Annotated in this window: 45 protein-coding genes, 1 tRNA gene and 2 pseudogenes (1 of these 48 only partly in view); 24 read left to right on the plus strand and 24 right to left on the minus strand. The window is 72.3% G+C overall.

Going from position 1 to position 57,671, the window contains the following annotated elements; all coding sequences use genetic code 11:
- Positions 1–11 precede the first annotated feature (11 nt).
- From ACGF4C_RS00845 to ssd, 7 genes are all read right to left on the minus strand, one after another.
- Complete coding sequence (locus tag ACGF4C_RS00845; RefSeq protein WP_393562194.1) at positions 12–1,055, minus strand: Rv3654c family TadE-like protein; 1,044 nt, start codon at positions 1,053–1,055, stop codon at positions 12–14.
- The gene (locus tag ACGF4C_RS00850; protein WP_393562196.1) at positions 1,030–1,428 is read right to left on the minus strand and encodes a TadE family type IV pilus minor pilin; all 399 of its coding nucleotides are present in this window, start codon (positions 1,426–1,428) and stop codon (positions 1,030–1,032) included. The genes ACGF4C_RS00845 and ACGF4C_RS00850 overlap by 26 nt, the downstream gene beginning before the upstream one ends.
- A complete protein-coding gene (locus ACGF4C_RS00855) occupies positions 1,415–1,606 on the minus strand; it encodes a DUF4244 domain-containing protein (RefSeq protein ID WP_393562198.1) in 192 nt (63 codons plus the stop codon). Before ACGF4C_RS00855 ends, ACGF4C_RS00850 begins: the two co-directional genes overlap by 14 nt.
- Positions 1,607–1,835: 229 nt before the next feature.
- On the minus strand, positions 1,836–2,753 hold the full coding sequence (locus ACGF4C_RS00860; RefSeq protein ID WP_393562810.1) for a type II secretion system F family protein: 918 nt from the start codon (positions 2,751–2,753) through the stop codon (positions 1,836–1,838).
- 5 nt (positions 2,754–2,758) lie between these two features.
- Complete coding sequence (locus tag ACGF4C_RS00865) at positions 2,759–3,859, minus strand: type II secretion system F family protein (protein WP_393562200.1); 1,101 nt, start codon at positions 3,857–3,859, stop codon at positions 2,759–2,761.
- Positions 3,856–5,022 (minus strand): TadA family conjugal transfer-associated ATPase, encoded by a 1,167-nt coding sequence (locus tag ACGF4C_RS00870; RefSeq protein ID WP_393562202.1) that lies wholly within the window; start codon positions 5,020–5,022, stop codon positions 3,856–3,858. Before ACGF4C_RS00870 ends, ACGF4C_RS00865 begins: the two co-directional genes overlap by 4 nt.
- Positions 5,019–6,215: a septum site-determining protein Ssd gene (gene ssd, locus ACGF4C_RS00875; RefSeq protein ID WP_393562204.1), complete on the minus strand. Its 1,197-nt coding sequence runs from the start codon at positions 6,213–6,215 to the stop codon at positions 5,019–5,021. Before ssd ends, ACGF4C_RS00870 begins: the two co-directional genes overlap by 4 nt.
- A gap of 524 nt (positions 6,216–6,739) precedes the next feature.
- Between ssd and ACGF4C_RS00880 the strand changes: the two genes are divergently transcribed.
- Entirely contained in the window at positions 6,740–7,624 is an 885-nt protein-coding gene (locus tag ACGF4C_RS00880) for an HAD family hydrolase (protein WP_393562206.1), read from the plus strand.
- A gap of 389 nt (positions 7,625–8,013) precedes the next feature.
- Here the strand turns inward: ACGF4C_RS00880 and ACGF4C_RS00885 are convergent, their stop codons facing one another.
- Positions 8,014–8,871 (minus strand): oxidoreductase, encoded by an 858-nt coding sequence (locus ACGF4C_RS00885; protein ID WP_362137234.1) that lies wholly within the window; start codon positions 8,869–8,871, stop codon positions 8,014–8,016.
- 101 nt (positions 8,872–8,972) lie between these two features.
- Between ACGF4C_RS00885 and ACGF4C_RS00890 the strand changes: the two genes are divergently transcribed.
- From ACGF4C_RS00890 to ACGF4C_RS00920, 7 genes are all read left to right on the plus strand, one after another.
- The gene (locus ACGF4C_RS00890) at positions 8,973–9,959 is read left to right on the plus strand and encodes an ATP-binding protein (RefSeq protein WP_393562208.1); all 987 of its coding nucleotides are present in this window, start codon (positions 8,973–8,975) and stop codon (positions 9,957–9,959) included.
- Positions 9,960–10,259: 300 nt separating this feature from the next.
- The gene (locus ACGF4C_RS00895) at positions 10,260–12,590 is read left to right on the plus strand and encodes a SulP family inorganic anion transporter (RefSeq protein ID WP_393562210.1); all 2,331 of its coding nucleotides are present in this window, start codon (positions 10,260–10,262) and stop codon (positions 12,588–12,590) included.
- A gap of 149 nt (positions 12,591–12,739) precedes the next feature.
- A complete protein-coding gene (gene acs, locus ACGF4C_RS00900) occupies positions 12,740–14,704 on the plus strand; it encodes an acetate--CoA ligase (RefSeq protein WP_393562211.1) in 1,965 nt (654 codons plus the stop codon).
- Between the two features lie 273 nt (positions 14,705–14,977).
- The gene (gene nhaA, locus ACGF4C_RS00905; protein ID WP_393562212.1) at positions 14,978–16,375 is read left to right on the plus strand and encodes a Na+/H+ antiporter NhaA; all 1,398 of its coding nucleotides are present in this window, start codon (positions 14,978–14,980) and stop codon (positions 16,373–16,375) included.
- A 44-nt stretch (positions 16,376–16,419) separates the two neighbouring features.
- On the plus strand, positions 16,420–16,878 hold the full coding sequence (locus ACGF4C_RS00910; RefSeq protein ID WP_362137239.1) for a phage holin family protein: 459 nt from the start codon (positions 16,420–16,422) through the stop codon (positions 16,876–16,878).
- On the plus strand, positions 16,875–17,813 hold the full coding sequence (locus ACGF4C_RS00915; RefSeq protein ID WP_393562213.1) for an alpha/beta fold hydrolase: 939 nt from the start codon (positions 16,875–16,877) through the stop codon (positions 17,811–17,813). The genes ACGF4C_RS00910 and ACGF4C_RS00915 overlap by 4 nt, the downstream gene beginning before the upstream one ends.
- Positions 17,814–17,957: 144 nt before the next feature.
- Positions 17,958–18,155, plus strand: a complete 198-nt coding sequence (locus tag ACGF4C_RS00920) for a hypothetical protein (RefSeq protein WP_078866024.1) — start codon at positions 17,958–17,960, stop codon at positions 18,153–18,155.
- A 161-nt stretch (positions 18,156–18,316) separates the two neighbouring features.
- Here ACGF4C_RS00920 and ACGF4C_RS00925 read toward each other — a convergent pair whose 3' ends face one another.
- The 3 genes from ACGF4C_RS00925 to nth are packed head-to-tail and all read right to left on the minus strand — an operon-like array spanning position 18,317 to position 21,308.
- Positions 18,317–19,516 (minus strand): MarP family serine protease, encoded by a 1,200-nt coding sequence (locus ACGF4C_RS00925; RefSeq protein ID WP_393562215.1) that lies wholly within the window; start codon positions 19,514–19,516, stop codon positions 18,317–18,319.
- A 13-nt stretch (positions 19,517–19,529) separates the two neighbouring features.
- Positions 19,530–20,270, minus strand: coding sequence for an NUDIX hydrolase (locus tag ACGF4C_RS00930; RefSeq protein ID WP_393562216.1), 741 nt, complete (start codon positions 20,268–20,270; stop codon positions 19,530–19,532).
- 60 nt (positions 20,271–20,330) lie between these two features.
- Positions 20,331–21,308: an endonuclease III gene (gene nth, locus ACGF4C_RS00935; protein ID WP_393562218.1), complete on the minus strand. Its 978-nt coding sequence runs from the start codon at positions 21,306–21,308 to the stop codon at positions 20,331–20,333.
- Between the two features lie 433 nt (positions 21,309–21,741).
- Between nth and ACGF4C_RS00940 the strand changes: the two genes are divergently transcribed.
- Positions 21,742–22,416, plus strand: coding sequence for a Crp/Fnr family transcriptional regulator (locus ACGF4C_RS00940; RefSeq protein ID WP_006604164.1), 675 nt, complete (start codon positions 21,742–21,744; stop codon positions 22,414–22,416).
- Positions 22,417–22,703: 287 nt separating this feature from the next.
- On the opposite strand, the gene ACGF4C_RS00945 is transcribed toward ACGF4C_RS00940, so the two are convergent.
- From ACGF4C_RS00945 to ACGF4C_RS00960, 4 genes and pseudogenes are all read right to left on the minus strand, one after another.
- Positions 22,704–23,540 carry an MBL fold metallo-hydrolase gene (locus tag ACGF4C_RS00945; protein WP_393562220.1) on the minus strand — a complete coding sequence of 279 codons (837 nt, stop codon included), beginning with the start codon at positions 23,538–23,540 and terminating at the stop codon, positions 22,704–22,706.
- Positions 23,541–23,665: 125 nt separating this feature from the next.
- Positions 23,666–24,616, minus strand: a pseudogene (locus ACGF4C_RS00950) (NUDIX hydrolase); the annotation flags it as partial.
- A 218-nt stretch (positions 24,617–24,834) separates the two neighbouring features.
- Positions 24,835–25,305: a RidA family protein gene (locus tag ACGF4C_RS00955; RefSeq protein ID WP_201809432.1), complete on the minus strand. Its 471-nt coding sequence runs from the start codon at positions 25,303–25,305 to the stop codon at positions 24,835–24,837.
- The gene (locus tag ACGF4C_RS00960) at positions 25,302–25,472 is read right to left on the minus strand and encodes a DUF4177 domain-containing protein (protein ID WP_362137246.1); all 171 of its coding nucleotides are present in this window, start codon (positions 25,470–25,472) and stop codon (positions 25,302–25,304) included. The genes ACGF4C_RS00955 and ACGF4C_RS00960 overlap by 4 nt, the downstream gene beginning before the upstream one ends.
- Before the next feature lie 186 nt (positions 25,473–25,658).
- Between ACGF4C_RS00960 and ACGF4C_RS00965 the strand changes: the two genes are divergently transcribed.
- Together ACGF4C_RS00965 and ACGF4C_RS00970 are read left to right on the plus strand one after the other, a co-directional pair.
- A complete protein-coding gene (locus ACGF4C_RS00965; protein ID WP_393562222.1) occupies positions 25,659–26,690 on the plus strand; it encodes an ArsA family ATPase in 1,032 nt (343 codons plus the stop codon).
- Positions 26,687–28,027 (plus strand): ArsA family ATPase, encoded by a 1,341-nt coding sequence (locus ACGF4C_RS00970; protein ID WP_393562224.1) that lies wholly within the window; start codon positions 26,687–26,689, stop codon positions 28,025–28,027. The genes ACGF4C_RS00965 and ACGF4C_RS00970 overlap by 4 nt, the downstream gene beginning before the upstream one ends.
- Before the next feature lie 176 nt (positions 28,028–28,203).
- Here ACGF4C_RS00970 and ACGF4C_RS00975 read toward each other — a convergent pair whose 3' ends face one another.
- Complete coding sequence (locus ACGF4C_RS00975) at positions 28,204–28,545, minus strand: WhiB family transcriptional regulator (protein ID WP_393562226.1); 342 nt, start codon at positions 28,543–28,545, stop codon at positions 28,204–28,206.
- A gap of 628 nt (positions 28,546–29,173) precedes the next feature.
- Here ACGF4C_RS00975 and ACGF4C_RS00980 point away from each other — a divergent pair.
- Complete coding sequence (locus tag ACGF4C_RS00980; RefSeq protein WP_393562227.1) at positions 29,174–31,372, plus strand: transglycosylase domain-containing protein; 2,199 nt, start codon at positions 29,174–29,176, stop codon at positions 31,370–31,372.
- Between the two features lie 287 nt (positions 31,373–31,659).
- On the opposite strand, the gene ACGF4C_RS00985 is transcribed toward ACGF4C_RS00980, so the two are convergent.
- Complete coding sequence (locus tag ACGF4C_RS00985; protein ID WP_030412583.1) at positions 31,660–32,124, minus strand: GatB/YqeY domain-containing protein; 465 nt, start codon at positions 32,122–32,124, stop codon at positions 31,660–31,662.
- A gap of 322 nt (positions 32,125–32,446) precedes the next feature.
- Here ACGF4C_RS00985 and ACGF4C_RS00990 point away from each other — a divergent pair, with 322 nt between their 5' ends.
- The 7 genes from ACGF4C_RS00990 to ACGF4C_RS01020 all read left to right on the plus strand — a co-directional run bounded on the left by ACGF4C_RS00990 (position 32,447) and on the right by ACGF4C_RS01020 (position 42,310).
- Positions 32,447–33,373, plus strand: coding sequence for a metallophosphoesterase (locus ACGF4C_RS00990; RefSeq protein WP_030801414.1), 927 nt, complete (start codon positions 32,447–32,449; stop codon positions 33,371–33,373).
- Between the two features lie 233 nt (positions 33,374–33,606).
- The gene (locus tag ACGF4C_RS00995; RefSeq protein ID WP_393562230.1) at positions 33,607–34,335 is read left to right on the plus strand and encodes an integral membrane regulator; all 729 of its coding nucleotides are present in this window, start codon (positions 33,607–33,609) and stop codon (positions 34,333–34,335) included.
- 12 nt (positions 34,336–34,347) lie between these two features.
- A tRNA-Pro gene (locus ACGF4C_RS01000) sits at positions 34,348–34,421 on the plus strand.
- Between the two features lie 1,038 nt (positions 34,422–35,459).
- Positions 35,460–39,674 carry a hypothetical protein gene (locus ACGF4C_RS01005; RefSeq protein WP_393562231.1) on the plus strand — a complete coding sequence of 1,405 codons (4,215 nt, stop codon included), beginning with the start codon at positions 35,460–35,462 and terminating at the stop codon, positions 39,672–39,674.
- A gap of 345 nt (positions 39,675–40,019) precedes the next feature.
- Complete coding sequence (locus ACGF4C_RS01010) at positions 40,020–40,808, plus strand: GntR family transcriptional regulator (RefSeq protein ID WP_393562233.1); 789 nt, start codon at positions 40,020–40,022, stop codon at positions 40,806–40,808.
- Between the two features lie 5 nt (positions 40,809–40,813).
- On the plus strand, positions 40,814–41,575 hold the full coding sequence (locus tag ACGF4C_RS01015) for a glycosyltransferase family 2 protein (RefSeq protein WP_393562235.1): 762 nt from the start codon (positions 40,814–40,816) through the stop codon (positions 41,573–41,575).
- A gap of 246 nt (positions 41,576–41,821) precedes the next feature.
- Complete coding sequence (locus ACGF4C_RS01020; RefSeq protein WP_393562236.1) at positions 41,822–42,310, plus strand: hypothetical protein; 489 nt, start codon at positions 41,822–41,824, stop codon at positions 42,308–42,310.
- 105 nt (positions 42,311–42,415) lie between these two features.
- Here the strand turns inward: ACGF4C_RS01020 and ACGF4C_RS01025 are convergent, their stop codons facing one another.
- Entirely contained in the window at positions 42,416–43,633 is a 1,218-nt protein-coding gene (locus ACGF4C_RS01025) for an amidohydrolase family protein (protein ID WP_393562238.1), read from the minus strand.
- A gap of 279 nt (positions 43,634–43,912) precedes the next feature.
- On the opposite strand from ACGF4C_RS01025, the gene ACGF4C_RS01030 reads away from it, so the two are divergent.
- The 3 genes from ACGF4C_RS01030 (at position 43,913) to ACGF4C_RS01040 (ending at position 46,772) form a co-directional block, all read left to right on the plus strand.
- Positions 43,913–44,362 (plus strand): DoxX family protein, encoded by a 450-nt coding sequence (locus tag ACGF4C_RS01030; protein ID WP_393562812.1) that lies wholly within the window; start codon positions 43,913–43,915, stop codon positions 44,360–44,362.
- Between the two features lie 307 nt (positions 44,363–44,669).
- The gene (locus ACGF4C_RS01035) at positions 44,670–45,371 is read left to right on the plus strand and encodes a TetR/AcrR family transcriptional regulator (protein ID WP_393562240.1); all 702 of its coding nucleotides are present in this window, start codon (positions 44,670–44,672) and stop codon (positions 45,369–45,371) included.
- A 108-nt stretch (positions 45,372–45,479) separates the two neighbouring features.
- Positions 45,480–46,772 (plus strand): cytochrome P450, encoded by a 1,293-nt coding sequence (locus ACGF4C_RS01040; RefSeq protein ID WP_393562242.1) that lies wholly within the window; start codon positions 45,480–45,482, stop codon positions 46,770–46,772.
- Positions 46,773–46,923: 151 nt separating this feature from the next.
- On the opposite strand, the gene ACGF4C_RS01045 is transcribed toward ACGF4C_RS01040, so the two are convergent.
- Complete coding sequence (locus tag ACGF4C_RS01045; protein WP_393562244.1) at positions 46,924–48,006, minus strand: hypothetical protein; 1,083 nt, start codon at positions 48,004–48,006, stop codon at positions 46,924–46,926.
- Positions 48,007–48,360: 354 nt separating this feature from the next.
- On the opposite strand from ACGF4C_RS01045, the pseudogene ACGF4C_RS01050 reads away from it, so the two are divergent.
- Positions 48,361–48,480 (plus strand): annotated as a pseudogene (locus tag ACGF4C_RS01050) (class I SAM-dependent methyltransferase); the annotation flags it as partial.
- 374 nt (positions 48,481–48,854) lie between these two features.
- Positions 48,855–50,690, plus strand: coding sequence for a S9 family peptidase (locus ACGF4C_RS01055; protein WP_393562814.1), 1,836 nt, complete (start codon positions 48,855–48,857; stop codon positions 50,688–50,690).
- A 186-nt stretch (positions 50,691–50,876) separates the two neighbouring features.
- On the opposite strand, the gene ACGF4C_RS01060 is transcribed toward ACGF4C_RS01055, so the two are convergent.
- The 5 genes from ACGF4C_RS01060 to ACGF4C_RS01080 all read right to left on the minus strand — a co-directional run.
- Positions 50,877–52,103, minus strand: a complete 1,227-nt coding sequence (locus ACGF4C_RS01060; RefSeq protein WP_393562246.1) for a cation diffusion facilitator family transporter — start codon at positions 52,101–52,103, stop codon at positions 50,877–50,879.
- 398 nt (positions 52,104–52,501) lie between these two features.
- Positions 52,502–53,512 (minus strand): SURF1 family protein, encoded by a 1,011-nt coding sequence (locus ACGF4C_RS01065; protein WP_393562248.1) that lies wholly within the window; start codon positions 53,510–53,512, stop codon positions 52,502–52,504.
- Positions 53,513–53,675: 163 nt separating this feature from the next.
- Positions 53,676–55,385, minus strand: a complete 1,710-nt coding sequence (locus ACGF4C_RS01070; protein ID WP_393562249.1) for a hypothetical protein — start codon at positions 55,383–55,385, stop codon at positions 53,676–53,678.
- A 191-nt stretch (positions 55,386–55,576) separates the two neighbouring features.
- Positions 55,577–56,239: a SigE family RNA polymerase sigma factor gene (locus ACGF4C_RS01075; RefSeq protein ID WP_199812566.1), complete on the minus strand. Its 663-nt coding sequence runs from the start codon at positions 56,237–56,239 to the stop codon at positions 55,577–55,579.
- Between the two features lie 517 nt (positions 56,240–56,756).
- Positions 56,757–57,671 carry the 3' portion of an aspartate-semialdehyde dehydrogenase gene (locus tag ACGF4C_RS01080; protein WP_393562251.1) on the minus strand. 351 nt of this gene lie beyond the right edge of the window, so the window shows 915 of its 1,266 coding nt (coding positions 352–1,266); the start codon falls outside the window, past its right edge; it ends in the stop codon at positions 56,757–56,759.

Below are 57,671 nucleotides of genomic sequence, written 5' to 3' on the forward strand. Positions count from 1 at the left end.
CCGCCGATGCGCTAGCGGCCCCTCCACGCGGTCGAGTGCGACCCCGTGAGCGCTACTCGCCGTTGCGCCTGCGGCCCCTCCCACGTACTCGGCTGCGCCGCCGTACCTGGAGCCCGCCGATGCGCTAGCGGCCCCTCCACGCGGTCGAGTGCGACCCCGTGAGCGCTACTCGCCGTTGCGCCTGCGGCCCCTCCCACGTACTCGGCTGCGGCGCCGTACCTGGAGCCCGCCGATGCGCTGGCGGCCCCTCCCCCGTACTTGGCCGTCCCGCCACGGTTGTTGTTCGCCGTTGCGCCTGCGGCGGGCTGGGTGGGTGTTGGGTGCGGTGCCAGCCCTACGGACTTCGTCCTCCGGTCTGTCCCCTCCCGTGGTGGGCGGGAAGAGGCCGGTGGGGGTGCACGTATGCGGGCGACCGTGCTGGCCGGCGGGAGGCGGGTGGTCCGCGTGCCGTCCGAGGGGCGTTGGGCCTGCTTGCGCTGTCGTACGAGCGGCCGCTGAGGCCCGTATGGCCAACCGGGCCGGCAACGGGCCTCCTGCGTCGCCATACGGGCCAGGGACGGCTCTTGTGGCGCTGGGCCGGGCAGGAGGCATCTCTTGTGGCTGCGTACCGGGAGGGGCGCCCGTTGCGCCTCCCTGCGGGCAGAGGACGCCCCTTGCGCCTCCCTGCGGGCAGGGGACGGCCCTTGCGCCTCCGTACGGGCAGTGGATGGCTCTTGTGCCGCCGGTCCGGCGCGGGCCCGTGACTGGGTGGTGAAGGGCCCGCTGCCCGCTTCCACCGAGACGTCCGCGACCGGGCCGGAGACCGCGCAGCGCACCAGCCGCGTGTGCTGTGCAGCCGCCACCCGGCCCGCCGCCGCGCAGGCGGCGGCCGGGCCCCGTACGGCTCGGTCCGCGGCCGCCAGCGCGGCCAGGTCGGCGGCGCCGCCCGCCCGGTGGCGTGCCGTGACGGCCTGGCCAAGTCCCATCAGGGCCAGGAAGACCGCGCACAGCGCCGCGGCGGCGAAGACCGTGCAGACCGTCGCCGAGCCCTCATCGCCCCACCGTTTCCTCCGCAAGAGCCACCGCCTCCCCTCCGACGCGTACCGTCAGCTCCCCGACACCGGGCAGTGCGGCCTCGACCCGTACCCGCACCAGATCGCCCTCCCGGACCAGCGCCACCCGCGCGCCCCGGGGCGCCACGCGCCGGGCGGCCGCGAGCACCGCCGTCCGCGGTTCCGAGCGCGCGGCCGCCCGGGCCCCGGCCCGCGCCGCGTCCACGCACTCGATGCGGGCGCAGGCGGCCATGAGGCCCCAGATGAGCACCGCCACGACCACCACCAGCACCGGGAGCACCAGAGCCGTCTCCGCGGTCACGGAGCCGGTGTCGCGCGCCCTCCGCGGGGCCGCGCGGGCCCCGCGGAGTGTCCTCCCGCCGTCACGACGGTGCATGGAGCGCCTGCTCGATCAATGACCGCAACGCCGCACGCACGGTGCCGCTCGTGATGAGCCGGTAGAACACCACGGCCAGCGCACAGGCCGCGAGCGTGACGATCGCGTACTCGGCCGTTGCCATCCCACGGTCGTCGGCCGCCTTCCCGCACAGCCGCTTCTTCCATCGCCGGAACATGCCAACCCCCGTTCCCCGGCCGCCTCCCGGCCGGTTGGTTGTCGTTGTCGCTGTCGTTGTCTGGGTCGTGTGGTTGCTTGGTTGTTGTCGCTGTTGTTGTCGCTGTGGTCGTATTGGTTGCTCGGGTTGTTGTCGTCGGCTGGTGACGTCTTCTCGTGCTCGCGTCGGCGCCTCGTTGCCCGCCCTTCTGGTCGGCCCGTGTGGTCACTCCTCGTCGTCAGTCCCGCAGTCAGTTGCGTCCCAGCAGGCCGTCCGCCAAGCCGATGAGCACCGGGGCCACCCCGAGCAGGAGGAACGCCGGGAGAAAGCAACCGGCCAGCGGGAGGGTGACCAGCACGCCGGCCCGCCGGGCCCGTGCGGCCGCGGCTCTGTCCCGTTCGGCGCGTAGAGCAGCGGCGATCCGGGATGCGGACTCCACCGCCGGCACGCCGGATATCCCGGCTCGCTCCATGCAGCGGGCGAGTTCCTCGGCGCCGGGCAGTGCGGCCAACCGCCGCCAGACGACGGCCGGTTCGCCTCCCAGTCGCAGCTCCGCCGCCACTTGCCGCAGCCGTTCGGCCACCGGCCCGTCGAGGGACCGGCCGACCGCTTCGGCCGCCTCGCGTGGACCTGCTCCCGCCGCCAGGCAGGCGGCCAACAGGTCGGCGGCCGGCGCCAGTTGCCGGTGCACCTCCTCGGCCGCCGACCGTGCGGCCTGCGCCGCCTGGTGGCGCGCCAGCCTGCGGTGCGCGACGAAACCTGCGACGAGACCCGCCAGGACGCCGGCCGCGCCGCCGATGAGGAGGGCCACGCAGACCGCCGCTCCCAGCGGCCCGGCCCATCTCGCCGGCCCCCCGGCTCCCGCTGGACGGCCCCGGGCCTTCGCTCGGGTACGACTTGCGCGCCCACCGGGCCCCAGGAGCCGGCTCGACCCGCCGGGCCCGCCCTCGCGGCCGCCGTCCGCGGCCGGCCCGTGGCCCAGGACGGCCACCGCCCGTCTCCGTACGGCCCGGCGCCGGCGCGCCTCGTCCAGCACCGCCATTGCTGCCACCGCCGCCGTCGCACACAGCAGCACCGTTGCGACGGGCGACACGACGGGTGACGCGGCGGCCACCGTCATCCCCATCCTGTGGACAACCTCCGCGACGTCGATGCTTGCGTCCACCATCGCGCTCACCACATGCCCCTTATGCGCACTTTCCGTGCGCCTGCGCCTTCGTTCCGCACTTCCGCACCCCGCGTGCCTCGCGTCCCCCGTGTGCCTCCCGCGCCTTCCGTGCCTCGCGCGTCGTCCGCCCCTTTCATGTCGTCCGCCCCTTCCGCTTCACCCGTCCCTCGCGTGGCTCGCACGCCCTCCGTGCCGCGCGTGCCTTCCGCTTCCGCGACGATCCGGGTCGTCCACGCCACCCCGCCCCCCTCCAGGAACCCGCCGAGCACCAGGCAGCCCCAGCCGGCCGGGGAGTGCAGCAGCACTCCGAGGGGGTCGGCGCCCAATGCGGTGCCCATCAGGAGGCCGCCCACCGGGAGCAGCGCCAGCATCAGCGCGGTTGCCCGGGGGCCGGCCAACTGGGCCCGCAGTTCCTCGCGCAGCTCCCTGCGGACGCGGAGTCCGGTCGCGATCCGCTCCAGACCGGCGGCCAGGCCCGCACCGCCCTCGACCGCCACCTGCCAGCACGCCGCCACCGCGGTGAGGCCCTCGGCCCCGGGCTGCCGCGCCGCGGCCCGTAGCGCTCGGGGCACGTCCCCGCCGTAACGCGCCGCCGCGGCCGCCGCCCGGCCCGCCGGGCCCAGCGCCGGTGGCGCCCCCGCGGCGTACAGCGCCTGGGCCGGCTGCCGACCGGCCCGCAGCTCCCCGGCCACCGCCGCGCACAGCCCGATCACCTCGGCGGTCCGCCGCTCGCGCGCCCGTTCCGCCCGACGGCCGGCGAGCCACCGCCGAACGAGGTACCCCGCCACCGGTGCCGCGAGCACCGGCAGCACGGACCCGCCCAGTACGCCCAGCGCCAGCCCGGCGGGCAGGCACCACAGCTCCCGGCCGAGGTCGGCCCGGCGTCCGAGGCGCCAGCGCCGCTCCCCGTCGGTCACGCGTCCCGCACACCACGCCCGTACCTCCTCCAGCCGCGGGGCCCGCCCCTGGGCAGTCCGGTCGCCCGCATCGCCCCCGAGGACCGCCCGGGCCCGCCGCCGTACCTCCTCCCGTCTCCCGGTCGCCAGCCGGGCCGCGGCCCCCGCACACACCACCGCGCCCACCAGCGCCAGCCCTGCGCCGTTCATGACCACTCGCCTCCGCCGCGATCGCACAGGCGGCTCAACCGCCCCCACCCGTGGGCCGGTTGGAAGCCGTCCGGGCTCCAGAGCGCCGCCGGGACGGTCACCACACAGCCGTCGAGATTGCGCTCCAGGACGTGCACCTCGGCGATCCGGCGGCGGCCGGCCCGGTCGCGTACGAGGTGGAGGACGACGGAGAGCGCGGCTGCCAACTGGCTGTGCAGGGCGGCCCGGTCCAGGCCCGCGGTCGAGCCGAGGGCCTCCAGGCGGGCGGGGACGTCGCAGGCGGCGTTGGCGTGGACCGTGCCGCAGCCGCCCTCATGGCCCGTATTGAGGGCGGCCAGCAGGTCCGTGACCTCCGGGCCCCGCACCTCGCCCACCACCAGCCGGTCCGGCCGCATCCGGAGCGCCTGGCGTACGAGGTCCCGCAGCGTGACCCGGCCGGCGCCCTCCTGATTGGCGGGCCGGGTCTCCAGCCGCACCACATGGGGGTGGTCGGGGCGCAGCTCCGCCGAGTCCTCGGCCAGGACGATCCGCTCGGCCGGGCCGACCAGTCCGAGCAGCGTGCTGAGGAGCGTGGTCTTGCCGGAGCCCGTACCACCGCTGACCAGGAAGGACAGCCGGGCCGCCAGCACCGCCCGGAGCAGCCGGTCGCCGCCGGGAGGGACCGTCCCGGCCGCGACCAGCTCCGCGAGCGCGAAGGCCCTGGGCCGCAGCACCCGTAAGGACAGGCACGTCCCGCCGACCGCCACCGGGGGCAGGACGGCGTGCAGCCGGGTGCCGTCCGGAAGCCGGGCGTCCACCCATGGCCGGGCATCGTCCAGCCGCCGGCCGGCCACCGCCGCCAGCCGCTGGGCGAGCCGGCGGACCTCAGCGCCGTCCCGGAAGCGGACATCCGTGCGCTCCAGGCCGGCGCCGCGGTCCACCCACACCTCGTCCGGCGCGGTGACCAGGACGTCCGTCACGTCGGGCGCGGCCAGCAGCGGCTCCAGCGGTCCGCTGCCCACCATCTCGGAGCGCAACGCCCCCACCACGCCGAGCACTTCGGTGTCCCCCAGCAGCCGCCCTTCCTCGCGCAGCGCCACCGCCACCCGGGCCGGGGTCGGCTCCGCCCCGGCTTCGGCGAGTCGTCGCCGCACCGCCTCCAGCAGGCCCTCGCCCTGTTTCACGGCCGGCCTCCGTCCGCTCCGTCCGGGCGCGCAGCCGGTTCCACGCCGCCGGGCGCCCCCATCCGGGCCGCTCCCGGCTCCGCGGCGCCGTCCCGGCCACCCGCCGCCCGGGACCAGAACTCCCCGCAGAAGCGCGCCAGCGGACCGCGAGCCTGGGAGCCCGGTGGCAGACCGCGGGCCAGGTCCGCGAACAGGCCAAGCTCCCAGGGGAGTTCACCGGCCAGTGGGAGGTCCATGAGGCGGGCGATCTCGGCCGGGGGCAGGCCGTGTCCATGGCGGTCGGGGGTTCCGCGCGCCACCAGCCGCAGATCGCCGAGCAGGGGCCGCACCCCGCCGACCACCCGTCGGGCCGCCGCGACCGCCCGCAGCTCCGTGGGAACCAGCAGCAGCCCGACGTCCACCTGGGACAGCGCCTCCGCCGTCGCCTCGTCGGCGCGGCGCGGCAGGTCCACCACCACGACCCCGCCGCGCCGGCGTGCCGCGGAGACGACCGCGCGCATGGCCGGCGGCGGAATGGCGACCTCGGTGCCCCGGTCCCAGCTGAGGACCCGTAGGGAGTGCAGCCGGGGCAGGGACTCCTCCAGGGCGCCGCAGGCCACCCGGCCGCGCGACTCGGCGAAGGCCGGCCAGCGCAGTCCCTTCTCCTTCTCCCCGCCCAGCAGGACGTCCAGCCCGCCGCCCAGCGGGTCGCCGTCGACCAGCATCGTGCGCCGCCCCGTCCGCGCGGCGGTGACGGCCAGCGCGGCGGCCAGGGTGCTCGCCCCGGCGCCACCGCGGCCGCCGATGACGCCCACCGTGAGGGCCGGCGGCCCGTCCCCCTCGACCGCGTCGGCGATCCGGTCGACCAGCCAGCGCTCGCCGTCGGGAAGGCCGAGGACCCGCTCGGCGCCCAGGGCGACGGCCTGCCGCCAGGTCTCGGGGTCGTCGGTGCCCCGGGCCGCGAGGATCACGCCCGGGCGGCGTCCGGCACCGCGTAACCGGCCCGCGCAGTCGGCCCCGACGATCACCAGGGGCGCCGCCTCCCAGCCCCCTTTGCGGGCCGGCAGGCCGTGCGCCACCTCGGGCAGCGCGCCGGCCGCCGCACACAGCCGCAGTAGGTCGTCGAGGAGCCCTTCGTCCTCGGTGATGACCAGTGGGCCGCCCCACTCTTCGCCGGCCCGGGCCGGCCCTTCCGATGGCATGGTTCCAGCCATGTCCGTCCCCCTATCGCTACGCGACCCGCACTCGCGAACTCGCGGACTTTTACGATGCAGGGATCGGAAAATCCGGGTGGATCTTGGTCCAAATCTGTGGACAACTCCGCGCCTGTGAATATCCCCGTCACCTATTCCAGCGACCGGCGGCCACTTCCGTGACGCAAGAGGGCCTCGCGAGGTGCTCCAGGGGCCCGTGGGAGCGGTCCGCCCAAGCCTTCCTCAGAGCAGCGTGGTGACTACGGTGCGTAAGGGGGAGGAGGCGTCGTGACGGCCGGCGCCGAGCGGGCGCAAAGACGGGCGGATCGGTGCCTCGAGGCAGAAAAGGCCCCCGGACATGCGACGACCCCCGCCGGGGGGGAGAGCGGGGGTCGTCCCCACGGCCGACTCGGGGGGGGGAGGAGCCGGACCGGGTTAGCACGGTCGCGAACGATCCGTGACTTCCATGGTGTACCCGAGAGCCTTCTCAGGCAAACCCACGCGCCACACCTTACGCCGAATGGTGGGCCGCCTATGCTCGCCCCGTGGAAAACCACTCCGTGCCTCACTCGACGCCCCGTACTGCCGCGTTCTTCGACTTGGACAAGACCGTCATTGCTAAGTCGAGCACGCTGACCTTCAGCAAGTCGTTCTACCAAGGCGGCCTGATCAATCGGCGGGCCGTACTGCGCACTGCGTATGCCCAGTTCGTGTTCCTCGCGGGCGGTGCCGATCACGATCAGATGGAGCGGATGCGGGAATATCTCTCCTCCTTGTGCCGCGGCTGGGATGTGTCCCAGGTGCGGGAGATCGTCGCCGAGACACTGCACGATCTGATCGACCCGATCATTTACGACGAGGCGGCCTCACTCATCGAGGAGCATCACGCCGCCGGACGTGATGTCGTCATTGTCTCCACCTCGGGTGCCGAGGTCGTCGAACCGATCGGGGAACTTCTCGGTGCCGACCGGGTCGTGGCCACCCGTATGGTCGTCGGCGAGGACGGCCGATTCACCGGAGAGGTGGAGTATTACGCCTACGGCCCCACCAAGGCGGAGGCCGTCCGGGAGCTCGCCGAGTCCGAGGGTTACGACCTGGAGCGCTGTTTTGCGTACAGCGATTCGGCAACCGATGTCCCGATGCTGTCGGCCGTGGGGCATCCGTACGCGGTCAATCCGGACCGCGCGCTGCGCCGCGAGGCCGTCGCGCGGGGCTGGCCGGTGCTCTCCTTCAACCGCCCGGTTCCGCTCAAACAACGGCTGCCGGCGCTGTCCATGCCGTCCCGGCCGGCGCTCGCCGCCATGGCCGCGGTGAGCGCGGCGGCCGCCACCGCCACCCTGGTCTGGTACGCGAGCCGGCGGAAAACCGCAAAGCCGCGCCTCGCCCGTATTGGCCGGCCCGGCCGCGCCGCCCGTATTGACCGCGTTTGAAGCCAAACGTAAAGATCTGCGGCCCGGGGTTCCGCTTGCCCGGTACGAGTAGTACAAAGGACTTAACGGCCCGCGAGACCAAGGACATCCGAGAGGAACACCTTTAACGCAGAAAGTGGCCCACGGACCGATGCATGAATGCCGGGCACCCACGCGACGCCGACCCGTCGATTACGGGCCAGCCGCACCAGGTAACCGGACGAAGATTCCGACCTGATGGGCAAATATTCGAGCACGCCTGGTAACCCGGCAGACATGCCAGCGGCGGTACCACCGATTGGTACCGCCGCAACCCTGTGTTCGGGCCAAATCAAGCAATGCGTTCCGGAATTCCGGCTACCGGGTCGGATACCGCCGCCCACAACGGCCGGATACTGCGCCCCCGCCGCTTATGCCGCGCCGCGCTGGAGGGCCTCGCAGACCGCCGTGCTCTCCCGTACGCCGAGTTCGACCGCCCGTCCACAGTGGGCGATCCATCCGGCGACGCCCTCCGGGGTGCCCGAGACATAACCCTCCAGGGCCGCCACATAGGCCGCCCGGCCCAGTTCCGCGTGCCCCACCTCGGCGGGGCAGATCGCCTTGGGGTCCAGTCCGCTGCCGACCAGCACGACCCGTTCCGCGGCACGGGCGACCAGCCCGTTGTGCGAGGCGAACGGCCGTAGCGCCAGCAGTTCGCCGTGCACCACGGCGGCGAGCACCAGGGCCGGCGCCTCCGTGCCGGCCAGCAGCAGTCGCGACAGGCCGTCCAGCCGCCCGGCCACCTCGTCGGCGTCCGGCAGCGGCAGCTCGACGAGCGGCTCGTCCACCGGCTCCCCGGCGAGCCGGGGCCGCCCCACCGTCTCGTCCGCCGCCTCCTTGCCGGCCGCCACAAGGTGGAGCCGCGCCAGTACCCGCAGCGGCGACTGCCGCCACACGCTCAGCAGCTGGCCGGCCTCGGCGGTCAGCCGCAGGGCCGCGCCGACCGTCCGCGGCTCGCCCTCGACGCCGAAGTCGGTCCGGCGCCTGACCTCTTCGAGCGCCCAGTCGGCGCCCGACAGGGCCGCGGAACCGCGCGCTCCGCGCAGCGCCGCCTCGGAACTGACCTCGTTGCTGCGACGCCGCATGATCCGGTGCCCGTAGACCCGGTCGACGCCCTTGCGCACGGAGTCCACGGAGTCGGCGACTCCCGGGAGCAAGGCCAGGGTCGCGAGCGGATCGTCGCTCGCCTTCGGGGGTGCGGGGGTGGTCCCCCGGGAGTTTCCAGCCATGGGTACGACCCTACGCACCGGCAGCCCGAACCCCTCGAAGGAGTGGTCTTCTTCACGCAGAGCTCTCACTCACCGGAACCGCCGGATTACCCTTTGTGAACATGAAGATCGCTTTCGTAGGCAAGGGCGGCAGCGGCAAGACCACCCTCTCCTCCCTGTTCGTCCGCCATCTCGCCGCGGCCCGGATCCCCGTGATCGCCGTGGACGCCGACATCAACCAGCATCTGGGTGCCGCGCTCGGCCTCGACGAGGCGGAGGCGGCCGCGCTTCCCGCGATGGGCACCCATCTCCCGCTGATCAAGGACTATTTGCGCGGCAGCAACCCCCGGATCCCGTCCGCCGAAGCCATGATCAAGACGACCCCGCCCGGCGAGGGATCGCGTCTCCTGCGGGTCTGCGAGGACAACCCCGTCTACGACGCGTGCGCGCGGACGGTGGAACTGGACGGCACCCCGGTCCGGCTGATGGCGACCGGCCCGTTCACCGAGTCGGACCTCGGCGTGGCCTGTTACCACTCCAAGGTCGGCGCCGTCGAACTGTGCCTGAACCACCTTGTTGACGGCCGCGAGGAGTATGTCGTGGTCGACATGACGGCCGGGTCCGACTCCTTCGCCTCCGGGATGTTCACCCGCTTCGACATGACCTTCCTGGTCGCCGAGCCGACCCGTAAGGGCGTCGCGGTCTACCGCCAGTACAAGGAGTACGCCCGGGATTTCGGGGTCCCCCTCAAGGTGGTGGGCAACAAGGTCCAGGGGCCGGACGACCTGGCGTTCCTGCGCGACGCGACGGGCGACGACCTGCTGGTGACGGTCGGGCAGTCGGAGTGGGTGCGCGCCATGGAGAAGGGCCGCCCGGCCCGCTTCGCCTATCTGGAGCAGGCCAACCGGCGCGCCCTGGAGACGCTGCACGACACCGCCGATGCGACCTATGGGCGTCGCGACTGGGAGCGCTACACGCGCCAGACGGTGCACTTCCACCTGAAGAACGCGGAGAGCTGGGGCAACGCCAAGACGGGCGTCGATCTCGCGGCCCAGGTCGACCCGGCGTTCGTCCTCTCCGAGGGGACGGCAGCCCCGCAGCCGGCCTGATGGCCGGCCGGCGCGAGTCGTCGCACGGCTCGCGCCGGACCCGCACGGACCGGCCGTCCCGTTTACCGATCCCGGCAACGCCGGAGCCGGGATCTTCACCCGATAGAGGGGTGGATTGGGGCAAATGACCGGAAAGTCTTCTCCGGACCTTTACGCGTCATTACGCTTCGTTTACCGCTGCTTGAGAGTCACCGGACCGTCACCCACCGCGACGCCCACCGGCCGGCTCGCGACCCGCCGCAGTACACCGCCGCCCACGATCGCGCCCCGCGCGACCGCGTCGCCCCGGAGGAGACGGGAATGTCGCAGATCGAGAAGTCGCCGCCGCAGCCGCCCCGCTCCCCGCACCGGGCCGCCGTCCCTCCCGAGCCGCTCCTCCAGCCCCTCGAACCCCCGGCCAAGCGGGCCGGCCGGGCCGCCTGGCTCCGGGACCTCTCCGCCTCGGCCGTCGTCTTCCTGCTCGCCGTCCCGCTGTCGCTCGGCGTCGCGCTGGCCACCGGGGCCCCGCTCCAGGCCGGACTGATCGCCGCGGTCGTCGGCGGCATCGTCGCCGGGCTGCTGGGCGGCGCACCCCTTCAGGTGAGCGGCGCCGCCACCGGCCTCCTGGTGGTCACCACCGACCTCGTCCAGCGCTACGGCTGGCGGGCCACCTGCGCCATCACGGTCCTGGCCGGACTGACCCAACTCGCCCTGGGCGCCCTGCGGGTGGCCCGGGCGACGCTGGCGGTCAGCCCGGCGATCGTGCACGGCATGCTGGCCGGCATCGGGGCCACCATCGCCATCGGGCAGCTCCATGTGGTGCTCGGCGGCCGGCCCGACAGTTCGGCGCTCGACAACGTCGCCGCCCTCCCCGACCAGCTGGCGCATCCGCACCCCACCGCGCTGCTGATCGGCGCCGTCACCGTGGCCGTACTCGCCGGCTGGGGGCGGCTGCCGGGCCGTGCCGGGCGGTGGGCGCGGGCGCTGCCGGCCCCACTGGTCGCGGTGGCCGCCGCGACGGCGGTCGGCGCGGGGTCGGCGGTGCCGCGCGTGGCGCTGCCCAACTGGCAGGTGCCGACCCTCCCGGTGCTGCCGGAGGCGTCCGTTCCGGCCCTGGCCGCCGCGGTACTGACCGTTACCTTCGTCGCCAGCATGGAGTCGCTGCTGTCCGCCGTGGCCGTGGACCGGCTCGCCGCCGAGCGGCCCGCGGCCCCCACCGGCCGCCTGGCCCTCAACCGCGAACTGGCTGCCCAGGGGGCGGCCAACGCCGTCTCCGGCCTACTGGGCGGGCTGCCCGTCTCCGGGGGTGCGATCCGTGGCTCGGCCAACGTAAGGGCCGGCGCCGTCACCCGCCGCGCCACCGTGCTGCACGGCGTGTGGGTGCTGCTGTGCGCCGGCCTGTCGGCGGCCGCCCTGGAGCTCATCCCGCTTGCAGCACTGGCCGCCCTGGTGATGGTGGTCGGCGTACGGATGGTGAGCTTCGCGCACATCCGGCACGTCCAGCGGCACCGTGAATTCCCGGTCTACGCCGCCACGTTGGGCGGTGTGGTGCTGCTCGGCGTCCTCCAGGGCGTGCTGACCGGCATCACCGTCGCGGCCTTCCTCGCACTGCGCCGGCTGACCCACACGCGCGTCACCGTCACGAAGGAGGACGAGGGCTACCGGGTGCGCATCAGCGGTCAGTTGACGTTCCTGGCGGTGCCGCGGCTGACCCGGGCGCTGGCGCTGGTCCCGGCCCACACCGATGTCGTCATCGAACTCCGCGGCTCCTTCATGGACCACGCCGCCCACGAGGCGCTGCAGTCCTGGTCGGCGGCCCATCGGGCGCACGGCGGCTGGGTGACCCTCGGTGGCCGCTCGGCCCGGCCGCTCGCCGAGACCACCGGCGCGCACTCCTGCCGGCCGTGGACGCCGTGGCGCCACCACGAGTGCACCCGGACCGCCCCGGACCAGGCCCGGACACCGGAGGGCAGCAGCCAACTGCTAGGCGGAATCAGTGCGTTCCAGCGCCATACGGCCCCGCTGGTGCGCGAGGAGCTGGCCCGGCTGGCGCGCGAGGGCCAGCGGCCCACCCAGCTGTTCCTGACCTGCGCCGACTCCCGGGTGGTCACGAGCATGATCACCGCCAGCGGTCCGGGCGACCTGTTCACCGTGCGCAATGTCGGCAATCTGATGCCCCCGCCCGGCTCGGAGGCCTCGTGCGACTCCGTGGCAGCGGCGATCGAGTACGCGGTCGAGGTCCTGCGGGTCGGTTCGATCACGGTGTGCGGGCATTCCGGATGCGGCGCCATGGGGGCCCTGCTGGATTCCGCGGCCCCCGAGGACGGCGAGCCGACCCCGCTCTCCCGCTGGCTGCGGCACGGTCTGCCGAGCCTGGCCCGAATGCAGCGCATCGGGCGGCTGGGCCGGGGAGAAGTCGCGCTGTGCGGTCGGCCGGTGAGCGATGATCAGGAACGGCTGGCCCTCGTCAACGTCCGGCAGCAGCTCGACCACCTCAGGGCACACGCCTGCGTGGCGCGCCGGGTGGCGGAGGGAGCGCTCACCCTGCACGGGATGTACTTCCATGTCGGCGAGGCCCAGGCGTACGTGCTCGACGAGGCCACCGGGCGGTTCCGCGCGGTCCGCGGCGAGGCGTCCCCGGCCCGGGCCTGACCTGCGCCGAAGGCCGCCGGTCAGCACGGAACCGACTGGCCGTCAACAGGTCTGGACCATTTTTTGTCCACAGCCCTTGTCAGGGGCCCGTGCGGGCTGATGAGCTATGGCCTGGGACACATCGGACACCCCTGTGATTGGGAGAAGTCGTGAGCAACGAAAGCCTGGCCAACCTGCTCAAAGAGGAACGGCGGTTCACACCCCCCGCCGAGCTGGCCGCGCACGCCAACGTCACGGCTGCCGCGTACGAACAGGGCGCGGCGGACCGGCTGCGCTTCTGGGCCGAGCAGGCCCGGCGCCTGTCCTGGGAGACCGAGCCCACCCAGACCCTCGACTGGTCCAACCCACCCTTCGCGAAGTGGTTCGCCGACGGCAAGCTGAACGTCGCCTACAACTGCGTCGACCGCCATGTGGAGAACGGCCTGGGCGACCGGGTCGCCGTCCACTTCGAGGGCGAGCCGGGCGACAGCCGCTCCCTGACCTACGCCGAGCTGCAGCGCGAGGTCTCCAAGGCCGCCCACGCCCTCACCGAGCTGGGCGTGCGGGCCGGTGACCGGGTCGCCATCTACATGCCGATGATCCCGGAGACGGTCGTCGCCATGCTGGCCTGCGCCCGTCTGGGCGCGCCGCATTCGGTGGTCTTCGGCGGCTTCTCCGCGGACGCGCTGGCGACCCGGATCAACGACGCCGACGCCCGCGTCGTGATCACCGCCGACGGCGGCTACCGCCGCGGAAAGGCCTCCGCCCTCAAGCCGGCCGTCGACGAGGCCCTGACCAGGCCCGGCACGGAGAACGTCCGCAGTGTGCTCGTGGTGCGCCGTACGGGCCAGGAGGACATCGCCTGGCACGAGGGCCGCGACGTGTGGTGGCACGAGATCGTCGACCGGCAGAGCGAGACGCACACCCCCGAGGCGTTCGACGCCGAGCACCCGCTGTTCATCCTCTACACCTCCGGGACGACGGGTAAGCCCAAGGGCATCCTGCACACCACCGGCGGCTACCTCACCCAGGTGTCGTACACCCACCACGCCGTCTTCGACCTCAAGCCGGAATCGGACGTCTACTGGTGCACCGCCGACGTCGGCTGGGTGACGGGCCACTCGTACATCGTCTACGGCCCGCTCTCCAACGGCGCGACCGAGGTGCTCTACGAGGGCACCCCGGACACCCCGCACCAGGGCCGCTGGTGGGAGATCGTCCAGAAGTACGGCGTGACGATCCTCTACACCGCGCCGACCGCGATCCGGGCCTGCATGAAGTGGGGCGACGACATCCCGGCGAAGTTCGACCTGTCGTCGCTGCGCGTCCTGGGCTCGGTGGGCGAGCCGATCAACCCCGAGGCGTGGATGTGGTACCGCAAGCACATCGGCGCGGACTCGGCGCCGATCGTGGACACCTGGTGGCAGACGGAGACCGGCGCGGTGATGCTCAGCCCGCTGCCGGGCGTCACGGCGACCAAGCCCGGCTCCGCGCAGGTGCCGCTGCCCGGCATCTCGGCGACGGTCGTGGACGACGACGCCAACGAGGTGCCCAACGGCGCCGGCGGCTACCTCGTCCTGACCGAGCCGTGGCCGTCGATGCTGCGCACGATCTGGGGCGACGACCAGCGCTACCTCGACACGTACTGGTCCCGCTTCGAGGGCAAGTACTTCGCCGGCGACGGCGCGAAGAAGGACGACGACGGCGACATCTGGCTGCTCGGCCGGGTCGACGACGTGATGCTGGTGTCCGGGCACAACATCTCCACCACCGAGGTCGAGTCCGCGCTGGTCTCGCACCCGAAGGTGGCCGAGGCCGCGGTCGTCGGCGCCACCGACCCGCAGACCACCCAGGCCATCTGCGCCTTCGTCATCCTGCGCGGCAGCGCGGCGGAGGACGAGGGCCTGGTCGAGGAGCTGCGTGCCCATGTCGCCCAGCAGCTCGGCCCGATCGCCAAGCCCAAGCGGATCCTGCCGGTGGCGGAGCTGCCCAAGACCCGCTCCGGCAAGATCATGCGGCGGCTGCTGCGTGACGTCGCCGAGAACCGCGACCTCGGGGACGTCTCGACGCTGACCGACTCCTCGGTCATGGACCTGATCCAGGCGAAGCTGCCGAGCGCGGCCTCCGAGGACTGAGCCGGACCCCGGCGGAGGGGGCACCGGGCCGGCGGCGGCCCGGTGCCCCCTCACGCGTACGGCACGCCTCCCCGCCCCCGGTACATCGGCCCTCCGCCCCGGCAGCCACCTGCCCGTTTTGCCCGTAAAGTGAGGCCACCGAGTACTCCCTCGCACCCGCCCGGTACAGTGGGAACCGCGTCAATGACGCGCTAAGAAACTCTGGGTGCGCCGGGAAGTCTGGTCGGCAACTGACACAGCCGTACACAGCTGCCGAAGGCCGGAGGTCACCGCGTGAGCGCGCCCACGAGCAACCGCCGATCCATATTCCTCGGGCGGATGTCCCTGCCCGAGCGGAATTTCGTCGCCGATGCGCTGCGCGCGGAGACCGTCGGCGGGATCCTCCTCCTCGCCGCCGCCGTGGCCGCGCTGATCTGGGCGAACACCCTCGGCGCAAGCTACGAGGCGGTCCGCGGCTTCCACCTCGGCCCGGCCTCCCTCGGGCTCGACCTCTCCGTCCAGCACTGGTCCGCCAACGGCCTGCTGGCCCTCTTCTTCTTCGTCGCCGGCATCGAGCTCAAGCGCGAACTGGTCGCCGGCGAACTCCGCGACCCCAAGGCCGCCGCGCTCCCGGTCATCGCCGCCCTCTGCGGCATGGTGACGCCCGCGCTCGTCTACGTCACCGTCAACGGCCTCAACGCCGGGTCCCTACGGGGCTGGGCCGTCCCCACCGCCACCGACATCGCCTTCGCGCTCGCCGTCCTCGCCGTGATCGGCACCGCGCTGCCCGCCGCGCTGCGCGCCTTCCTGCTCACCCTCGCCGTCGTCGACGACCTCTTCGCGATCCTGATCATCGCGGTCTTCTTCACCTCGACGATCAATTTCCTGGCGCTCGGCTTCGCCGCCGTCGGCCTGGCGGCCTTCTACCTGCTGCTGCGCAAGGGCGTCCGCGGCTGGTACGTCTACGTGCCCCTCGGCGTGGTCATCTGGGCGCTGATGGAGAACAGCGGGGTGCACGCCACCATCGCCGGCGTCGCCATGGGCCTGATGCTGCGCTGCCACCGCCGCGACGGCGAGACCCGGTCCCCCGGCGAGCACATCGAGCACCTGGTCCGCCCGCTGTCGGCCGGTCTGGCCGTGCCGCTGTTCGCCCTGTTCTCCGCCGGGGTGTCGCTCTCCGGCGGCGCCCTCCACGAGGTCTTCACCCGCCCGGAGACGCTCGGTGTCGTCCTCGGCCTGATAGTGGGCAAGGCGCTGGGCATCTTCGGCGGTACGTGGTTCACCGCCCGCTTCACCCGGGCCGAGCTGAACCCCGACCTCAAGTGGCCGGACGTCTTCGCACTCGCCTCCCTGGCCGGCATCGGCTTCACCGTCTCCCTGCTGATCGGCGAGCTCGCCTTCGCCGGCAACGCCGCGCTGACCGACGAGATCAAGGCATCGGTGCTCGTCGGCTCGCTGCTCGCGGCCGTCTTCGCCGGCATCCTGCTCAAGATCCGCAACGCCAAGTACAAGAAGCTGACGGAGGACGAGGAGCGGGACGAGGACCAGGACGGCATCCCCGACGTCTACGAACTCGACAAACCGGAATACCACCTTCGGATGGCCGCGATCCACGAGGCAAAGGCCGCCGAACACCGGCGGCTTGCCGAAGTGGCCTCCGGCACGCACGCCGGAGACGATGGTCCGGCATGATCTGAGAGGCTTTGCATCCGGTTGACGAGATGAGGGAGACGGCGATGAGCGCAGCCGACACAGGCGCGGACCGCAGCCTCGGACAGCTGGTGGCCACGGCCACCGCCGAGATGTCCGCACTGGTGCACGACGAGATCGCGCTGGCCAAGGCGGAGCTGCGGCAGGACGCCAAGCGGGCCGGCATCGGCAGCGCCGCGTTCGTCGTGGCGGGTTCGCTGGCGCTGTTCGCGCTGCCGGTGCTCAGCTTCGCGGCGGCGTACGGCATCCACAACCTCGGCCTGGGGCTCGCCTGGTCCTTCCTGATCGTGGGCGGCGCCTTCCTGGTACTCGCCGGTCTGCTGGCCCTCATCGCCATGGCCAAGATCAAGAAGATCAAGAAGCCGGAGAAGTCGATCAACTCCGCCCGGGAGACCGCGGCCGTGCTGCAGAACGCCAAGCCGCACCCGCGCGTGGAGACCAAGGACCATCCGGTCCTGGAGTCTGTGACACGCTCGTCGGTATGACAGCCCCTGACAGCACCGCCTCGGTCGTCCGCCTGGACGTCCCCGGCGACAGAGAGGTGTCGCACCGCGACGTCGCGGCGAACGGTGCGCGCTTCCACATCGCCGAGATGGGCGACGGCCCGCTGGTGCTCCTGCTGCACGGCTTCCCGCAGTTCTGGTGGACCTGGCGGCATCAGCTCCCGGCGCTCGCCGACGCGGGCTTCCGCGCGGTCGCGATGGACCTGCGCGGCGTCGGCGGCAGCGACCGCACCCCGCGCGGTTACGACCCGGCGAACCTCGCGCTGGACGTCACCGGCGTCATACGGTCCCTGGGCGAACCGGACGCCGCGCTCGTCGGGCACGACCTCGGCGGCTATCTCGCCTGGACCGCGGCGGTGATGCGGCCGAAGCTGGTGCGCCGGCTCGCGGTGGCCTCGATGCCGCACCCGCGGCGCTGGCGCGCGGCGATGCTCGCCGACGTCCGGCAGAGCGCCCGGAGTTCGCACATCTGGAGCTTCCAGCGGCCCTGGCTACCGGAGCGGCGGCTGACCGCGGACGACGCGGCACAGGTCGGCCGGATGATCCGGGACTGGTCCGGCCCCCAACTGCCGGACGACGAGGCGGTCGAGGTCTACCGGCGCGCGATGAGCATCCCCTCGACCGCGCACTGCTCGATCGAGCCGTACCGCTGGATGGTGCGGTCGCTGGCGCGCCCCGACGGCATCCAGTTCAACCGCCGGATGAAGCTGCCGGTCCGGGTCCCGACCCTGCATCTGCACGGGTCGCTGGACCCGGTGATGCGCACCCGCAGCGCGGCCGGTTCCGGGGAGTACGTCGAAGCCCCCTACCGCTGGCGGCTGTTCGACGGGCTCGGGCACTTCCCGCACGAGGAGGACCCGGTGGCGTTCTCCACCGAGCTGATCAACTGGCTGAAGGACCCGGAACCGGACCGCTGACGGGGCGGGCGCGTACCGCTCGGCGGAGCGCGTGCACCCGGCGCTCGAACGCGCGTATGGCGAACGGCGACTTGCCCGGCGCATAGGCCAATTGGCCGTCTCCGAGGCGGTTACGGACCTTGGGCCACGGGCAGAGTCGAGGGTATGGGCTGGACGCACGACTACCGTGACGTGGCACGCAACCGCCGCAGCAGTGCCGCTGCCGTGGGCACTCAGGACAGGGGCACTCCGGACCTCAGGTCCGGCGCGTCCCCCGATCCGGCGCATCCGATGGGCATTCCGCGCATCCTGCGCCGCCGGGCGCGCTGGATGAGCGCGCGCCTGCGCCATCCCCGCACCTGACTGCACCTGACCGCACCCGCGCCGGGCGACGTCCGGACGGTGCCAGGCGTCTCGTCGGCGCCCCAGCGGCTCCCTGCGGTGCGTACGCCCCTGCCAGAGCCGTCTACGCACCGCCGAGGCATGCGAGGGCGCCCCGGGCCGCTCAGGGCGCCCTGGCCGCCTCAGATCGCGCAGCCCTGGCTGTCGACCTGCCGCTCGGCCGTACGGCCCTTGAGGGCGTCCTGGTGGACCTCGTCGGCGGTCAGTGCGTAGCCGGTGCGCGAGTCGTCCAGCGACTTCGCGAAGACGACGCCGTAGACCTCGCCGTTCGGGGTGAGCAGCGGACCGCCCGAGTTGCCCTGCCGGACCGTGGCGTAGAGCGAGTAGACGTCGCGGCCGACCGTGCCGCGGTGGTAGATGTCCGGGCCGGTCGCCTGGATGCGGCTGCGGATACGGGCCGCGCGGACGTCGTAGCCGCCGTTCTCCGGGAAGCCGGCCACGATGGCGCTCCTGCCGCTGCTCGCGTCCGTCTTGGCGAAGTGCAGCGCCGGGGCGTCCAGGGAGGGCACGTCCAGGACGGCGATGTCGCGCCGCCAGTCGTAGAGCACGACCCTGGCGTCGTACGTCCGGCCCTCGCCGCCCACCTGGACGGTCGGCTCGTTCACCCCGCCGACCACGTGGGCGTTGGTCATCACCCGGTGCCGGCCGAACACGAAACCGCTGCCTTCGAGGACCTTGCCGCAGCTCGGGGCGGTGCCGACGACCTTGACGATGCTGCGCCTGGCCTGCGCGGCCACCGGGCTGGTGGCCAGCTGGGGGTCGGGCGCCGGCACGTTGTGGATCGGTTCGTTGGAGAACGGCGTGAAGACCTGCGGGAAGCCGTTCTGCGCGAGCACCGACGAGAAGTCCGCGAACCAGGTGCTGGCCTGCTGCGGCATCACCCGGGACACCCCGAGCAGCACCTTGGAGTTACGGACCTCCTTGCCCAGCGTGGGCAGGGACGTGCCGGCCAGCGCGGAGCCGATCAGCCAGGCCACCAGCAGCATCGCGACGACGTTGACCAGCGCGCCGCCGGTCGCGTCCAGCGCTCTCGCCGGTGACCAGGTGATGTGGCGGCGGAGTTTGTTGCCCAGGTGGGTGGTGAGCGCCTGGCCCACGGACGCGCACACGATCACGATGGCGACCGCCGCGATGGCCGCGAAGGTACCTGGCGTGGCGTCGCCGGTGACCTCGTTCCAGATCAAGGGCAGCACGTAGACCGCGATCAGGCCGCCTCCGAGGAAGCCGATCACGGACAGGATGCCGACGACAAAACCTTGCCGGTAGCCGACGATCGCGAACCACACGGCCGCGACCAGCAGCAGAATGTCCAGGACGTTCACGCCGGACACCGTCTCACGAGCGCCAGTCGAGCGGGACCTGCTTGTCACGGTCCCACGGATTCTCCCACCCCGCGTAGTACAGGATCCGGTCGATCACCCCGGCCGTAAAGCCCCAGACCAGGGCGTTCTCGACGAGGAAGGCCGGACCCACGTGGCCACTGGGGTGGCGCGTGGTCACACGATGGGCGGGATCCGTGAGATCGGCCACGGGGACCGTGAACACCCGGGCGGTCTCCGCCTCGTCCACCGGGCCGACCGGGCTCGGCCGCCGCCACCAGCCCAGGACCGGGGTCACCACGAAGCCGCTGACGGGGATGTACAGCCGCGGCAGCACGCCGAAGACCTGCACACCGGACGGGTCCAGACCGGTCTCCTCCTGGGCCTCGCGCAGCGCCGCCCGCACCGGACCGGCGCCCTCCGGATCGCCGTCCTCCGGGTCGAGGGCACCACCGGGGAAGGAGGGCTGGCCCGCATGGGAGCGCAGGGTGCCGGCCCGCTCCATCAGGAGCAGCTCGGGGCCGCGCGGACCGTGGCCGAAGAGGATCAGCACCGCGGACTGCCGGCCGCCGTTCTCGGGCGGCAGGAAGCGGCTGAGCTGGTGGGGCTCGACCGTGGCGGCCGCGCGGGCCACCGGCTCCAGCCACTCGGGCAGGCCGTCGGCCGAGACCGTGACCTCCCCGCCGGTCGCCGCGCCGGGTGCCGTCGCGCCGACGCCCGTCTCCTCGCCGTACTGCTGCTCCCGTGCACTCCTCATACGCGCCCCCTCAGGCCTGGCTCGGATCATCGGTCCCCCGAGGGGGCGTCATGGCTGCCGTCACGAAGCGGCGGCCGGGGGCGCCAGCGGAGGCGCCGGCTGCCCCGGGTAGTCCGGCGGCGGCTTCAGGCGCTGGCCCGGCTGGCCGCCCAGCTCGTACTTCAGCAGCTTCCTGGCCTTCTCCGGGTCCGTCTCGCCCTCGCCGTACGAGGGGCACAGCGGGGCGATGGCGCAGGCGCCGCAGGCGGGCTTGCGGGAGTGGCACACCCGGCGGCCGTGGAAGACGACGCGGTGCGAGAGCATCGTCCACTCGCTCTCGGGGAAGATCGCCGCGACGTCCGCCTCGACCTTCTCCGCGTCCTGTTCGGTGGTCCAGCCGAAGCGGCGGGCAAGACGGCCGAAGTGGGTGTCGACGGTGATACCGGGGACGCCGAAGGCGTTGCCGAGCACCACATTGGCGGTCTTGCGGCCGACTCCGGGGAGCGTGACCAGATCCTCCAGGCGGCCCGGCACCTCGCCGCCGAAGCGGTCGCGCAGCGCCGCGGACAGGCCGAGCAGCGCCTTGCTCTTGGCCCGGAAGAAGCCGGTCGGGCGGATCAGCTCCTCCAGCTCCTCCGGGGGCATGGCGGCCATGTCCTCGGGCGTCGGGCAGACCGCGAACAGCCGCGGCGTGGTCTGGTTGACCCTCAGGTCGGTGGTCTGGGCCGACAGGACCGTGGCGACCAGCAGCTCGAAGGGGTTGCTGAAGTCCAGCTCGGGGTGCGCGTACGGATACAGCTCGGCGAGCCCGTCGTTGATCTCGTGGGCCCGGCGCACCATGGCCGCACGCGACTCGGCCTTGCGCGCGGGGGCCTTCTTGGCGGGGGCGGTCTTCTTGGTGGCGGTGGCGGTCTTCTTCGCCGTGGTCTTCTTGGTGGCGGTCTTCTTGGCCGCTGCCTTTTTGGCGGGGGCGGCCTTCTTGGCCGTCGCCTTCTTCGTGACGGCCTTCTTCATGACGGCCTTCTTCGCGGCCGCCGGCTTCTCGGGAGTTTCGTTCACGGCGGCCTTCTTCCCTGCCGAGGTGGTACGTACCGAGGTCGGGCCCGCCTCGTTCGTGTCCTGCGTCGTGGACCGCGACGCGCCAGACTTCCGGACGGTCGGGTTCCGGGTGGGCCTCACCCCGGAGAGCGATTTGTTACTTTTATCCGGATCGGAAGCTCCGCCGGACGCCTGTTCGCCCACAGCGGAATCATCTCCCGCGCTCACTCGTCCGGCCCCCAGTCCTCTGCTCTCACCGGCGTATTGGACACTCGGCCAGACTAAGGCCAGCCACTGACATCCGGCTCGATCACCGTGATCCCTGACTCCAATCGGCCCCCTGCCTTATGGCTCGGGCCACCGGTCCGGCAAACTTGTGATTGATCGCACTGTTTTGCATTCCGGCATGATGGGGACCACAGTCCCCCGGAGCATGTCGACAAGGAGAGATCTCGTGGACGACGTTCTGCGGCGCGCACCGCTCTTCGCGGCGCTCGATGACGAGCAGGCGGCCGAGCTGCGCGCCTCGATGGGAGAGGTCACGCTCGCCCGCGGCGACGCCCTGTTCCACGAAGGGGACCCCGGCGACCGCCTGTACGTGGTCACCGAGGGCAAGGTGAAGCTGCACCGCACCTCCCCCGACGGCCGGGAGAACATGCTCGCCGTCCTCGGCCCCGGAGAGCTGATCGGTGAGCTCTCACTGTTCGACCCGGGCCCGCGCACGGCCACCGCCTCCGCCCTCACCGAGGTCAAGCTCCTCGGCCTGGGCCACGGCGACCTCCAGCCCTGGCTGAACGCCCGCCCGGAGGTGGCCACGGCCCTGCTGCGTGCGGTCGCCCGCCGACTGCGCAAGACCAACGACCAGATGTCCGACCTGGTCTTCTCGGACGTGCCGGGCCGCGTGGCGCGCGCCCTGCTCGACCTGTCGCGCCGCTTCGGCGTGCAGTCCGAGGAAGGCATCCATGTCGTGCACGACCTGACCCAGGAGGAGCTGGCCCAGCTGGTGGGCGCCTCCCGTGAGACGGTCAACAAGGCCCTGGCGGACTTCGCGGGCCGCGGCTGGCTGCGCCTGGAGGCGCGCGCCGTGATCCTGCTGGACGTCGAGCGGCTCGCCAAGCGCTCGCGCTGACAAACCGGCAAAAAATACGGCGAAGGGCCCTGCTCCGGCGGGGCCCTTCGCCGTAGTGGCGCCATGACGCCCGAGGGGATCCACGACGGGACCCACGACAGGACGCACCACGGCACGGGCGCTGGCCCTGGCAGAGGCACCGGCAGAGGCCTGGACCGCGACGGCTGGTTCGTACGGGAGGGCTCACTGGAGCGGGTGCCTCGTTACCGCCCCGCCTCGCTCCTCGCCCGCGAGTAGGCCCCCGGCGCAGCAAGCGCCTCCTGGGGCACCCGGTCCCCCTGAAGGGGTCACTCCTCGATCAGCCCGTGCTCCCCCAGGTACTCCAGCTGCGCCCGCACCGACAGTTCGGCGGCCGGCCACAGGGAGCGGTCGACATCGGCGTACACACTGGCGACGACCTCGGCCGCGGTCCGGTGGCCGGCCTCGACCGCGGTCTCCACCTGGGCGAGCCGGTTCGCACGGTGCGCCAGATAGAACTCCACCGCGCCCTGGGCATCGTTCAGCACCGGCCCGTGGCCCGGCAGGACCGTGGCCACCCCGTCGTCCACCGTGAGGGAGCGCAGTCGGCGCAGCGAGTCGAGATAGTCGCCCAGCCGCCCGTCGGGGTGCGCCACCACGGTGGTGCCGCGGCCCAGGATCGTGTCACCGGTCAGAACGGCGCGGTCGGCCGGGAGATGGAAGGAGAGCGAATCGGCGGTGTGCCCCGGGGTGGGCACCACCCGCAGTTCGAGGCCGCCTGTGGTGATGACGTCCCCCGCGGCGAGCCCTTCGCCACCGAGGCGCAGCGCCGGGTCCAGCGCCCTTACGGACGACCGGGTCAGCTCGGCGAACCGGGCGGCGCCGTCGGCGTGATCCGGATGACCGTGGGTCAGCAACGTCAGCGCGATGCGCCTGCCGGCCCGTTCGGCGGTGTCGATGACGGCCTGGAGGTGGCTCTCGTCGAGCGGCCCGGGATCGATGACGACGGCCAGGTCGGAGTCCGGCTCGGCGACTATCCAGGTGTTGGTGCCGTCGAGGGTCATCGCCGACGGGTTGGGCGCCAGCACGCAGTGTGCCCGTGTAGTGGCGGGCCCGGAGATCACTCCGCCCCGGGGCTGGCCCGGGAGAGCGGCTGCTTCGGTCATGTGAGGGTCCCTCCCGAGGTGCCGGTGCCTCCGGACGTGCCGGCGGCTCCTGGGACGTCGGTGGCCCGCTGGGCCCCTGAGGGGCCGTCGGACCCGCCCCCCGCCTCTGTGGCCCCGGGCGCCACGGAACCGCCCCCGGCGGATGCGCCCTCGGCGGCACCGTCCCCGGCACCGCCTCCCGGCGCGATGTGCTTGGTGAACTCGTCGTGGCCCGGCCAGCTCAGTACGATCTCGCCGCCCACGAGACGCGCCTGCGCCAATACGGGCGTCAGGTCCTGCGCCTGGGCGGCGGCCAGCGCGTCCGCGACGGTGGCGTACGGCTCCAGCGCGCGCAGCGTCGCGATCGTCGGCGGCATCATCAGCAGCTCGCCGCGGTCGTACCCGGCGGCCGCCTCCCCCGGCCGGATCCACAACGCGAGGTCCGCCTCCCCGGCCGCGACGGCGTTCTCCCCGGGGCTCACCGGCTGCCCCTGGGGAAGCGTGCGCTGGCCCTCGGGCAGTGCGGCGACGAAGAACCACGTGTCGTAGCGCCGGGGCTCGAACTCCGGGGTGATCCAGCGCGCCCAGGCGGCCAGCAGGTCGGAGCGCAGGACCAGGCCACGGCGGCTCAGGAAGTCGGCGAAGGACAGCTCGTGGGCCACCAGCGCGGCCCGGTCGGCCTCCCAGTCCTCGCCCGTGGTGTCCGCGACGACCGTGTCCGCCGAGTCCCCGGCGAGCAGCACGCCCGCCTCCTCGAACGTCTCCCGTACGGCCGCGCAGACGATGGCCTGTGCGGTGGCCGGATCGACGCCCATACGGACCGCCCACTCGGCGCGCGACGGCCCGGCCCAGGCCACCGGGCGTTCGTCACGGGGATCGACCGCACCACCCGGATAGGCGTACGCGCCCCCGGCGAAGGCCATGGAGGTGCGTCTGCGCAGCATGTGGACGGCGGGGCCGCCGCTGGCGGTGTCGCGCAGCAGCAGGACGGTCGCGGCCCGGCGGGGCTCGGCAGGGGTGAGCTCGCCGTTCGCGAGCGCCCGGATGCGGCCCGGCCACTCCGGTGGGTACCACTGGCCATTCGTCGTGGACGACATGGCCGGATGCTATGCGCTCACGCGCGGATGTTCGAGGGGTCCTTTTCCGCCGGGCCGCGGCCGGCGTCCGCTCCGGCCGGCCGGCGGGAGCGCGCTCCTACCAGGCGCGCGCCTCCCGCGGCCGCCGGACAGCCGCCATCGGCCCGTACGGACCGCACGGCCCGTACAGACCGCACGACTCGCACGAGACCCGTCCCGGCGGCCGGAAACGGCTAGGCCTACGCCTCGTCGGCGACCTCGACCTGGATCTCGACCTCGACCGGCGCGTCGAGCGGCAGCACGGCCACACCCACGGCGGAGCGGGCGTGCACGCCCTTGTCGCCGAGGATCTCGCCGAGCAGCTCGCTGGCGCCGTTGAGGACGCCCGGCTGGCCGGTGAAGTCCGGCGCGGAGGCCACGAACCCGACGACCTTCACCACGCGCCGGATCTTGTCCAGGTCGCCGATGACGGACTTCACGGCGGCCAGCGCGTTGAGCGCACAGGTCGCGGCGAGCTCCTGGGCCCGCTCCGCGCTGACCTCGGCGCCCACCTTGCCGGTCACCGGCAGTGCGCCGCCCACCATGGGCAGCTGGCCGGAGCTGAAGACGTACGAGCCGGAGCGCACCGCGGGCTGGTAGACCGCCAGCGGCGGCACGACGTCCGGCAGCTTCAGGCCGAGCGCCGCGATCTTGTCCTCCGCCGCGCTCACGCCGTGTACTCCGTCTTCTGGCGCTTCATGTAGGCCACCAGCTGCTCGGGGTTGTTGGGGCCCGGCACGACCTGGACCAGCTCCCAGCCGTCCTCGCCCCAGGTGTCCAGAATCTGCTTCGTCGCGTGCACCAGCAGCGGCACGGTCGAGTATTCCCACTTGGTCATGGGCCGAGCGTAATGCCTGTCCAGGGCGGCGGCGGACGCCGTCCACCACGGGCCGCCCGGTCCGCCCCGACCGGTCCCCTAAGGGACAACCCTGACCCGCCTCCGGGTCCGGCACGGGCGGATCTCCGGGTCTTCCCAGGCGTATCCCGTGCGTAGCCGCGACGCGGACTGGTTAGGCTCCTTTGCGTGAGCAGGCTCCATGTCGTCAGCGGCAAGGGCGGCACCGGCAAGACCACGGTCGCCGCTGCCCTCGCCCTCGCCCTGGCCACCGAGGGGCGCCGTACCCTCCTGGTCGAGGTCGAGGGCCGGCAGGGCATTGCCCAGCTGTTCGAGACCGAAGCGCTTCCCTACGAGGAACGCAAGATCGCGGTGGGCCCCGCATCAGAGGGTGCATCGCGCAGCGATTCCGTTCGGGGTGGTGGCGGGAGACGGGCGGGCGAGGTCCACGCCCTGGCCATCGATGCCGAACGCGCCCTTCTGGACTACCTCCAGATGTTCTACAAGCTCGGCAGCGCGGGCCGGGCCCTGAAGAAGCTCGGCGCGATCGACTTCGCCACGACCATCGCCCCCGGCCTGCGGGACGTCCTGCTGACCGGCAAGGCGTGCGAGGCGGTCCGCCGCAGGGACAAGCAGGGCAGATTCGTCTACGACGCGGTGGTGATGGACGCCCCGCCGACCGGCCGCATCACCCGCTTCCTGAATGTCAACGACGAGGTGGCCGGTCTCGCGAAGATCGGCCCGATCCACAATCAGGCGCAGGCCGTGATGCGGGTCCTGAAGTCACCGGAGACCGCGGTCCATCTGGTGACGCTGCTGGAGGAGATGCCCGTCCAGGAGACCGCGGACGGCGTCGCCGAGCTGCGCGCCGCCGGCCTCCCCGTCGGCGGCATCGTCATCAACATGACCCGGCCCGCGCTGCTGGACAACGGCGATCTCGACCTCCTCGCGGCCCGCGGGGCGCGGGCCGGCGTCGCCAAGGCGCTCTCGCAGGCCGGGCTGGGCGGGGCCCGCCGCGGCGGGCTGGCCGACCGGCTCATCGACCCCCTGCTGGAGCAGGCCCGCGAGCACGCCGAGCGGGTCGAGCTGGAGCGCGCCGGGTACGCCGAGCTGACCGCGATCGGCCTGCCCACCTACGAGTTGGAGCTGCTCCCCGAGGGAGTCGACCTCGCCGGGCTGTACCAACTGGCCAGAGACCTGCGGAAACAGGGGCCCATATGACCTCCGACGACACGACGCTGGACGACTCGGCCCCGCGGCTGGAGGTCGATGCCCTGCTCGACGACCCGCGCACCCGCATCGTCGTGTGCTGCGGTTCCGGCGGCGTCGGCAAGACCACCACCGCCGCCGCACTGGGCGTGCGCGCCGCCGAGCGCGGCCGCAAGGTCGTGGTGCTGACCATCGACCCGGCCCGGCGGCTGGCGCAGTCGATGGGCATCTCCGAGCTCGACAACGTCCCCCGCCAGGTCAAGGGCGTGGACGAGGCCGCCGGCGGCGAACTGCACGCGATGATGCTGGACATGAAGCGCACCTTCGACGAGATCGTCGAGGGCCATGCGGACGCCGACCGGGCCCGCGCGATCCTGGAGAACCCCTTCTACCAGTCCCTGTCGGCCGGTTTCGCGGGCACGCAGGAGTACATGGCCATGGAGAAGCTGGGCCAGCTCCGTGCGAGCAACGAGTGGGACCTGATCGTCGTCGACACGCCCCCGAGCCGCTCCGCGCTGGACTTCCTGGACGCGCCCAAACGCCTCGGCTCCTTCCTGGACGGCAAGTTCATCCGCGTCCTGATGGCGCCCGCGAAGGTCGGCGGCCGGGCCGGCATGAAGTTCCTGAATGTCGGCATGTCGATGATGACCGGCACGCTCAGCAAGCTCATGGGCGGTCAACTCCTGCGCGATGTCCAGACGTTCGTGGCAGCCATGGACACCATGTTCGGCGGTTTCCGCACCCGCGCCGACGCCACGTACCGCCTGCTGCAGGCCCCCGGCACGGCGTTCCTCGTGGTCGCCGCGCCGGAACGGGACGCGCTGCGTGAGGCGGCGTACTTCGTCGAGCGGCTGGCCGCCGAGCAGATGCCGCTGGCCGGCATGGTCCTCAACCGCGTGCACGGCAGTGGCGCCGCCCAACTCAGCGCCGAGCGGGCCCTGGCCGCCGCGGAGACCCTGGGCGAGGGCCTCGCGGAGGACGACGGCGCCGATGGCGTCCACACCGAAAATAATCTTGAACCAACCGGCATTGTGGATCTCGACGGCGGGAAGGATGCCTCCGGTACCGCCGGTGGCCTCTCCCCCGCTGCCGCCGCGGACCCGGCAGCACCCACCTCGGCCTCGGCGGCTCAACTGGCCGCCGGGCTCCTCCGCCTGCACGCGGAACGTATGCAGGTCCTCGCGCGCGAACGGCGCACCCGGGACCGCTTCACCGCACTCCATCCCGAGGTCCCCGTGACGGAGGTCGCCGCGCTGCCCGGCGACGTCCACGACCTCGCGGGCCTGCGCGCCATCGGCGACCGCCTGGCGCTGACCGGCGCCACCACGGACCACGACACCGACGACTGAACCGACGACTCACACCGCCGACCGAACCGCCGCCCACATCGGACGCTGAAGCGCTGCCCGAACCGCCGCCCGAGCCACCGTCGACGGGCACACCGGACACATCCGGCACCGCACTTCACCGGCGCTGTTCCGCCGGCCGGCCCTGTTCCACCGGCCGGTGCGTCCCGGCCGTCCGGCTATCCGACCGCGGCGTACTCGTCGAAGGTCTCGTCCTCACAGTCCAACGGCAGAATGCCGGTGCTGCGCTCGTATTCCGTGCGCGCCGTCTCCAAGAGGCGACGCCATGACGTCACGGTCGGGCGGCGACGCAGCAGCGCCCTCCGCTCCCGCTCGGTCATTCCGCCCCACACGCCGAATTCCACCCGATTGTCCAGGGCGTCGGCCAGGCATTCCGTACGCACCGGACATCCGGTGCACACCGCCTTGGCGCGATTCTGCGCCGCACCCTGAACGAACAGTTCGTCCGGATCGGTAGTGCGGCAGGCTGCCTGTGCATTCCAGTCGGTTACCCAGCTCATGCTGGCGCCGTCCTCTCCCGAATCGAGGCTCCCCCACGGCGGCAAACGGCATATTCACCGTTGCCAGTTGAGGACGTTACGGAAGGCGGACAGGGCGCAACACCCCCTTCGGGCCCAATCTTGAATGGCCCGAACGGACTATGCGTACGCGGCAGATCACCCAACGGAGTGACCGTGCGGCATACGTCACATTGCGCACAAGGCGGGACAGTTCACCGCCCTGACACGGGGTTTCTGTCGGCACACGCGGACACCTGGGGGCTCGGTCCGCGAGAGGTGGGGGTTGACGAACTGAGGCGTAACCATTCGGCTGTGGCAACTGAGTACAGGCTAAGCGAACAGGTGCGCCCCTGTCCGGCGAATGGGAACCTCGGCGCCTCACGTGCGCCGCGACCGCGCCCGTAGGCCACCGACGGATCACATCCGGCCGAGCACGGAGATCAGATCCGGCCGGAAACGAAGAGCGCCGCACGACTGCCCCGGAGGCCGGTCCGGCCGGGGACGGAGAACACGTGCGGCTCGCCGCCGAGGTCACGGCCGGATCGCCCCGAAGTCACCATCCGGTGCCCGAACGGCCCCGGGCCCCCGCTCCGTCCGCACGTATGTGGCAACGGATTAGGCTGCCCCCATGGCTAAGAAGCGCGATGGCGGGGGTCTGTCCACGACGCAGCGGACCGCCAGGTTCCTCGGTGTCAGCGTCCTGGCCGGAGCGGTGCTCGCCGGTATCGCGCTGCCGGCGGCCGGGGCGCTGGGCCTCGCCGCCAAGGGTTCGGTCGAGGGCTTCGACGAGATCCCGGCGAACCTCAAAACGCCACCGCTCAGCCAGCGGACCACCATCCAGGACTCGGACGGCAACGAGATCGCCAAGGTCTACTCCCGTGACCGCACGGTCGTGAGCCTGAAGAACATGTCGCCGTACATCCAGCAGGCGATCGTCGCCATCGAGGACGCGCGGTTCTACCAGCACGGTGCCATCGACGTGAAGGGCATCCTGCGGGCGCTCAACAAGAACGCCCAGTCCGGCGGCGTCTCCCAGGGCGCGTCGACGCTGACCCAGCAGTACGTGAAGAACGTCTTCGTCGAGGAGGCCGGCGACGACCCGGACAAGGTCGCGCAGGCCACCCAGCAGACGATCGGCCGCAAGGTCAAGGAGCTCAAGTACGCGATCCAGGTCGAGAAGGAGCTCGGCAAGCGCAAGATCCTGCAGAACTACCTCAACATCACCTTCTTCGGCGAGCAGGCGTACGGCGTCGAGGCGGCCGCCCAGCGGTACTTCAGCAAGCACGCGAAGGACCTGAACCTGGAGGAGTCGGCGCTGCTGGCCGGCATCGTCCAGTCGCCCAGCCGCTACGACCCGGTCAACGACCCGCAGGAGGCCACCCGGCGGCGCAACACCGTGCTGCAGCGGATGGCCGACCTGAAGAACATCACCCAGGAGCAGGCCGACGCGGCCGCCAAGAAGCCGATCAAGCTGGCGATCAGCCGGCCCAAGAACGGCTGCATCACCGCCACCGACGGCGCCGGCTTCTTTTGCGACTACATCCGCAAGGTCTTTCTCAGCGACAGAACTTTCGGCAAGAGCCGCAAGGCCCGTCTGAAGCGCTGGGACCAGGGCGGCCTGACCATCCGCACCACCCTCGACCGGCAGACCCAGAAGTCGATCCAGGACTCCATCGGCAAGCACGTCTACGAGGACGACCCGGTCGCCACCGCCGCGACCATCGTGGAGCCGGGCACCGGCAAGATCCTCGGCATGGGCCAGTCGCGGCCGTACGGCTTCCGCGGGAACCAGACCATGCTCAACCTCTCGGTCGACCACAACATGGGCGGCGGCGCCGGCTACCAGCCCGGCTCGACCTTCAAGCCGGTGATCGCGGCGGCCGCCCTGGAGCAGGGCACCAGCCCCGAGCAGGAGTACCCCTCGCCGTACCGGATGCCGTACCCGAGCCCGGTGCAGACCTGTGACGGGGAGTGGCACGGTTCCCCGGCCGACGTCACGCAGAACGAGAACCGCAAGGAGGTCGGCCCGTACGCCATGAAGGAGGCGACCGCGAAGTCGGTCAACACCTACTTCGTGCAGCTGATCAGCGACATGGGCATCTGCCCCGCGGTCAAGATGGCGCAGAAGATGGGCATCGAGCGGGCCGACGGCAAGCCCTTGCAGCAAGTTCCGTCGATGACGCTCGGGGTGCAGGAGATGTCTCCGCTGACCATGGCGGCCGGTTACGCCGCCTTCGCCAACGGCGGCGAGTACTGCTCGCCGGTCGCCATCGAGTCGATCACCGACGCCCGCGGCCGGGCCCTGAAGGTCCCGCAGACCAGCTGCCGTACGGCGATGTCCAAGAAGACCGCGGACACGATCAACACCCTCCTCAAGGGCGTCGTCGAGGACGGCACCGGCAAGGAGGCCGGCCTCAAGGGCCGCGACAGCGCCGGCAAGACCGGCACCACCGACAGCCGCTACGCCGCCTGGTTCGTCGGCTACACCCCGAACGCGGCCGGCGCCGTCTGGGTGGGCGACCCCCAGCACCAGCGCAAGATGTACAACATCACCATCGGCGGCGTGGCCCACGACAAGGTCTACGGCGCCGACACCCCCGGCCCCATCTGGCGCGACGCGATGACCGGCGCCCTGGCCGGCCGGCCCGCGCCCGCCCTGCCCACCGTCCCGATCGACGACCCCGACAAGGGCAAGGCCTCGGGCGACGACAAGGGCAGCGGCAAGCACAAGCCCGGCCGCGGCCACGGCGGTGACAACAAGCCCGGCGGCGGCTGGCACCTCCCCGGCTGGCCCGACATCCTGGGTGGCGGCAACGGCGGGTGGTAGCGGCCCGGTTGGCGCCCGCCTCCTGGGGCCGAGAGACAAGCGAGGGGCCGCCCCAGCCGGTGCTGGGGCGGCCCCTCGTCCGTCATCTCGTCGTCCGTCTCGCCTCGCCGTCCGTCTCGCTTTCACCGCGGGCGCCCGAGCTTCCGCCCGTGCCCCTGACGGGTTGCGCCTGACGGGTCACGCCTGACGGTTACGCCCTGACAGGCGAGGGCCTCCGTCCGTACACCGCGGGTGGGCGCCTCAGTCCGGACGCTTGCGGGTGCGGTGCGGGACTGCGTCCGGAACGCTCAGCCGGCCAGCAGCTTCTTCACCATTCCGGCCACCCGGCCGCCCTCGGCGCGCCCGGCCACCTTCGGGTTGACGATCTTCATGACCGCGCCCATCGCCTTCGGTCCCTCGGCGCCGCTGCCCTTGGCCTCCGCCACCGCCGCCGCAACCAGCGACTCCAGCTCCTCGTCGGTCAGCTGCTTGGGGAGGTAGTCGGCGAGCAGCTCGCCCTCGGCGCGCTCCCGCGCGGCCGACTCGCTCCGGCCGCCCTGCTCGAACGCCTCCGCGGCCTCCCGGCGCTTCTTCGCCTCCCGCGCGATGATCTTCTCGACCTCGCCGTCGGACAGCTCGCGCGCCTCGGTGCCCGCGACCTCCTCCTTCTGGATCGCGGTCAGCGTGAGACGGAGGGTGGAGGAACGCAGCTCATCGCGCGTCTTGATCGCTTCGGTGAGGTCGTGCTGCAGCTTGGACTTGAGCGTGGTCATGCCGTCGAGTATGCCCCCACCCACCGACAACCGCCGCGCCTTTTCCCGGCCCCCGCCGCGAGCCCACGGCCCACCGGGCCCCGCCGAGCCGCCGGATCCGCCCCCACCCGTATGAGCCTCCGCATGGGCCTCCGCCCCGATGCCCTCCACGCGTACGCCCCCCACCCGTACGCGAACAGCACCCGTACGCGAAGGACACCCGTATGCGAACGGCACCCGCATACGTAGGCGCCCCGGCCCCACGCACCGGCACCCGTACGGGCCCGGCCCGCCCGCCCCTCCCGGTGTACCGACCCCTCGCCACTCTGCGACGATGGGACCCATGCGCGCGCGATACGGAGTACCCCTGACCCTGACCGCAGTCGGCGCGGCCGGCCTCGCCTACGCCGCCGGCTACGAAGTCCGCTCCTTCCGCCTGAGGCGGGTCACGGTCCCCGTACTGCCGCGCGGTATGCGCCCGTTGCGCGTCCTGCAGGTGTCGGACATCCACATGGTCAGCGGCCAGCGCAAGAAGCAGCGCTGGCTGCAGTCGCTGGCCGGGCTGCGCCCCGACTTCGTCATCAACACGGGTGACAACCTCTCCGACCCCGAGGGCGTCCCGGAGACCCTGGACGCGCTCGGCCCGCTGATGGAGTTCCCCGGTGCCTACGTCTTCGGCTCGAACGACTACTACGGCCCCAAGCTCCGCAACCCGGCCCGCTACCTGATCGAGCGGGTCCAGGGCCGCCACGGCCTCAACGGCAACGCTCCCGTCGTGGGCGCCGTCCACAACCCGTGGGAAGAACTGCGCGACGCCTTCGACGCGGCCGGCTGGGTGGGCCTGTCCAACACCCGCGGCCGCCTCAAGCTGGAGGGCGTCGAGATCGCCCTCACCGGGCTGGACGACCCGCACATCAAGCGCGACCGGTACGCCGAGGTGGCCGGCGGCCCCGAAGCCGGCGCCGACCTCTCCCTCGCCGTCGTCCACGCCCCGTACCTGCGCTCCCTGGACGCCTTCGCCGCCGACGGCTACCCGCTGATCCTGGCCGGCCACACCCATGGCGGCCAGCTCTGCATCCCCTTCTACGGGGCGCTCGTCACCAACTGTGACATCGACACCGACCGGGTCAAGGGACTGTCCACCCACACCGCCGCCGGCCGCACCTCCTACCTCCACGTCTCCGCCGGCTGCGGCACCAACCGCTACACCCCGGTCCGCTTCGCCTGCCCCCCGGAAGCGACCCTCCTCACCCTCACCGCCCGCGACTGAGACACACGCCTGATCCGGGGAGGCTCCCCCGCTCGGCGAGCCTCCCGTACGGATCGCTGAGAGTGCGCGCGGGGGAGGGAGACCGCGCGCCCACTCCCGGTGTGAACCGCCTCGGAGGACGTTCCTGTCGGACGTTCCTGTCGGACGTTCCGGTCGGGCTTTCCTCCCAGTGGGGCGTACCGCCCGGAGGGGTCTCCCTGCTCCCTGCGGCCCCCTCCCCCTAACGTGGAGGAATGTCCGACCCCAACCGGACCTCGCAGTCCACGCGCCACGCCACCGGTCCGGCCGGCGCCGCCGCCCGGACTCCCGCCGCGGCCGTCGCCCCCGCGACCCGCCACCCCCTGGCCGCCGTCTACCGCCTCCTGATCACTGCGACCGCCCTGACCGGCCTGGTCCTGGCGGCCGTCGCCACCCACCACCCCGTCCGCCTGCTCGCCTCCTTCACCGCGCAGGCCGGCCTCGCCGCCGCCCTGGTCTCCGCCGCCTCGGCGCACCGCGCCTGGACCGGCCGCCGCCCCCTGAGCCCCGGCCTCACCGGCGCCGCCCTCTCCTTCCTCACCCTCACCGCCGTCCTGCACCACGCCGTCCCCGCCACCTCCACCACCGCCTTCGCCCTCCCGAGCCCCACCCCCGGCGCGCCCGCCCACTCCCTCGCCTCCCTCCTCCTCACCACGCTCACCCCGCTCGCCGCCCTCGCCGACTGGCTTCTGCTCACCACACCCCGCGGCTTCCGCCCCCGCCACGCCTGGCAGTGGCCGGCGTACCCCGTCCTCTACCTCGCCGCCACCCTCGCCCTCCCCACCACGACCGGCACCCGCCCCGGCAGCCTCACCACCACCCTCACCACCGCCCTGGCGAGCTGCCTCCTCCCCGTGATCACCATCGCGATCGACCAGGTCAGGCCCTCCCCACGTCTCTCCCGGAACCGGATTTCGCCTACGGGGATCGGTCCGCTAAAGTAGAGCTCGTTGCTTCGGGGTGTAGCGCAGCTTGGCAGCGCGCTTCGTTCGGGACGAAGAGGTCGTGGGTTCAAATCCCGCCACCCCGACTGAAGGAACACCAGGTCAAGGGCCTGATCCGCATCGCGGATCGGGCCCTTGATCCATTTCTGGGATCGCTCGGGAGGCATACCGGAGAAGATCTTCGTGTGGGTGGCTCAGCAGGCGGTCGCCTGCAAGGTGTGGCGAGCGTCTCACGCGGCGGCCCGTAGTTGCGTGTTCGCGCATCCAGCTCCCAATTCGCCTCTGAGGACTGCCGAGGATCTTCTTCGGTACGAAGGTGACGGGCGGCGGGGTGGGCGGAGCGGACGGAGTGGCCGCCCTAGGGTCCCGTTGGGGCGGGCCCTTGTGACCTCCAGCCGTGACCTGTGTCCGGGACGGATTGTGAGCGGCACATCCCGCTGCGCCACCACTGACACAGGGGCCAGGGTGGCGAGTTCACGATGGATCCGCTGCCAGGACGCCAAGGCCCCACCGGGGGCACCACGCAGATCTACCTCGTGGCCGGTGTGGACTCCTACGAGTCTTCCCAGCGCAACGGCACCCACCCTCCTGCGCCTTCAGGCCCACCGGTGACGGCGGGTCAAGCCGGCCTCCGGGGAACGACCCGGGTGGTGATCTCGTTCACACCGGATCCGGTGCCCCCCTCAACGCCGCGCCATTCGGCGCCGGTCCCTCCCCTCGTGGGGACCGGTGCCGAACAGCGCGGGCGGCGGCGATCCGCGCCCCCCGTACCGGCGCGGATCCGGGCGGGCCGGACCGTGGTCGACGCGGCGGCAGTCCGGGCCGGGCCGGCTCCTCGCGTCCTTGGGGCCTCGTGCTGAGGCGTCCCGCTGGCTCCATCGGCAGTCACCACCGGTTGGTGATTCCGGCGGGCGGTGGCCGGGAACAGGCGTCAGGAGTTGTTGCTCCGGAGGGCCGGGCTTGCCTGGCCGGGCAAGGCCCGGGTGCTGCGCCGTTGGCTCGTGATACTGCCAGTCGTGCGTCCCGGCGAGGAGATTCCGGAGTCGGGCCGGGGGCTTAACCACAGGTCAGCCCGCTAAGGTGAGTTTTCCGGTCCGGATGTCCAGCCGCGGGGGAAGTAAGGAGTGGAGACCTTGAGTTCCGACTCAGGGGCACGCTCAGCCTTCGCCGAGCGTCTCGCGCTGCTGTACAAGGAGGCCGGCAACCCTCCCCTCAAGAAGGTGGCCGAGGCGGTCGTCCGGCTGCAGCGGGTCGACGAGCGAGGGCGGCCGGTCAGGGTGTCCGTACAGCGGATCAGCGACTGGCGGCGGGCCAAGAACGTGCCCGCGCAGTTCGCCGCCCTCGCAGCGGTGTTGCAGGTGCTGATCCCTCAGGCCCGGCGCTTGCGGCCGGTGCCGGTCTCCACGGGCCTGTACGACCTGGCCCAGTGGCAGCGTCTGTGGGAGCGGGCGGTCGGCGACCGTGCCGTGGCGTCCGCGCAGGAGGAGGAACGCCCCCCGGACGAGGCCGCGCCCGTACCCGGTGTGTGCCCGTACCGCGGGCTGGCGTCGTACCGTCCCGAGGACACCCGGTGGTTCTTCGGCCGGGAGCGGAGCACGGAGGCCCTCGTCGCCCAGCTCCGTGCGGCGGAGCGGACGGGTGGCCTGGTGATGCTCGTGGGCGCCTCGGGGGCCGGAAAGTCGTCGTTGCTCAACGCCGGGCTGTTGCCTGCGTTGCGGGGCGGCGGGCGGGACGACGACACGGGCGGTGGGGCGCGGGAGGTGCTGCAGCTCGTGCCGGGGAGTGATCCGATCGGCGAGCTGATCCGCCGGATTCCCGAGCTCGCCGACGTTGTCCCCACCGGCACCCCCACCGGCACGCCCAACGTCGTCCCCATCGCGCCGGAGCGCGCGGCCACCGAGCCCGCGCCCACCGAGCCGACGGCCACCGAGCCCGCGGCGACGGTGCCCAACACCGGGGTAAATCCCCTCACTCAGACCAAGTCCGACACCCCGGCATCCCCTCGAACCCCCAAGCCCCCCAACCCCCCACCCACCCCCGGCACCCCCCGCTTCGCGCACGCAGTGCGGGAGGCCGTTTCGGGCTGGGCGGGGCGTGGGGCGGTGGGTGCTGCTCGGCCGGTGGTGATCGTGGACCAGTTCGAGGAGGCGTTCACCCTCTGTTCCGACGAGGCGGCGCGGCGGACGTTCATCCAGCTCCTCCACGCCGCGTGCACGCCCTCCCCCGAGTTCCCGGCTTCGCCCGAACAGGGGGGACCGCCACGCTCCGGCGACCCGGCCCCCGCGCTCGTCATCATCGGCATACGCGCCGACTTCTACGAGAAATGTCTCGGATATCCCGAACTGGCCGATGCGTTGCAGCACCGGCACATGGTGCTCGGCCCGCTGACCAGCGCGGAGCTGCGGGAGGCGGTGACCGGTCCCGCCAAGGCGGTGGGGCTGGAACTCGAACCGGGGCTGGCGGAACTGATCGTCCGCGAGGTGAGCGCCGACGGCCCCGACGGTGCGCACGACGCGGGGGTCCTGCCGTTGCTCTCGCACGCCCTGCTCGCCACCTGGCAGCGGCGGAAGGCGGGACGGCTGACGCTGGCCGGCTACCGCGCGGCGGGCGGCATCCAGGGCGCGGTGGCAGCGACCGCCGAGCGGGCCTGGTCCGGTCTCGACCCGACGGCACGCACGGCCGCACGGCTGCTCCTCCTCAGGCTCGTCCGGCTGGGCGAGGACACCCAGGCCACCCGTAGGCGGGGAACGCGGCGTCAACTGGCGGACGAGTCGACCGATCCACACAAAACGGAGGAATCGCTCGAAGTGCTGGTGCACGCCCGGCTGGTGACGCTCGACGCGGAGGCCGTGGAGATCACCCATGAGGCGCTGCTGCACGCCTGGCCCCGGCTGCGCGACTGGATCGACGAGGACCGCAACGGCAATCTGCTGCGCCAGCGCCTGGAGGAGGACGGCCGGGCCTGGGAGGGCTCGAACCGCGACACGTCGCTCCTCTACCGGGGTTCCCGGCTGGAGCAGGCCCGCAGCTGGGCGGCGTCCGCCGGTGACACGTTCCTGACCCGCAGTGCGGTGGAGTTCCTGGCCGCCGCGGTGCGGCTGCGCCGGCGCACGGTGTGGCTCAGCCGTGGCGCGGTGGCGGCCCTGGTCGTCATGGCGATGCTGGCTCTCGGTTCGGCGGTGGTGGCGTGGCAGCAGCGGGACGACTCGCTGTTCCAGCAGGTGCTCACCGAAGCCGATCGCGCCCAGTACACGGACCCGTCCCTCTCGGCCCAACTCGACCTGGTGGCGCACCATCTGCGGCCCCACGACGAGGGCGCGAACAACCGGCTGCTCTCCATCGTGAACGCCCCGCTGGCCACCCCGCTCCGGGGCCACACCGGCGCCGTCTACCTCACCTCGTTCAGCCCCGACGGGCGGACCCTGGCCACCGCCGGCTACGACCGGACCGTCCGGTTGTGGGACGTGCGCGACCGGGGCCGCCCCGAGCCGCTCGGCAAGCCGCTGACCGGACACACGAGTTGGGTGAGCAGCGCGGTCTTCGGCCCGGACGGGCACACCCTCGCCAGCGCCGGTGACGACGGCACGATCCGGCTGTGGGACGTGACCGACCCCCGTCACCCGTCCCGGCTCGGCCCGCCGCTGGCCGGCCACCAGGGCACGATCTACCTGGTCGCCTTCAGCCCGGACGGCCACACCCTGGCCTCCGTCGGCGACGACCACACGGTCCGCCTGTGGGACGTGGCCGACCCGCGCCGCCCGAAGGCGCTCGCCACGCTGACCGGCCACACCTCCGCCGTACGCTCCGTCGCGTTCAGCCCCGACGGGCGGACGCTCGCGGCGGGCAGCGACGACGAGACCATCCGGCTGTGGGGGGTGTCCGATCCGCGGCACCCCAAGCCGATCGACAGGGTGCTCACCGGCCACACGGACCTGGTCCACTCCGTGGCCTTCAGCCCGGACGGCCGGACCCTCGCGAGCGGCAGCGCGGACGACACCATCCGGCTGTGGGACGTGTCCGACCCGGAGCACGCCGAGCCGATCGGCTCCCCGCTCACCGGCCACACCGGTCCCATCTGGTCCGTCGCCTTCAGCCCCGGCGGCGGGATGCTCGCCGCGGCCAGCGCGGACAGCACGGCGAGCCTGTGGAACGTCAGTGATCCGGCGTACCCGTCACAGGTCGGCGAGCCGCTCGCGGGCAGCAGCGGCGAGATGTACGCCCTCGGCTTCAGCCCCGACGGCCGGACCCTCGCCACCGGCAGCGGTGACAGCAAGGCCCGCCTGTGGTCGATACCGGCCTCGGACATGATCGGCCGGAACGGGACGTTCCGGCCGGACGGGCGGGTGCTCGCCACGGCCGCGCGGGACGGCCGGGTCCGGCTGTGGAACGTGCACACCCGCGGCCGGCCCGTGCCCCTGAGCAGACCGTTCATGCGCGCGGACGGCTACCACCGCTCGATGGCGTTCTCCCCCGACGGCCGCACCCTTGTCGTACGGACCGGGCACCGGACGGTGTACCTGTGGAACGTCACCGATCCGGCCCGCCCGGTCCCGGCCGGGCCGCCCCTCACCCTGCACACCCGCTTCGCGGGCCCCGACTCACTGGCCTACAGTCCCGACGGCCGCACCATGGCCACCGCCTACGACGACCGCACCGTCCAGTTGTGGAACGTCGGCGACCCCTCCCATGTGGTTCCGTTCGGCCCCCCGCTCACCGGCCACAAGGGCTTCATCAACTCCCTCGCCTTCAGTCCGGACGCCCGTACGCTCGCCAGCGGCAGCGCGGACGGCACCATACGGCTGTGGGACGTGTCCGACCCGCGTCACCCCGCCCGGTCCGGCGCCCCTCTCCGGGGGCACCTCGGCCCCGTCAACGTGCTCGCCTACAGTCCGGACGGCCGTACGCTGGCCAGCGGCGGCGACGACGACACCGTCCGGCTGTGGAACGTCACGGACCCCCGCAGGACGACACCGCTGGGCCCGCCGCTCACCGGCCACACCGAAGCGGTCGTCTCGCTGACGTTCCACCCGGACGGCCGGACCCTGGCGAGCGGCGGCGACGACAACTCGATCCGGTTCTGGAACGTCTCGTTCCCTTCCCGGGCCACGCCCATCGGCCAGGCGACCAGCCCCAACGCCAAAACGGGCAATTTCCTGTCGTTCGGCCCCAAGAGCCACCTGCTCGCGGTGTCGAGCGGCGCCGGCACCGTCCGGCTGTGGAGCCTGGACCCCGACCCGGCGATCCGCCGCATCTGCTCGACCACACGGGGCGTCCTGACACCGGAGAAATGGCGCGAGTACCTGCCCCACCTCTCGTACGAGCCACCGTGCGGCGCGTGACGACTACCTGGGCTTACGACGACCTGGACCTACGTGACTCCGATCACAACTAAGGGTCCGGGTTAAGCAGTTGACTCCCGTCGTGCTGACAGCCTTGCTACTCTTGGCGGCAGCCCGATCGCTGGTGCATCCCCCGTCGCCAGCGATCGGGCGCTTTCATGCCCACTGTTACCGATTCATGCCTGTTCATCCCGGTTTCCCGGCTCGCCCTCTCCTCAACTCGTCAACACCTCTTTATGAGTCGTAACCTGGTGTTGTCCGGCCGCCCGGCCGCGATCGACCCGCCGACCGAGGCACCTCAGCACCTGAGCAACAGAGCACCGAACGACGGGACGGTGAGAGGCGATGGCAGTGGCGTACGAGCAGATCGCCGACCAGCTTCGGTGGTCCATCCGCGCAGGCCGGCTGAGGCCCGGGGACCGCCTGCCCGCCGAGTCGAAGCTCGCCGAAGAGTTCAGACGCAGCGTGCCGACCGTCCGGGACGCGCTCCGGGTGCTGCGCGACGAGGGCCTGATCGAGAAGCAGCACGGGCGCGGCAATTTCGTCCGGCGCGCCCGCACCACGACCGTACGCACCAATCTTCGCCACCAGTGGGAGAAGAACCGCGCCCGCCGCCCCCTGGAGGAGCGGGCCCGGACCGGCGCGACCGAGCACGAGACCGGCCTGCAGGTCGACGACCTGATCTTCCATGCCGCCTACCGCGAGACCACGGCGGACCAGGACCTCGCGGCGGCATTCGGCCTCCCCGAGGGCACCCCGCTCCTCGCCCGCTCCTACCGGACGCGTTGCGCGGCCGAGAGCGCCCCCTTCAGCCTGGTGACGTCCTACCTCGTCCACGACCTGATCGCGGCGAACCCGGATCTGCTCGACCCGGCCAACGAGCCGTGGCCGGGCGGCTCGCAGGCCCAGCTCTGCACGGTCGGCATCGAGGTCGACCGCATCGAGGAGCGGGTCACCGCCCGCCCGCCGACGCCCGAGGAAGCGGCGGAGCTGGAACTCCCGCCCGGCACCTCGGTCCTCGTACTCCGCAAGACGTCGATCGACATCCAGGACCGGGCCGTTGACGTCTCGCACGTCGTCCTGCCCGGCGACCGCACGGAAATGCTGTTCACCACTCCCCTGGAAAGGTGGTGAGTGCCGTGCGCCGGCGCATCATCATCGTCACGGCCGTCCACGCCCCCTCGGCCCCTTTCCTCCCGGAGGCGTACAAGTCCCTCCGGGAACAGGAACTTTCCGAAGGATGGGAGTGGCACTGGGTCGTCCAGGAGGACGGCCACACCGACGGCGTCGCCCCGTATGTCCCCGACGACACGCGGGTGACCTTCCGCCAGGGGCGGGCCGGCGGCCCCGGTGTCGCCCGCACGCTCGCGCTGGCCCATGCCGAGGGTGAGTACCTCAAGGTCCTGGACGCCGACGACCAGTTGGCGCCCGGCGGGCTCGCCCGCGACCTGGCCGCCCTGGAGGCTGACCGCGGCCTCGGCTGGGCGACGTCCCGCGCCCTCGACCTGCTGCCCGACGGCTCGACCGCCGGTTTCCCGGGCGACCCGGAAACGGGGCCGATCGAGCGCGGCGCCGTCCTCGACTTCTGGAAGGCGAACGACTTCCGCGCCCAGGTCCACCCGGCCACCCTCTTCGTGCGCCGCGACCTGCTCCTCGCCCTCGGCGGCTGGATGGCCCTCCCCGCCTCGGAGGACACCGGTCTGCTGCTCGCCCTGAACGCCACCAGCCGTGGCTGGTTCTCCTCGGAGGTGGGCCTGCTGTACCGCAAGTGGCCGGGCCAGGCGACCAGCCAGCCTTCCCACACGGACACCGCGGAGCGCCATGCACGGATGGCGATCGCCGAGGCCCGGGCACGCGCCCTCGCGCACGTCAACTGGCGCTATCCCGGGGCCGATGGCTGAGGGTCGACGGCTGGGGGGCGATGGCTGAGGGTCGACGACTGAGGGGCGATGGCCGAGAGCCGTTCGCTGGCGGCCGGCGGCTGAGGGGCCATGACGGCGAGATGAGGAGATCGTGCAGCGGTTCCGCAGCCGCGTCTCTGGCCTGTTGATGCCCGGCGTGCCACCCTGCGCGGCACCCGTTGGCCGGCCCCGGCGGACGCCGTACCGCGGCCGACGACGACAGCCGATGCAGGCAAGGAGACCGCCATGACCGAGCTCCGTGGAGACGAGCAACGCCGGAGGAACACCTCGCAGGACACCCTCAGGGAGCGGCACACCGCCCGCGCCCGAAGCGCTTCCGCCCGTACGGCCGGCGCCTGCCGCTTCGCCGGTTTCGCGGCCGACCCCGGCTCCGTGGTGGCCGTGCCGGCGGCGGCCTCCGCGAAGGCCGCCAATGCCCTCCGTCTGTCCGCCGACGCCGTCGCCGCGCTGACCGCGGGCAGCCCGGACCCCGCCGCGGACGCCCGGCACGCACGCAACGCGGCCGCGGCCGCCGTCCTCGCCGCCCAGATAGCCCGTTCCCACGGCGTCAACCAGCTCTGCGACGCCGCGTACGACGCCGCCGTCAAGGCATCCCTGGCGGCGGGCAGGGCCGCCGGGCGGGACAGCCTGGGTGCCAGTGCCCCGCTGAACGCCGAAGCGGAGGCGGCCGAGGCCGACGCCGTCGCCGCCGCCACGGCCGCCGGCTGGACGTAGGCCCTCGTCCCCTCCCCTCCCCACCTGTCCGGCACCGCAAGGCGGTGCCGGACCGCGCCCCTCCGGAACACCCCGGACCACCCCGGAACGCCCCGGAACGCGCCCTCACCCCTGGTCGAAGGGAAGCTCCAGCATCCGGATCGCGTTCCCGCGCAAGAGCTTGTACGTCACCTCGTCCGGCAGCCCCGCCATGTGTTCGGCCGCCACCTGCTTCGTGTGCGGCCAGGTCGAGTCGACGTGGGGGTAATCGGTCTCGAACGTCGCGTTGTCGACCCCCACCGTCTCGATCGCCTCGACCCCGTGCTTGTCCCGGAAGAAGCAGCAGAAGACCTGCCGGTAGTAGTACGACGAGGGCGGTTCGGGGATCAGGTCCTTCACCCCGCCCCAGGCCCGGTGCTCCTCCCAGACGTCGTCGGCGCGCTCCAGGGCGTACGGGATCCAGCCCATCTGGCCCTCGCTGTACGCGAGTTTCAGCCGCGGGAACTTCACCAGCACGCCGCTGAACAGGAAGTCCATCATCGACGCCATCGCGTTGTTGAAGGAGAGCGCGGCCTGGACGGCGGGCGGGGCGTCCGGTGAGGCCGCCGGCATCTGCGACGACGACCCGATGTGCATGTTCACCACCGTCCCGGTCTCCTCGCACGCCGCGAAGAACGGGTCCCAGTACCCGGAGTGGATCGACGGCAGCCCCAGATAGGTGGGGATCTCGCTGAAGGTCACCGCCCGCACCCCGCGGGCGGCATTGCGCCGGATCTCCGCGACCGCCAGGTCGATGTCCCACAACGGGATGAGGCACAGCGGAATCAGCCGGCCGCCGCTGTCCCCGCACCACTCCTCCACCATCCAGTCGTTGTACGCCCGGACGCAGGCGAGCCCGACCTCCTTGTCCTGCGCCTCGGCGAAGGTCTGGCCGCAGAAGCGCGGGAACGTCGGGAAGCAGAGCGACGCCTCCACGTGATTGAGGTCCATGTCCGCGAGCCGCGCCTTGGGGTCCCAGCAGCCGCGCCGCATCTGCTCCCGGGTGATCCCGTCCAGCGTCATCTCGTCCCGGGAGAACCCCACGGCCGCGATGATGCGCTTGTACGGGAAGATCTGCCCGTCGTACTCCCACCAGTCCGTGATCTGACCGTCCGGGTCCGTGGTGAACCGGTACTTCCCGCCCACGTACGCCAGCTCCCCGATGCCCGCGGTGAACGGCTTCGGCCCCCTGTCCTGGTACTTCTTCGGGAGCCAGGTCTCGAAGAGGTGCGCCGGCTCGATCACGTGATCGTCCACGCTGATGACCTTGGGAAGCTCCGCCGTGCCGCTCTCGTTGCTGATCACGCTGTACCCCCAACTGCCCGCCGGTGAGTCACTACGGGCCCCGAATCTGACGACCCATCAGTTCCGAGGCTATGACCTCCCCCTCGCGACGACAAGGCACGCCCGGCAACTCCCCGCCCGGCAATCGCCCCGCGGGAACGGCCGACCCTCACGGCCCGCGCCGCACCCCTTGCGGGATGAGCCGTCGCCCGCTGAACTTGCACACGCCGAACTGATCTGACACACCATCAGCTCGCGCTTTCCGTTGCGGACGAATCGAGAGGCGACAGGGACATGGCCATGCACACGTTCTGGCTCAGCGGCGCCGAGTGGTTCGCGGTCCTCCGGATCGGCCTCGGGCTGTGGTGGCTGGAGAGCTGGCGGCACAAGGACAAGAAGACCTGGTTCGCCGGCGGTGGCATCAACTGGGCGGCCGGCATCGCGGCCGAACACCGGTGGCCGGTCGTCCGCACGGGCTTCGACCGCTTCGTGAAGCCGCACCCCCGCCTGATGGCGCACCTCGTCGCCCACGCCGAACTCGCCCTCGGCCTCGGCCTGGTCACGGGCTTCCTCACGCCGATAGCCCTGGTCGCGGGCGCCGTGCTCAATCTGATCTACCTGGCGCTGATGATCCACGACTGGGCGGAACAGGGCCAGAACCTGATGATGGCGCTGATCTCGGTCGCCGGCCTTCCGGCGATGAGCTGGCAGAGCTGGTCGCTCGACGAGGCTTTGGGCCTGTTCCTGTAGCGATACTCGGCTCGACGCGAGTCGCGGGGGGCCGGCCTGGCGACGCGCTCGGCTCCTCGTGCCCGTCCAGCCCCCACCCCGTATCCCCCACCCCAACCGGCCATCCTCCATCCCCCATCCCCCAACCCTCATCGCCCAGCCCTCCTCCCCTGTCCGGAAAGTGCCTTACGGGGGCCGCACCGCCGTACCTAACCTGGTTTTTGTGACCGGATTTCAGATCTGGTCACGGGGTCACGGTCAGCGATCAGCAGCCGGGCTCCGGGGGCAGGCGCAGAGCCGATCGGGTGCGGGGGAGGGGGAAGTAGTCGTGGAGCGGGCGGAGCGCGGCGAGCGGATCCTGGAGGCGGCCGGGGAGTTGCTGCTCGCCTGGGGGTACGCGCGGGTGACGATCGAGGAGATCGCCCGGCGCGCCAAGGTGGGCAAGGGAACGGTCTACCTGCACTGGAGGACCAAGGACGCACTGCTCCTGGCCGTCATGCTGAAGGCGCAGGCCCGCAGCCAGCAACGGCACGTGGCGCGGCTCCGCGCCGATCCGCTGGAGGTCCTGCCGAGCCGGATGATGCGGGAGCGCTTCCAGGATTTCCTGGACGAGCCCGTGCTGCGCGCCCTGTACACCGACGACTCCGACATCCTCGGCCGGCTCAACGACCACGCCAAGAAGGAGTGCGCGGAGCTGATCGTCGAGGCCGACCGGACCCTGCGGCGCCATCTCGAGGTGCTGCGCGCACACGGTCTGGTGCGCACCGACATGGAGGTCCGCCACCAGCAGTACGCGCTGCTGGCAATCGCCACCGGGTTCTTCACCGCCGAGACGCTGCTCGACGAGCGGGCCCCGGACACCCCGGAAACGCGTGCCGAGATCCTGGCCCGAACGGTCCGGAGCACACTCGAAACCGCCCCCGACCACGCACACCGCGCCGCCACGGCGGCCGCTACCAAAGTCATCCCCCTCTACGAGCAGTTGGCGGACCTCGCTGCCCGTGAGATCAACCGCCAGGTGCGCCGCTGAGACCCAGCGGCAGACGCGTCGCCGCCGCGGGCGCGGTGGTGGCCGGAGACGGCGGCCGGTGACCGACCTCAGCCGCCTCACCCACTCCCGACCGGAGGAGAACGAAAGATGTCGGCATTACCCCGCTCCCCGCTCACCGCGCACGCCGGGAAACACCCGGGCGAGCCACAGCTGATGGACCCCGCGCTGATCAGCGACCCCTACGGCGGATACGGGGCGCTGCGCGAGCAGGGGCCGGTGGTCCGCGGCCGGTTCATGGACGACTCGCCCGCATGGTTCGTGACCCGTTTCGAGGAGGTCCGGCAGGTCCTGCGCGACCCGCGGTTCGCGAACAATCCGGTCGCCTCCTCTCTGGGCACCAGGCCCGAGGACTCGCCCACGGTGCGGCTGTTGGACATGCTCGGCTTCCCCGAGCACCTTCGGGTCTACCTGCTCGGCTCGATCCTCAACAACGACGCCCCGGACCACACCCGGCTGCGCCGGCTCGTCACCCGGGCGTTCACCGCACGCAAGATCACCAACCTGCGGCCGCGCGTCGAGGAGATCACGGACGCCCTGCTGGACCGGCTTCCCGAGCACGCCGAGGACGGCGTCGTCGACCTGATCCAGCACTTCGCGTACCCGCTGCCCATCACGGTCATCTGTGAACTGGTCGGCATACCGGAAGCCGACCGTCCGCAATGGCGTCAATGGGGTGCCGACCTCGTCTCACTCCACCCGGACCGGCTCAGCGTCTCGTTCCCCGCGATGATCGACCACATCCACGAGCTGATCCGGGAACGGCGCGGCGCGCTCACCGACGACCTGCTCAGCGAGCTGATCCGCACCCATGACGACGACGGCGGCCGGCTGAGTGACGTCGAGATGGTGACCATGGTCCTCACCCTCGTCCTGGCCGGTCACGAGACCACCGCCCACCTGATAGGCAACGGCACGGCGGCACTGCTCACCCATCCCGGCCAACTGCGCCTCCTCAAGGACGACCCGGCCCTGCTCCCGCGGGCCGTACACGAGCTGATGCGGTGGTGCGGACCGGTGCACCTGACGCAACTGCGGTACGCCACCGAGGACGTCGAGCTCGCCGGCACCCGGATCCGCAGGGGCGACGCCGTGCAGCTCATCCTGGTGTCGGCGAACCACGATCCCCGCCACTACACCGACCCGGAACGCCTCGATCTGACCCGCCATCCCGCGGGCCACGCCGAGAACCACGTGGGGTTCGGCCACGGACCGCATTACTGCCTCGGCGCCACGCTGGCCAAACAGGAGGGCGAGGTCGCCCTCGGGAAGCTGCTCGCACGCTTCCCCGACATCTCATTGGCCGTCGAACCGGAACACCTGGAACGTGCGCAGGTCCCGGGCAGTTGGCGGCTGGTGTCCTTGCCAATGCGGTTGAACTGAGATTCGCGGACGAACCGGGGCGGGGGGCGGAACCGCACCCCGGAGGTGGCGGGCCGGCCGGCCGCCCCGCCACCTCTCTCAGCTCGTATGTCGGTCGGTACTCCGGTTGGTATTCCGGTTCGCGTTCCGGTTCGCGTTCCGCTGCGTAGCGCTACTTGCCGGCCACCGAGACCCGCCAGGTGACCTGGTGCGAGCCCTCTCCCTCACCGCTGAAGATCACTGCTTTCGGCGCGTCGCCCTTCGGCAGCAGGTGGATGGAGCACTCGGTGACCATGCCGTTCGGCTTCACCATCTTGTTGGGGACGGCCTCCGGGCACTGGCTGACGCCGGGGCCGCCGATGTCGATCAGCGTCAGCTTCTGCACGGTCTGGCCGGCCGCGGTCTGCAGCGTCACCCCGTCGCTCATGCTGGGCAGCAGGTCGTACTTGCCGCTGTTCCGGTACTGCATGGTCACGTAGTACGGGACCATCTTCTTCTGATCCGCGTCCAGGTCGAAGCGGCTCAGGTCGGCGAGGGAGCCGACACGCACGCCCTTCGGGGTGATCCGCAGCGAGACGGGCCGCTTGTTGCTGTCTTCCGTGACCCCGTCGGCCGGCTTGCCCGCCGGCAGGATCCCGTCGGACGAACCGCCCGCGGCGCCGCCCTCACCCACCTTCCAGATAAGGGTGTCACCCCCGTCGTCCTTGTAGGAGACGGTCGTCGGCGGCTGTCCCTTGGGCAGCATGTAGATCTGGCAGATCGCGGCCGAGGCGCCGGCCGCCAGCTGCGACGTGCCGCCCTCACGGCACTCCGGCGGCAAGCCGGAGCTGGTGGCCAACGGGTTGGACTGGAACAGCGAGACCGGCTGGGCGGGCTGGCCGTCGGCCCCGTTGACGGAGAAGTTCCGCTCCGGGGACAGGTCCTTCACCGTCTTCTTGCCGGTGTTCGTGTAGGAGAAGGTGAGGTAGTACGGCACCTTCCCCTTCAGGTCGTCGTCCAGCCGGATGTGCGAGAGGTCGGAGTCCGAGCCGCGGGCCAGCCGCGTCGGGGTGATCCGCAGCGGGTGCGCCTTGTCGTCGGAGTCGGTCCAGGTGGCCTGACGGGGCGTGGCCTTCATCGGCAGCGGCTTGGCGGGCGTCACGGCCTCCGACGGCCCCGGCGCCGCCTTGCCGTTACCGGGCCCGCCACATCCCACGGCCAGCAGCATGAGCGCGCTGAGACCCGCGGCACCCGCGATACGTATCGGCTTCCGCACGGCAAATCCCCCGTTGTTCTGCGATGTTCCGCGTCATCCTGCAATGTTCTGCGGTGTTTCTGCGGTGCTCTGTGTTTCCTGCGACGTTGTGCGTCGGTGCCCGTCGTTGCCGTCTGACCGGCCGGGACCGGTCCGACACACTAGTCGGGGCGGTACGGCCGAACGGCACCGCCCCCGGGGCCCGCGCCGACGGGCCGGAAGGAACGCACCTCCACGAGGACGACCGGCCCGAAGCGAGTACAGGAGGGGCACGGGGGGCGGTCCCCGGGAAAGTGGCAGTAGCCGTCGTCGCCTCGAAGTCCGTGTACGTACCGGGTACTTCGTCGGCCGAGGCGTCACGGCTGAAACCGCCGGGGCCGGGGCCTGCTTTCCCGGGCGCACCGCGGCGCCGCCCGCGTCGTCGGCCTGGACTTCTCCGAACCGGCCGTGGAGGCCGCCCGCGAGCTCGCCGCCGAACTCGGCTACGGCCCGGACCTGACGCGCTGGGCCGACGCCGCCGCCTCACTCGTCGCGAAGCACTCCTGGTCATAAAAATCGCTCGCGCTGTGGATGGCCACCCGCCCGTCCCACCTCACGCGATGGGTCTCCCGCCAGTCGTCGGGACCGGTATGTCTTCGCATATCGCGAAGTTATCCACAGGGTTGTGGCCCTCACCGACGCATTTCGAGCGCCGGGCGCAGAATGGGCCCATGACTGACGAGACGACCGCAGGCCCCGACCGCTCCCCCGCCCCGACCCCTTCCTCGGCCGACCCCGACCGCTCCGACCGCTCCTCCGGGACGCAGACGGGCTCGGCCGACCCCATAACGGGCCCGGGAGCGTCGACACCTGACCCGGCCGGCTCGCCGATGACGGACACCGCTGACCTGCCTCCCACGGACACCGCGGACATGCCCCACTGGGAGAAGCGCTTCCGCGCCCCGCGGATCGGGCTGCCGGACTGGGCCGAGGACGCCCCGGACCGCTCGCTGTTCGTCTCGAACGCCACCGGCACCTTCGAGCTGTACGCCTGGGACCGGGCGACCGGTGCCCAGCGGCAGGCCACGGACCGGCCGAACGGCACGACGGACGGGACGCTCTCGCCGGACGGCGAATGGATCTGGTGGTTCTCGGACACCGACGGGGACGAGTTCGGCGTCTGGATGCGGCAGCCGTTCGCCGGCGGCCCGGACGAGCCGGCCACCCCCGGGCTCGCCCCCTCCTATCCGGGCGGGCTGGCCATCGGCCGCGACGGCACCGCGATCGTCGGCCGCTCCACGGACGACGACGGCTCGACGATCCACGTCGTACGCCCGGGAGAGCCCCCGGCGGAGATCTACCGCCACCGCGAGTCGGCGGGCGTCGGCGATCTCGCGCACGACGGCTCCCTGATCGCCATCGAGCACACCGAGCACGGCGACGCGATGCACTCCGCGATCCGCGTCGTCCGGCCCGACGGCTCCACGGTCGCCGAGCTGGACGACACCAACGGCGGCACCGAGGAGCTGGGCCTGTCGGTGCTGGGCTTCGCACCGGTGGACGGTGACTCCCGGCTGCTGGTCGGGCACCAGCGCCGGGGCCGCTGGGAGCCGATGATCTGGGACCCGCTGACCGGCAAGGAGACGGCCCTGGAGATCGACCTCCCGGGAGACGTCGGCGCCGACTGGTACCCGGACGGCTCGGCACTCCTCGTGGAGCACGAGTACCAGGCCCGGAGCGAGCTGTGGCGGTACGACCTCGGAGAGGAGCCGACGGGCGCGATACTGGCCCGCGTCGAGACCCCGGCCGGCACGGTCTCGGGCTCGACGGCACGGCCGGACGGAACGGTCGAGTTCCTGTGGTCGTCGGCCGCGCAGCCCCCGGAGGTGCGCTCGACGAGCGGTGCGGTCGTGCTGGACCCGCCCGGCATGAAGGCGCCCGGGTCGGTGCCGGTGCGCGACGTCTGGGTGGAAGGCCCCGGCGGCCGTATCCACGCACTGGTGCAGCAGCCTGCCGGTGACGGCCCCTTCCCGACGGTGTTCGACATCCACGGCGGCCCGACCTGGCACGACAGCGACTCCTTCGCCTCGTCCCCGGCGGCGTGGGTCGACCACGGCTTCGCGGTCGTCCGCGTCAACTACCGCGGCTCGACGGGATACGGCCGCGCCTGGACGGACGCACTCAAGCACCGCGTCGGGCTGATCGAGCTCGAGGACATCTCCGCGGTGCGCGAGTGGGCGGTCGACTCCGGCCTGGCGGACCCGGAGCAGCTGGTCCTGGCCGGCGGCTCCTGGGGCGGCTACCTCACACTGCTCGGACTCGGCACCCAGCCGGAGGCCTGGGCACTGGGCCTCGCGGCAGTACCGGTGGCGGACTACGTCACGGCCTACAACGACGAGATGGAAGCCCTCAAGGCCATGGACCGCACCCTCCTGGGCGGCACCCCCGAGGAGGTCCCGGAGCGCTTCGAGGCCTCGTCCCCCCTGACGTACGTGGACGCGGTGCGGGCCCCGGTCTACATCTCCGCCGGCGTCAACGACCCGCGCTGCCCGATCCGGCAGGTGGAGAACTACGTCCAGCGCCTGGAACAGCGCAGCCACCCGCACGAGGTCTACCGCTACGACGCGGGCCACGGCTCCCTCGTCGTCGAGGAACGCATCAAGCAGGTCCGCCTGGAACTCGACTTCACCCAGCGCTACCTGACCGCCCGGCGCCAGACCGCCTGACCGGCAGACCGCCAGACCGCCAGACCGGCAGACCGCCTGACCGGCAGACACCCGAAGGCAACAAGGCAGGAAAGCAAGAACGCCGGGCCGCCAGGCCGCCCCAGCCAGGCCGCAAGCAAATAAGACGGAAAGCAAGACGCCAGAAAGAGGAGTGATCTACCCGAAAGGAGAACAGAAGAGCACGGCTCAGGCCACCGCGTGATGAGCGAGGGCGGCATGCGGATCGGCGATCCCGGTGCCCTCGGTCGTGTGATCCGTGTGGACGGTCGCGGCGGTGAGCCGGGGGACGGCGTGGATGAGTGCGTGCTCGGCGGCGACGGCGAGGGCGTGGGCCTGCACCACGGTCAGCTGGGAGTCGACGACGATGTCGGCCTCGGCACGCAGCGTGTGACCGATCCAGCGCATGCGGACCTGGCCCACGCCACGGACCCCGGCCACCGTGCGCAGGGCGGTCTCCGCGGTGTCGAGGAGCTCGGGTTCGACGGAGTCCATCAGCCGCCGGTAGACCTCGCGGGCCGCGTCGCGCAGGACGACCAGGATGGCGGCGGTGATCAGCAGACCGATGAGGGGGTCGGCAAGGCGCCAGCCGAGAGCTGCGCCTCCGGCACCGAGGAGGACAGCGAGGGAGGTGAAACCGTCGGTGCGGGCGTGCAGCCCGTCGGCGACCAGGGCCGCGGAGCCGATCTTGCGGCCGGTACGGATGCGGTAGCGGGCCACCCATTCGTTACCGAAGAACCCGACGACGGCGGCCACGGCCACCGCCCCGAGATGGGTCACGTCACGGGGGTGCAGCAAGCGGTCAACGGCCTCGTAAGCGGCCAGGAGGGAGGAGGCGGCGATGGTCAGAACGATGGCGATACCGGCGAGGTCCTCGGCGCGGCCGTAGCCGTAGGTGTAACGGCGGTTCGCCGCACGGCGGCCGAGCACGAAGGCGATGCCGAGGGGCACCGCGGTCAGGGCGTCCGCGGCGTTGTGCAGGGTGTCACCGAGCAGTGCCACCGAGCCCGACAGCGCGACGACGACCGCCTGAACCAGCCCGGTCCCCCCGAGGATCCCGAGCGAGAGCCACAGCGTGCGCATGCCCTCCCGGGAGGTCTCCATCGCGGCATCAACCTTGTCCGCCGCCGCATGGCTGTGCGGGGTGAGCAGATGCCCAAGCTGATGCCGCACTCGCCCCCAGCGCCCGGGCGGGGACGTCAGGCTGGGGTGGGAGTGGCTAGGGGCATGGCCGTGGGTGTGGCTGTGGCCGTGGGTGTGGCCGTGGGTGTGGCCGTGGTTGCTGTCGCCGTGGCCGTCCGCCGGGTGGGCGGGACCTTCGCCATGGCCGTCACCGGCACGCGCGGGATGGGCGTGGTCATGGCTGTGCGGGTGGGGGTGGCCAGGTCGTTGCGAGGGGGTGCGGTTGCCTGCCATGGGGCTACCGTGGCACACCGATTCCATTGCGGCTACAACGGTCGTACACCCTCTGACCAGGTGCAATGGCGTTGCAGGTACCGATTGCAGGCTGAGGGGGGCGGGCCCGCGACGGGGAGGGGAGTGGGGTGGGGTGGGGTGGGGTGGGGGCCGGGGGGGGCGGCCCCCGGGGGGAGAGCAGCCTCCGCCCCCACAGCCCCCCCCCCCCCCCCCCCCCCCCCCCCCCCCCCCGGCCCCCCCCCCCCCCCCCCCCCCCCCCCCCCCCCCCCCCCCCCCCCCCCCCCCCCGCATACGGGGGGGGGGGGGGGGGGGGGGGGGGGGGGGGGGGGGGGGGGGGGCGGGGGGGGGGCGGGGGGGGGGGGGGGCGCCCCCGGGGGGGTAGAGCAGCCTCCGCCCCCTCAGCCCCGCCCCACCCCCGCACCCCCGCCCCGCTCCTGGCCAGTCAGCCCACCCGCCGCCCCAGCCGCCACATCCGAAGCACCAGCCGGCACATCCGCCGCCTCAACGGGCCCGTCCGCCACCCCAGCCGAGGCATCCGGAGCCCCAACCGGCGCGTCTGCCTCCCCAACTGGCGCGTCTGCCTCCCCAGCCGACCCGTTCGCCCCCACACGCCCGTCCGCCTCCGGGAGGAGGCCCAGGGCTGCGTCCTTGGCGGTTTCGGAATCGCGGCGGAAGAGGCGGAACCACATGAAGACCACGAAGCCGGCGAAGACGAACCACTCGCCGGTGTAGCCGAGGTTCTGGAAGGCCTTGAGGTCCAGGCCGCTGCCCTCGGCGGCGGCCGGGGGGACGGGCTGCAGCGGGGCCTGCGGGTCGGTCAGGGTGATCCAGGCGTCGTAGACGTCGTACGGCGCGATGTTGACCAGCGACGCCGCGCTGATCATGCCGAGCTGGCCGTGCGGCAGTCCGCCGCCCGCCTGGACACCGTCGGTGCCCTGGTTCTCGGAGGCCTGCAGCGCGCCGGTGACGGTGACCTCGCCCTTGGGCGGTGCGGGCACCTTCGCCGTGTCGGCCTTCGCATCGGCGTCACCGGGCAGCCAGCCGCGTACGACCGGGAGCGCCTTGCCGTGGTCCGTGCGCAGGAGGGTGAGGACGTAGAAGCCCTGCCGCTCGCCGTGCTTGTCCTTCAGCGTGCGGTCCGGTACGAGCAGTTGGTGCTCGGTGTCGTAGTGCCCGCGGGCGCTGGCCTGGCGTCCGGAGGTCACCTTGTCGACGGGCAGCAGGCTGTCGAGGGGCCGGGCGGCCGCGGCCTTCGCCTGGGCCGAACGGTCCTCCTGCTGCCGGTGGGTGTCGACGCGGTCCTCGAAGCGGCTCAGCTGCCAGCTGCCCATGAAGATGCAGAAGGGAATCGCCAGTACGGCGAAGACGTTGATTCCCCACCACCGCGGGGTCAGCAGGAACCGGTACACCCCATCAACGGTACGGGGCCCGCACCGCGAGGCCTCACCGCCCCCTCACCGGCCCCATCGCCGACCGCTCGCCGCCCGCTCAACGGGCCGCCGGACCGCCGGTACGCCACACCCCACAGCGACGTACTCAGACCTCTGCGCCACCCCGGCCACTACTCGGCCTCTACTCGGCCGCTACCGCCTCCGTGCGGTAAACCGTTCCGGCGCAGGCGTCGGCGATCTTGGCGTCGGTTGCGGCGGGCTCGCCGGCCTCCGGCGTATGGCTGAGAACGATCCCTCCGGACGCGGCTCCGCCACCGCCGGCACCGCCGTCGTCGCCACCCGCCTGACCGCCGGTGTCCGTGCCCGTCGTGGCCCCCGCGTCCGGGGACTGCCCCGGGTCCTTGGAGGGGTCGGGAGTGGGCGAGGGCCCCGGGTTGACGCACCCGGTCGGGCCGCCGCCGGCCTGCGGGATCCAGGCGAACTTCACCTCGTACGCCTCGCCCGGCTTGAGCACCAGCTGGTCGGGGGTGGTGGCCGGATCGGGCAGACCGGTGGCCTCGTCACCTGAGGTGTGGTCGACCACGTGGATGTGGTCGGGATTCGTGGAGCCCTGCGCGGAAGCCACGACGACCGTGCCGCCGCCCTGCACGGAACAGGGCATGGCGGACGTGTTGACCACCCGGAACGCACCGTAGACGCGGCCGTCGGCGTCCGCCGGGCCGACCTTGCTCGTTCCCTGGCCGAGCTGATCACGCCCGCAGACCGGCGAGGTGACGTCCATGGTCTCGTCGGGGGCGGGGGTTCCGGCACCCGGGCCGTGGCCGGTGCCGTTCTTCTCCCTCGTCTTGCCCTTGCCCGCGGGTTGCCCGCCGCCCGGCCTGGCGCCGCCCTGGTCGGTCGGGCGCGGCCCGGCCTGCTCGGTGCCCTCGCCGTGCGTACCCCCGTCGGCGTCGTGGGCGCGCTGGCTGTTCGCGGCGTTGGCGGGCCGGTCGGGGGAGCCGTCGGCGAGGTTCGCGACGTGCAGCATGGCGGGGATCGACGTACCGCCGAGCAGCAGTGCGGCGGCCGCGCCGACGACGGCGTGCCGACGGCGCTGGCGGCGGGCAGGTACGGCGCGGCGCAGGTGATCGAGGGCGTCCGGGGACGGTTCGAGGCCGTCGACGCTGGACTGCAGGAGGCGCCTCAGGTCGTCCTCGTCGCCGAAGCCGCCACCGAATCCGCCGCCGGTGGGGTGGCTGCGCCCGTGGTCGTCCCCGTCACCGTCGTCACCACTGCCCGCGGAGGCAGAACCGGCAGCGGCCGGAACCGCGGACACCGAGCCGTCGAACGCCCCACCGGCATGGGCATCGTTGTCGCGGACGCCCCCACGGGAACGGGTATCGCCGGGCTCGCCCCCACGGGAACGAGTCTCACCGGGCTCGCCACTACGGGACCGGGTCCCACCGGGCTCGCCCCCACGGGACCGGGTCTCCTCGGACACCTCAGCCTCACGGGCCCGCGTCTCAGGGTCCCGCACCCCACGGTCGTACTCATGACTCTCGCGGGCTTCACGGCTCCCGCAGGTCTCGCGGGCCCCATGGCCCTCGCGAAGCCCCTGGTTCTCGTCGTTCTCGTCGTTCTCGTGGATCGCGTGGATCGCGTGGATCGCGTGGATCGCGTGGATCTCGTGGGTCTCGCGGCTCGCGTAGCCACTCCGACCGCCACTCCGGCCGCCGCCCTGCCCGCCACGCTGACCGCTGTCCCGGCCGCCGCCCGGGCCGCCGTCCTGCGCCTCGCGTACGAGGTACAGCCCTTGCGGCCCATGGCCCGACGCGCCGCGCGTGCGGTACGGGGCGTCGTCCACCCCGGCAAACCCCGACGCCCAGCCCGGAACCGCGCGCCCGCCGGTCATGCCACCCGGACCACCCTCAGCACCGCCTGAACCAACCGGACCAACCGGACCGATCGAACCGATCGAACCGATCGAACCGATCGAACCGCCTGAGCCGCCCGAACCAACCGGCCCAGCCGCACCCCACGTCCCAGCCGCGCCCCCCGGAGAACCCGTGCCGAACGGCCCGGACCGGCCGTACCTGTTGCCATTCATGCCGGAGCCTCCATCGCGACGCGGAGCGCCGCGATGCCCCGCGACCCGTACGCCTTGACCGAGCCGAGCGATATGCCCAGCGTCTGCGCCACCTGCGCCTCGGTCATATCGGCGAAATAGCGCAGCACCAGCACCTCGCGCTGGCGGCGCTGCAGCCCGCGCATCGCCTTGATCAGCTGGTCCCGCTCCAGCAGGTCGTACGCGCCCTCTTCCGCACTGGCCATGTCGGGCATCGGCTTGGAGAGCAGCTTGAGGCCGAGGATGCGGCGGCGCAGCGCGGAGCGCGAGAGGTTGACGACCGTCTGCCGGAGGTAGGCGAGGGTCTTCTCGGGGTCGCGCACCCGGCCGCGCGCGGAGTGCACCCGGATGAAGGCTTCCTGTACGACGTCCTCGCAGGAGGCGGTGTCGTCGAGGAGCAGCGCGGCGAGACCGAGCAGGGAGCGGTAGTGCGCGCGGTAGGTCTCGGTGAGGTGGTCGACTGTGGTGCCCACGGCCATCGCGTCGTCAGTGTCCCCACGCTGAGAAGGAATCTGCGCGGGACGCGTGGTGGGCCAGGGCGCGATCACTGGCATGCCCCCGACTGCGCGGGGCCGCTGCGGACGCACTGCCGCGCCTGCCGCGCCCGCCGGGGCGATGGTGAATCCGAGTACCTCTGCCACGCCTGTTGGACACGCTTCCCCCCATAAGGGTTGTACGCGCAAGGCACCGCTTTTGACGATGCATCAAATGCCCTCATGCGTACCAGCTCTTCCCGAATGCCCCATTTATCCAATTGAGTTCGCCCCGACACCCGAGGGCTCACATGTGCAGACCCGCAGGCATCCCGGACCACCCTCCGGGATGGCCACAAAGACGCTCCCCGCCGAACTGCCGGTTGCAGTGTGGCGGGGAGCGAATGGTCGAACAGATCGTCAGCCCAGATCAAGAGGTACGGACCAGCGATTCGCTCACAGGATCTTCACACGTCCGTCAAAGTATCCCCCAGACGGTCGGCCCGCCACGGCCAATCCCGCCAAGTCACCCCTCCACAGAGCCGAGTAACGACCCCCACCGGGCTGACCGACAACCCCTACCGGACCTACCGGACCGGCCAACAACCCCACCGGGCCGAGCTTTGAGCCCAAAGACCCCACAAGTCCCAAGGCCGCCCGCGGGCCGCACCCCACCCGCGGGGCCTCACTCCCCCCGAGCGCCCCGCTCCGCCCGAGCCCCCCGCATCCCAGACATCCCCGACATCTCCCGCAGCTCCCCCGCCACCAACTCCCCGATCTGGGCCGTGTTGAGGGCCGCGCCCTTGCGGAGGTTGTCGCCGCACACGAACAGTTCCAGCGCCCGCGGATCGTCCAGGGAGCGCCGTACGCGGCCGACCCAGGTGGGGTCCGTGCCGACGACGTCGGACGGTGTGGGGTACTCGTCCTCCTCGGGGACGTCGCACAGCACGACGCCGGGGGCCGCCGCCAGGATCTCGTGGGCGCCGCCGACCGTGACCTCGTTCTCGAAACGGGCGTGGACGGTCAGCGAATGGGTCGTGATCACCGGCACCCGCACGCAGGTCGCGGCGACCGGCAGGTCCGGCAGTCCGAGGACCTTGCGGGACTCGTGCCGGACGTCGAGCTCCTCCGAGGACCAGCCGTCCTCCTGGAGCGTGCCGGCCCAGGGCACGACGTTGAGCGCGAGCGGCGCCGGGAACGGCCCCAGGGTGTCGCCGACGGCCCGGCGTACGTCACCGGGCGTGGCTCCCAGGTCCGTACCGGACACCGCGGACAGCTGGGCCCGCAGCGTCTCGGCGCCGGCCCGGCCGGCCGCGGAGGCGGCGTGGTACGAGGAGACGATCAGCTCGCTCAGTCCGTACTCGGCGTGCAGCGCACCCAGCGCGACGATCATCGCGAGGGTGGTGCAGCCGGGACCGGCGAGAATGCCGCGCGGGCGCACCCGTGCCGTGTGCGCGTTGATCTCGGGGACGACCAGCGGCACGTCCGGGTCCCGCCGGAACGCGCGCGAGGAGTCGATGACCACCGCGCCCTTGGACACCGCGACCGGCGCCCACTGCGCGGCGACCTCGTCCGGGACGGCGAACATCGCCACGTCGAT

This window comes from Streptomyces sp. NPDC048197 (assembly GCF_043202395.1).
Taxonomy (GTDB): Bacteria; Actinomycetota; Actinomycetes; order Streptomycetales; family Streptomycetaceae; genus Streptomyces; species Streptomyces siderophoricus.

Coding starts and splice junctions, on each gene's coding strand:
- ACGF4C_RS00960 (WP_362137246.1), bottom strand. CDS start 25,472: ATGACCAAGTGGGAATACTCGACCGTGCCGCTGCTGGTGCACGCGACG.
- ACGF4C_RS00920 (WP_078866024.1), top strand. CDS start 17,958: ATGGGCTGGACGCACGACTACCGTGACGTGGCACGCAACCGCCGCAGC.
- ACGF4C_RS00985 (WP_030412583.1), bottom strand. CDS start 32,124: ATGACCACGCTCAAGTCCAAGCTGCAGCACGACCTCACCGAAGCGATC.
- ACGF4C_RS01070 (WP_393562249.1), bottom strand. CDS start 55,385: ATGACCGGCGGGCGCGCGGTTCCGGGCTGGGCGTCGGGGTTTGCCGGG.
- ACGF4C_RS00970 (WP_393562224.1), top strand. CDS start 26,687: ATGACCTCCGACGACACGACGCTGGACGACTCGGCCCCGCGGCTGGAG.
- ACGF4C_RS00865 (WP_393562200.1), bottom strand. CDS start 3,859: ATGAACGGCGCAGGGCTGGCGCTGGTGGGCGCGGTGGTGTGTGCGGGG.
- ACGF4C_RS00895 (WP_393562210.1), top strand. CDS start 10,260: ATGTCGCAGATCGAGAAGTCGCCGCCGCAGCCGCCCCGCTCCCCGCAC.
- ACGF4C_RS00885 (WP_362137234.1), bottom strand. CDS start 8,871: ATGGCTGGAAACTCCCGGGGGACCACCCCCGCACCCCCGAAGGCGAGC.
- ACGF4C_RS01055 (WP_393562814.1), top strand. CDS start 48,855: ATGACGGACACCGCTGACCTGCCTCCCACGGACACCGCGGACATGCCC.
- ACGF4C_RS01060 (WP_393562246.1), bottom strand. CDS start 52,103: ATGGCAGGCAACCGCACCCCCTCGCAACGACCTGGCCACCCCCACCCG.
- ACGF4C_RS00910 (WP_362137239.1), top strand. CDS start 16,420: ATGAGCGCAGCCGACACAGGCGCGGACCGCAGCCTCGGACAGCTGGTG.
- ACGF4C_RS01010 (WP_393562233.1), top strand. CDS start 40,020: ATGGCAGTGGCGTACGAGCAGATCGCCGACCAGCTTCGGTGGTCCATC.
- ACGF4C_RS00860 (WP_393562810.1), bottom strand. CDS start 2,753: ATGGTGGACGCAAGCATCGACGTCGCGGAGGTTGTCCACAGGATGGGG.
- ACGF4C_RS00890 (WP_393562208.1), top strand. CDS start 8,973: ATGAAGATCGCTTTCGTAGGCAAGGGCGGCAGCGGCAAGACCACCCTC.
- ACGF4C_RS00945 (WP_393562220.1), bottom strand. CDS start 23,540: ATGACCGAAGCAGCCGCTCTCCCGGGCCAGCCCCGGGGCGGAGTGATC.
- ACGF4C_RS01040 (WP_393562242.1), top strand. CDS start 45,480: ATGTCGGCATTACCCCGCTCCCCGCTCACCGCGCACGCCGGGAAACAC.
- ACGF4C_RS00850 (WP_393562196.1), bottom strand. CDS start 1,428: ATGCACCGTCGTGACGGCGGGAGGACACTCCGCGGGGCCCGCGCGGCC.
- ACGF4C_RS00855 (WP_393562198.1), bottom strand. CDS start 1,606: ATGTTCCGGCGATGGAAGAAGCGGCTGTGCGGGAAGGCGGCCGACGAC.
- ACGF4C_RS00995 (WP_393562230.1), top strand. CDS start 33,607: ATGTCCGACCCCAACCGGACCTCGCAGTCCACGCGCCACGCCACCGGT.
- ssd (WP_393562204.1), bottom strand. CDS start 6,215: ATGGCTGGAACCATGCCATCGGAAGGGCCGGCCCGGGCCGGCGAAGAG.
- ACGF4C_RS00975 (WP_393562226.1), bottom strand. CDS start 28,545: ATGAGCTGGGTAACCGACTGGAATGCACAGGCAGCCTGCCGCACTACC.
- ACGF4C_RS01030 (WP_393562812.1), top strand. CDS start 43,913: ATGCACACGTTCTGGCTCAGCGGCGCCGAGTGGTTCGCGGTCCTCCGG.
- ACGF4C_RS00990 (WP_030801414.1), top strand. CDS start 32,447: ATGCGCGCGCGATACGGAGTACCCCTGACCCTGACCGCAGTCGGCGCG.
- ACGF4C_RS00980 (WP_393562227.1), top strand. CDS start 29,174: ATGGCTAAGAAGCGCGATGGCGGGGGTCTGTCCACGACGCAGCGGACC.
- ACGF4C_RS00915 (WP_393562213.1), top strand. CDS start 16,875: ATGACAGCCCCTGACAGCACCGCCTCGGTCGTCCGCCTGGACGTCCCC.
- ACGF4C_RS00930 (WP_393562216.1), bottom strand. CDS start 20,270: ATGAGGAGTGCACGGGAGCAGCAGTACGGCGAGGAGACGGGCGTCGGC.
- ACGF4C_RS01020 (WP_393562236.1), top strand. CDS start 41,822: ATGACCGAGCTCCGTGGAGACGAGCAACGCCGGAGGAACACCTCGCAG.